This is a genomic window from Lysinibacillus sp. RC46 (assembly GCF_041262385.1).
Taxonomy (GTDB): domain Bacteria; phylum Bacillota; class Bacilli; order Bacillales_A; family Planococcaceae; genus Lysinibacillus.
The window spans coordinates 1-57,671 of the sequence record NZ_JBGCCF010000025.1 but is presented as its reverse complement, the minus strand read 5'-3'; the positions used below and the strand labels follow the sequence as shown (position 1 = coordinate 57,671).

Here is a 57,671-nt window from a genome sequence, read left to right as displayed (position 1 = left end):
GAAACAATTAGATGCTATTCATGATTACATGAAAGAACTAGAGTTATGGTCAATGTCAGATAAAAGTGGGTTACCAAGTAAACGTGAGGATGTTGATTGGCAGTTGTTTGAACCAAATGTAGTTTAATATTACTTACTAAATTTTATTATAATGACAAACACTTCCTATTAACTTACAATTGTGGGTAGATGGGAGGTGTTATTATGAAAGAAACTAATGAATTCGTATTCTTTTGGGGTAAACAAGATGTATTTTCAAATTTTTATTATTCACCATTCAAGCACCAAAATCAGTTATTCAAATGGAGCGAACAAGCAGTAATGTATCGTAAAGCTAAATTGTTTGGTGCAGAGAAGATTGCTCAACAAATTATCCGTGCACAAACTCCAGACGAATGTAAAAAGTTAGGAAGAAGTCGTCAAATTCCGTTTGATGAGAATATTTGGTCAGAAAATCGGGAGAAGATTTATTACGAAGTGTTGTTAGATAAATTCTCTAGCCCAAAACTCAAATCGATTATTCTTAATACAAAAGATAAAACTATGGTTGAAGCTAGTCCTTACGATAAAATTTGGGGCATCGGAATGGATTGTAATAATCCTAATGCTACAAATCCTTCAAAGTGGAAAGGATTAAACCTTTTAGGTAAAGTACTAGAAAAAGTAAGAGAAGAGCTAAATAAAAGGAATCAATTATAGAAAATACATAACTAAGAAGAAGATTAATTATGGAAAATGGAATTGTTTTTGTACAAAGTGAATTCATGAGAAATGAAAACGTTTATCGTGATGAAGTTTTAGAGAAGGTAAAAGCTGTTTCAATGATTGGTGAGAATTTAGAGGTTACTCTACAAATGGCTGCTGAATATTACGAAGTAAATGTAGAAACAGTTAGATAAGCAGTTAAGCGTAATAGAAATGAGTTTAATGATTACGAAGAACTAAGGTAATAAAGCCACACTCGTAATGAGTTGTGGCTTTTATGCAATATAATTCAATCTAATCGAAAGCTTTCTGATTCTCTTCTGATTCTGTTAAAATCATCCCTAGTCAATAATCCATGTCTGTTTAAAAGTTGTAATGAAGGTAGTGTAGCTAGGTCTGGTACATCTTGTACTAGACCGTTTAACTCCTTTTACACCTTACCTTTCAACAAGGTATAGATTTACACTTACATTAAGATTACAATATTTGTAACTGCGGATGGGAGTGTAAAGTATGTCTAGTGAAAAGAATCCATTTAAAGAATGGATTAAGGAACATGAAAATAAATTATCTTTTATCAAATTTGAGAAAAGGAATTAAAGTTTCTCTTCCCATATCCAAATTGGTTGCTGAAGAACGATGGATGTAAGATGACGGTTGATTCTTTTTGAATTCACTGTCATCTCATTGCTAAGAACGATCACAGTTAATTCCTCGTCATTTAGCCGTGTAACATAATGACGGAAACCGCTCGGATATCCTCCTGGATGTCCAACTGCTTTTTTCCCCATGACATCTTGAGTATACCATCCATAGCCATATTGATTCGGAAACTTTTTAGCATGGGTCGTACTAATCAGTTCTGATGTTTCTTTGTTTATCAATACATTATTACGCAAGGCTCTGTCAAACAGTTCTAAATCTTCAGCAGTAGAAATGATATCCCCAGCTGCGTACGCTGCAGAATTATGTATTAAGGGTCCGATTTTCCCATCTACATGTCCTTCCGCTTTCGGTATACCGACGGGAACCGTAAACATAGAATTAAACATGTTGCTCGGTTTAAAAATATTTTCTTCTATATAATTTGCATATGACTGACCGCTGACTTTTTCAATAATTAGCCCTAACATTACATAGCCAGTATTACTGTAACTAAAGCTTTTACCTGGGGTAAACTCTAATTCAGAATCTCTAATGATATTTACAATATCATGTGGATTCCATTCTTTGCTGTAGTCAAATTTGAAATCCTTCTTTAGATAATCCGGAATTCCTGAGCTATGACTTAATAGATGACTTATTGTAATAGTCTCTCCATTCGGAAAGTCTGGGAAGTATTGCGAAATTGGATTATCTAAGTTTAGAAGATCCTTTTCTACTAATTGCATGACTGCTACTGCAGTGAATGTTTTAGATAATGAAGCAATCTGATAGAGCGTGCTTGGGCTATTAGGTAAATCAGTGGCTGCCGATCCGTAACCTTTTGTAAATAAAACTTCACCTTCCTTTGCAATTAGGACGGTTCCCAGAAATTTTTCATTTGTCAAATATTGATCAATTTTTTCATATGTATACCTCTCAATCTATTTCTTTATAGCTTATCAACAATTCCTGTTATAAGACATAATTTTACAAAACGTACCAAAAGTTGAGGAAAATGTAGTTTTTATCATGTTGCAGATTGTTCGCTAAATAAAATAAAATAAACCGTACTAGTATTACAATCGAATAAATATTTACATATTGATTATGAATTATTTTTCTAAGTTTTTACTGATAAATGCAAGGTTAGGCAGTATACTAATAAAGTAAAAAGGATTACTTCAGTAAAATAAGGTATATTATATTTGTTGAATAGATTCTCTTTAAAGATAAGAAAAGTAGGTGAACAAAGTGGGGAAATATCAATTGGATACCAAAGGTCAGAAGGCTGTGACAAAGTATCATGAAAAAAACAAGCCTGCCAAATTTGATAAAAAGCAGCAAATAGAAAAAATACGTGCTGAGTATTTGAAAAAAAAGCAAAAACAAACAGATAAATAATATGATTGAAAACATAGGAAGAAAATAATTATCAAGACCAAAATCGAAAAAAGTTAAATAAATTAAAGGACCAAACATATTAGTCATATAAAATATGTTTGGTCCTTTTAAATACCTCTTTAAAATATCGAACTTTGTTGTTCTCCATCTGTATACTGATAATAAAGTTGTTTAATTTTTAATAAGGCCATATGGAATATAATAAAGTTATTTAAAAATATTAGCCATGCTATTCAACAAACGGGCCAGATTGTGGAATAACAACTTTTTATGAAAGATTACCAAACGGCGCTTTGGGAAAGCTTAATACCATTGAGAAAACAACCTGAAAATTGGTATAATAAACAATATATCAAAAAAAGTTGGTGTAACGAATGCTGAAAAAAATATTATTTTCAATAACATTTGCTCTTATTGTAATGATTTCTGTTTTTATCATAAATAGAATTTTACCTAATAATGATATACGATTTATTTTAATTGGCATTAGTATTACGATTATTCTCGGGTTTTCTCAATACTTAAGTGAAAAATGGTTTGCTAATAAAGAATAAAATTATCTTAGATACTATGAGTTTGGCGAACCCAACAGCCCCAGTCCAATTTCCAATTAATGATGCAATTTGTTTTTTAGTAATTGCAGCTCCGATAATTCCTCCGATTGCAATAACGCCACCATTTATGAAAGCAAAAGAAATATACAGGCTTAACCTTCCTTATGAAGTAGGACATGGTGATAAGGTGCGCACTATCCTTGTTTTTGTATTGACTTCAACTGGCATGCCCTTGATATGTTGAAAGGGCCTTATAACATTTGATAAAAATCTCTTGCGTCAAATCTTCAGCAAGGGCTGTATCATGTACATATGTATAAGCAAGTTGCAGAATCGCTTGACCATTACCGGTCATTAGCTCCTCAATCACCTGAGCTCGTGATAAGCCGCTTGCTGTTATTGTTTCCTCCATATCGTCCCTCCTTACGTGTTCATTCATTAGACGATTGCCAAATAATACTGGTTTTACTTTTATTATATTAAGGCTGTTTTCGTAAAGATTGTTGTTATTAAAACATAAAGACAGATTAAATCTACAAGATGTGTGGAGAATGAACTCTGTCTTTTTGTTTTGATATTTCGTAAACCGAATTTTTAACTAAAGCACTCAGTTAGTTTAAATATGACTTCTCATAAATTTTTGGATGTTCGTAATAAGTAGTTGATTTTCTTATTTATTATTTACTCATTTTGTTCAGTAAATCATTTTTCTTCTTTATAAGACTCCAAAAGTTCAATTAATGCTGGAACGGCTTCTTCATTCAAAGAATACCTATCATTCATATAAAAGCTTCCTGTATTTGCACTCGCGTAATACCATATATCAATGATTTCTTTCGAGTTATCATCGTATATCACTTCAAGCTTATATAAAGGGCCTTCATCTGTATGAGGTTGTGATAATATAGTGGCATCTTGCATTGCATCTTCAAAAAGTTTTATTTCAGCGGCATTTTCAACTTCTTGTTTATCTAACTTAGCATTTGTTCCTTGTCCAATCACAATTATTTTTTGAATTTCACCTGCAAACTCAAAAGTTTTCTTCTCTTCATTATTACAACCTACAAGAAACAACAAAACGAATATTATAAACATTTTTTTCATTAGATCCCAGACCTCTCAATATTTGTTTAATAGATTAGACTTAAAATCTATTAAAAAGTTACAAACTGCCGAAATTTTCATTTACTGTACATTTCCTTTCAGATATTCATTCAACATAGCGATGAAACCACTGAATCTGCTTAAAAAGCATCTAAAAAAAGATGCTTTTTGTTTTGTCTTAATGCTTCTACTGTAAAATAGTTAGATTTTTGACAAGCTGAAATAAGCATTTGCTCTACGCGATTTTCAAATGCTAAGTTTTTATGTATCTCAAGCCAACGATACCAGTAGAGGTAATTATCCAAATAATACGTACCAACACCTTGAAAACGTTCCATCCATCCTTTCAAACGACGATGGAAGTTATTAACGTGTTGTATGTGGAATATCCCTTTTTTTACTCGTTGATTTTGATTAAGATTAATTGTTTCGTGTTGAAGATTTTTTGCTGCTGCAAATTTTTTATAGTTGGTAGCTGTATCCGTGCATAACAAAGAAGAATGAGCTATATAATCCCCGATAACCATATCAATTTCTTCTGCTTTCACACGACCTCTACCCGCCATCCTCGCAATAATATTGTTATTTCGATCTTGGGCTACAACTACAGCAACTTTCTGATTTGAAATTCCTCGTTTTTCATCCTTTTCTGCTCTTTTTTTTGGTTTACGATGTGTAAATCTACGACCTTTTAAAGATTCACGAAAGAAAGTCTCATCACTTTCAATGATGCCAGATAATTGATTGAAGCCGTGACTTCCTAAAGCATTTAAAATCTTGTGCCTCCAATAAAATGCGGTGGATATATGAATTTCCAAGGAGTCTGAAATTTGTGGTAATGTAACACCGTTTATCATCATTTTAATGTACTTAATCCATTTTTCCGGATAACGCGAACCTGAAAAAGGCGTATTTGTCATATCATTAAATGTTTTCCCACAATCCTTACATAAATATCTCTGTCTAGAACGATATTTACCATTACGTTTTACCGCAGTACTTCCACAATGAAGACAACCTAAACCAGACGAAAATCGAGACTCTTTGATCTTAGGAAGTAATTTTTCCATTTTATTTTCTTCTTTTGGATATAGATCTTGTTTCATTGCCTTAAATAAGGCTAGTTGATCTGCTTTTCCTAATTCTCCGACTGCTTCATACACATATCTCCACATTATTGAACGCCTCCTGAAAATGCATTATATTCAACCATATTCAGTATTTTCAATAGAGCAACAATCTATACGAAAACAGCCTATATTAAAAACGTGGTATTTCCCGTAAGCTAAATAATCTTCAGGGAGAGTTCTAGAAGGTAAGAGTGAGGGGTACTTTAAATAGTAGTATGAAATGGCAAACTTTATAGTAGAAAGGGAGGGAATCTTGAAGAGATTTACATTTATTTTGATAATCATCGTAATGATTTGCATTGTCTTTAGTAAAAAAATATTTTCAATTGATGATCATAACGCATCTGAGTCTAATCTTTACATCAACGTGTTTGATCCTAAAAGTTTGAAGTTTACATTCTATCATTTTGACCAGATTCAAAATAAAAGTAAATTACTATTTAGTAAGGAAACGGCGGATTATACTGCTTTCGCTTATTCTGAACGTACTAGTAAATTGTATTTCGCTGATGGCATATCAGATCATACAATACAATTATTTGAAAATGATCTAAACACGAATCAAATGAAACAGTTAACCACTTTATTTAATAACGTTGATTTTATCCAAATAGACAAAGACCAAAAAAATATCTTGATGAGAGTACTATTAAGAGATGAATTTAGAAATTTTCATATAGCTACGTACAATCTTCAAACAAAGAAAATACAAATATGGGAAGAAGACAATAAGGACAGAAGTGTTTTAGATTTTAATTATAACCCGAATAATAATCAATTAATTGTAGTCTCTTTCTCCGAGAACGAAGATCAGAAGAAACTTACAGAGGCTAATAAAAATCAAACGAAATTACAGCCGATTAAACACAGTTTAGATATTTATAATATAGAAGGTCAACAAATAAAACATATAGCCGATGTAGAGAGATTTATAAGTGGCGCATCATTGGCAGCAGATGCTAGCTCTGTAATTATCAGTTATGATGAAGCTGTAGACAGTCCTATTTCGCATGTTGTAGAAATAGATATCCAATCCAACACCGTAAAGCCTTTACTAGATAGTAGTGGTATTTATTCGAAAATTCGCTCCGTTAAATTCGATGAAAAAAAAGAAGGGTTTTATTTCTTATCTAGTTTTATTGATGAAAAAAAGGGTTATAGTATTTTGGAAATACCTAAAGAGAGCGTACTCTCGTATTATGACATCAAGAAAAATAAGGTGCGAAATGTATGGCGGGCTGAAAGAAGTGTTATTGTTAATTATTCAGCAGAACATTTTTAATGCACAATTTATTTCTTGATAATTCTGAAAAGACTGTTGACTTCGATCTGGAGTTCCTGTAGAATGTTCTGAAATTACAGGTAAATTCGATGAAAAAGAGAGTAGTTTATGGAGCTACTGGAAAGCGAATTAGGGATGGTGTTAGCCTAATGCAGTAGCCATAAATGAAACGCACTTTGGAGAAGGTTCTCGAATTAGTAGTAGAGAATATCGGGGAGTCACCTCGTTAACAATGGAAAGTGGTCATATTGATATGGCAACTAGAGTGGTACCACGGGATAACTATGCTCTCGTCTCTATATTTAGAGACGGGGGCTTTTTTTATCTTCATTCAGTAGAAGTCTCTTACCTCTATTGGTACGAGATGAAAAGGAGCTTTGGTCCCTTTTCAGTGAATGTACAAACACTTACCGAAAATAGAGGAACTCAGTCTAAGAACGCCACGTCCTGTGGCAACGACTGAGTGACCAACATCATGTTGCTGACGCTACGTTAGCACTGCGCTTTCGCACAGAAAACATTTGTTGGCCTAAAGCCTCCGGCGGATGTCACGGATTTTCAAAGGAATGAATTGTGCGGGCACAATTCAAAATCCGGACGCAATTACGCCAAGGCGAAATTGATTATTTGAGAGGAGAATGAACATGCATACACAAATTGCGAAAAGCATCGCAGTGGCATTAAATAATGAGTTATCTGTCAATGACATTCAAAGTTTACTAGAGAAACCGAAAAATTTGGACTTAGGGGATTTGGCATTTCCGTGCTTTACATTGGCAAAAAAATTAAGAAAATCTCCAAATAGTATCGCATCCGACTTAAAAAACAATGTAAGCTGTGAGTTCATACAAGAGGTTCAAGTAGTAGGTGGTATGTCAATATATTTTACCATCAGCCAACGATTACACATCAAGTGCTTAGTCAAATAGTAAAAGAAGAAAATTTATACGGGACTCAGCAGGAATCGAAGGGGAATGTAGTGTTGGATTTTTCTTCACCTAATATAGCAAAGCCTTTTTCCATGGGTCATTTACGTTCTACTGTGATCGGCAATGCATTGGCCAACATTGCCGAGAAAAACGGCTATCAAGCAATTCGCATCAATCATTTAGGAGATTGGGGAACACAGTTTGGTAAGTTAATCGTTGCCTATCGAAAATGGGGAGACCCAAAAACAATTGAAGCTGCCCCAATCGAGGAACTGTTAAAAATTTATGTAAAGTTCCATGAAGAAGCGGAGCAGGATGAAACACTCAATGAACAGGCTCGTACTGCGTTTAAAGCGTTAGAAGATGGGGATGAAGAGTCATTAGCTTTATGGCAATGGTTTAGAGATGCATCACTCGAAGAATTCAAGACCATTTATCAACTACTAGGAATTAACTTTGATTCTTTCGCGGGGGAAGCATTCTACAATGACAAAATGACTGCTGTTGTTAAAGAGTTGGAGGAAAAAGACCTGCTTGTGAAATCCGAGGGTGCTTATGTCGTTGAAATAGATCATATGCCACCTTGCTTAATAACTAAAACAGACGGTGCTACGCTCTATGCTACACGTGATTTAGCAGCTGCTTTTTATCGTAAACACCAATATGACCCTAAAAAATCATTTTATGTTGTAGGAAATGAACAATCTCTTCATTTTCACCAACTATTTAAGGTCATTGAAAAGATGGGGTACGGTTGGGCAAAAGATTTACAGCATGTGCCGTTTGGAATGATCCTAAAAGAGGGTAAAAAAATGTCGACGCGTAAAGGAAAGATCGTTTTATTGGCAGATGTACTAACAGAAGCGATTGCCACTGCGAAGCGAAATATCGAGGAAAAAAATCCAAATCTAGTGGATAAAGAGAACATTGCACGCCAGGTTGGTGTAGGAGCGGTTATATTTAATGATTTGAAAAATGATCGTCTTCATGATATTGAGTTTTCGATTGAGCACATGATGCATTTTGAAGGTGAAACAGGGCCATATATTCAATATACGTATGCTCGTATCTCATCTCTTCTGGAAAAAGCAAATGAACAAAGTTACGAAGTATCGTTTGAAGCATTAGGGGAGCAAGCATGGCCAGTCGTTGTATTACTAGAACAGTTTCCGAATGTAATTGCCAACGCTTTTGAGCAAGCAGATCCATCACAAATTGCTAAATATGCATTGCAATTAGCGCGTGTATTTAATAAATATTATGCTCAAAATAAAATATTGGTCGATGACAACCAGAGAACATCACGATTAGCATTTTGTCATTGTGTAGCCATTGTTTTAAAAGAATCGTTAGCCTTACTGGGAATGGCTGCGCCTAAAAAAATGTAAGTAGAATAAGCCGCATCTTTTCATCATTAATTGCCATGAAATTGACCGATACTAGAAAAAATGGTAAAAGGGAATAGTGAGAATTCTGAGATTTGACAAATTTAGTTGAATTTTTAACCGTAAAAATAGAGAGAAGGTTTTTAGAAAGTATGGAGAAAAAGCAATGGCGTGTTTCCATGGTACTTGTGGTTGTTAGTATTTTCTTCGTTGCACTCAATATGCGCCCAGCAGTCACAGGAATAGGACCACTATTTAATGTACTTTTGGAATCACTCCATATATCAAATACAAAAATGAGCTTTTTAACTTCTATTCCGGTGTTTTGTATGGGTCTCTTTGCACCGTTCGCAGTACCATTACAAAGAAAACTCGGAACAAAAACAGCAATTACGCTCTTAATAATGACCCTAGCATTAGCAAATGGGCTGCGCTTTTTAAAAGAAAGTTATGTACTACTTGTAGTCACAAGTTTTGCTGCAGGATTTGCCATTGCACTTATTGGACCCATCTTAAATGCCTATATAAAGAAAAAATTCCCGAACCGTTTTACAACTGTTGTAGGTATTTATTCATTTGGAATAGGAACAGGGGCAACATTGAGTGCTGCGTTAACCGTGACATTTTATAATCATTTTCATGAGAGCTGGACGATGGCACTTGGCAGTTGGGCAATACTTGCTATCATTGCTCTTTGTATATGGTTACTTGCAATACAAAATCAAGAGCTGCCAGAGACAGGGGCATTGACAGAAAATGCGGCACGGAATCCTTGGAAAAATGCCCGTGCTTGGACCATTTTAATTTACTTTGGCATACAAACATCTTTGTTCTTCTCAATAATGTCATGGCTAGTACCGATAGTACAGGCTAAGGGCTTTTCTCTTGGGGCTGCAAGCTCTATGCTAACATTTATGTCTATTGTACAAATGATTGGAAACATTTTGGTTCCTATACTAATGGACAAATGGTTCAGTCGAATCGGTTGGCTCTTTTCTTTAGGGTTCCTAGGCTTGATTGGCTTTGTGTTGCTATGGTTAGGCTCAGGGACTTTATTATGGATTGCAGTATTCATAATAGGCATCGTATTAAGTGGCTTATTTCCAATTGGGTTATTGTTACCATTGGATGAGGCAAGAAATGACGAGGAGGCAAATAGCTGGTCATCTATGGTGCTTTCAGGTGGCTTTATGATAAGCTCCATTATCCCTATACTGATTGGTTATTGCTATGATGTGACAGGTAACCATACATTTACCTATATGATTTTTATAATATTAATGACTGGCATAATAGCTACTACAATTATGCTTAAGAAAAAATAATGCGGAGACATGCGCTGATATACGAGCATGTCTCTTTTTCGAAGCTACAACTATAGGACACGAGAAAAGCCGATTTCACTTTGTGTATTAAAAATCGGCTTTTCTTTAGTTCTCATTTTTTATTATGAATTTTTATAAGATGTGGACGCTTCCTGTTCATTATTAAAGATCTGTAATAATGCATCAGAAAACAAGGTGGTTTGGTCCATCATAATTCGATGACCGGCATTTGGAATGATAAATAATTTTTTATGGGGAGCAATAATTTTAGTAAAATATTCTTCGGCAATAATGGAGGGAGCCTGCCAATCATTTTCACCTAAAATATAATAAACGGGAACTTTATAAACTGAGGATTCTGTCGTCAGGTCAAAGTCTTCTAAAAATTCATGTACCTTGCTATTTGCTTTCAGTCCTTTTGAAAATGCGGAAAGATCCGATAATTTAAAAATAGGACTTTTAAACGCTGATATAAATACAGGAAGATCACTCTTCACAGCTAAACAATATTTCCCTTGAAGTTTTCGAATTTTCATACATTTCTTTAAAAACTCTCGATCAAACTTTATTTTTTCTCCAGGATAAGTTCCTATAGCTTCTAGCTTTTTTAGAGCTTTTTTATCATTAGCCTTTACTATTTGCTCCTTCATTTTTTCATAAGCAACACGCTCATTTTCAAGAAAGGAGACAACTTGTGCCACGCCAATATAATAAGAAATGTCATCAGGATATTGCTTAATAAATATACTTCCTAAAATAGTGCCCCAAGACCTTCCGAGTAAAACGATCTTTTCCTTATTATATTTTTTCTTTAAATATTGAATAATTCCATATAAATCTTCTAGCATGACATCAATTGTAGGATATTTATCTGGGTTTTTAGTAAGTGTTTTTCCAGCACCACGCTGATCCCAATGAACAATCGTAAAAGTTTCTTCTAATTTATCTTGAAAAGCATGGGCAAAAAGAGATTCAACACTACCAGGACCACCATGTAAATAAAGTAATACTGGGTTATCATAATTAGTACCTGAATGAAATAAATAATGATTTACACCGTTAACCGAGACAAATTCTTCGATATTAATTAATTTCTCGGATTTATTTTTCATTTCTTATTCTCCCTCTATATGATTTCTTCGTCTTTCAAACTCCTTTAAAACCTTCAGCTGAACGTCATTTTGATTTTCATCCATTGTCAAGTTGCTGTGCTCTTCAAAACCATCTTGTTCTTCACCATCAAAACTATATAATTTCTTTAATAGACCCCACATTGTCTCTAGTTCATTAGTAGAAAAATTTTTAAAAAGATCCGCTAAAAAATATGTTCCTTTTTCTCCAGCCTCTAACGCAACTTGTTTACCAAACTCAGTAATCGTAGTGTTGACCGCACGTTTATCATGCTGACTAGGGGCAATTTCTACATATCCTTTGTTTTTCATAGTAGTGACTAGTTGTTTTACATTCTGTTTAGTCGTTCCTAGTTTTCTTGCGATATTATTGAACGATGCTTGATCTTCAGGTAAATGAGCAATAGCTAGGATAACCATAAATTGTCTAGATGTTAATTTTTCTAAATATTGATCGGATTGTACTTGAATTTTATTGCCAACAGAAAAAAGGGCTGAATATATTTGTTGCATTAGAAATAAGTCATTGTTCATAAAGATGTCCTTTCTTTTAGACAATATATTGTCTAAAATCATCATAACAAAATGGACAATGTATTGTCTATAAAATTAATGAACGAGAAGACTTCTTTTTTAAATAACATTTTAACCGCAAATTATAAGTCATTTTTCATAGCAAACCTAAAAAAGAGCTGAATTTTTTAGGTATAACGAATTGAGTAAAAGGTGAGGGCAATATTTTCATAACACCTTTTCATAAATAATACTATTATGTAAACTTGAAACGTTTAGTAACCTTGTTTATGATAGTAAAGAAAGATGTTTATCTTGCATTCAGTATTTGGTGATGAGATGAATGCGGGGTGAGGTTACTTTTTGGCGGGTGTACAAATATCCGCTGAGATAGAGGAAGTCAATCCATGAACTTCTCATCTTGTGAGAATGCCTGAGTGACCAACATCGTGCCATATGCAAAGGCAGATTTGATAGAAAGTTTTGGTGAACGTATGCGGAAAAAGGTGCTCATTCTTGGAGCAACAGCTTTATTATTAACGGGCTGTGAAAATGAAACATTGGCAGAAGTGTTTCATATTAAAAAGACCGATGTGAAATCGGAAAAAGTTGTGACGAAGCAGCAAGAAAAAATTGTACCGGAAGTAAAAGTAGTTGGGGAGAACGGAATTGGTGCAGGAGTCATTATTAAAAAAGAAGACGCTAAGCTCTATATTTTGACAAATGGTGCGCTCGTCGCTTCAAAGCCAGCTGCTCTCGTGCAATTTAACAATGATAAACTTATGGAAGCTGAAGTGCACTATATATCTACAGCTTATAATATAGCCATTTTAGAAGTGCCATATAATGCATCCGTTAAGATGCCGACCATCTATAACGGTGAATTAAATCAGTTAGCTGTTTATGTCGATAGCTTACCGCACATCATTAAAAAATATAGTGACAGCGTAGCAGCTTATTACATAGATGCAAAACAAAATACACTTATAGGGAGCCCGGTTCTAGAAGCAGAGAATGGTGAACTTGTGGGCATCTATTTTAAACGCATGCAAAACGGTGTATCACAGCCGTTTATATTGCCATATAAAGATATTGTACAGTTATTGGATGACTGGATTTCAGGTACAATGAAGACAAATGATCGACTAACTCAATCCAAAAACTTAAATCCATATATTGAACATGGCGATAAAGAAGCAGTCCAGCAAGCTATTGAACAATACGGAAAGAATATTTTTGCTTATAATGCCGATGAGATAAAGCTATTTTTAGATACATTTTATAAGCATCTAAAGGCAGCTGTTGATAATCATGACGCTAGTGTTATGAAGCCTTTTGTAAGTTCAGACGACTTGCAAAGCACGCTGGATAATATGGTAGCGAATTACGCATCGAAACAAGCGAAAATTCGTTTTTACGATACGTCGATTAAAAACATCAGTATGAAAGGCCAAAATATTGTAGTTCGTGCCAAAATAGAATATGTACTAACAAATTCTGCTGGTCAAGAGGCACTTACGAACTCTATGATGGTATATGAAATAAATAAAAATGAACAGGGCGAGTATAAGCTTATTCGCCTAACAACTGAGGAGTGAAAAGTTGGATGGAGCAAGCAAGACAAATGCTACAACATCATTTTGGCTATGATTCATTTCGCAATGGACAAGAACCAATTATTGAACAAACATTACGAGGTCAATCAAGTCTTTGTGTGATGCCAACTGGCGGAGGTAAATCAATTTGCTATCAAATTCCGGCACTCATGCTAGATGGCCTCACAGTCGTCATATCTCCTTTAATTTCTCTTATGCAAGATCAGGTAGAAGCATTACGTGCTGCAAATATTCCGGCCGCGTATATAAATAGTACTTTAACCGTGCAAGAAGTGAATGAAACGATTCAGCTAGCGAGTGCAGGTTATTTAAAGCTTCTTTATATAGCTCCTGAGCGATTAGAGAGTGCAACATTTTTACAGGTACTATCGAATTTATCTGTACCTTTACTTGCTGTGGATGAGGCACACTGTATTTCCCAGTGGGGGCATGATTTTAGACCAAGTTACCGAGCAATCCAAAAATTATTTACATTGTGGCCACAAAAGCCAACTGTCTTAGCACTGACAGCAACAGCTACACCAGCTGTTTGTGATGATATTAGACAATTATTAGGAATTGACGAGCATTCGACGGTGATTACCGGCTTTTCGCGCGATAATTTATCTTTCTCAGTGTTAATTGGTGAAAACAAAGAGCGTTATATTAAAAACTATTTAGTGAAAAATAAAAATGAAGCGGGCATTATTTATGCAGCGACACGAAAGGCTGTAGACGCAATTTATGAGCTTTTAAGTCGCTCGGGCGAAGCTGTGGCAAAATACCATGCGGGCCTGTCAGAGGACATGCGTATGTCAGAGCAGGAGCGCTTTTTAAAAGATGAGGCACGCATAATGGTAGCTACCAATGCATTTGGAATGGGGATTGATAAGAGTAATGTACGCTTTGTTATTCATTATCAAATGCCGCGCAATATGGAGAGCTATTATCAGGAAGCAGGACGTGCAGGACGAGACGGCTTGCCAAGTGCCTGTATTTTGCTTTATGCATCAGGTGATGTTCAAACACAGCGCTTTTTAATTGAACAGACCCAAGATGAAACACGTATTTCACAGGAATTAGCAAAGCTGCAAACGATGGTTGATTATTGTCATACTGAAGGTTGTTTACAAAATGCTATTTTAACGTATTTTGACGACGAAGCAGGGGCTCCTTGTAGTCGTTGTAGTAATTGTAATGATGGACGGGAAGTCAAAGATGTAACGGTAGATGCACAAAAGGTGTTAGCTTGTGTTGTAAGGATGGGGCAAAAATTTGGTAAAACAATGGTGGCCCAAGTGTTAATTGGCTCCAAAAACCAAAAGGTCTCGGAATTTGGCTTTGCAAGGCTGTCTACCTATGGCATTTTAAAAGGCCAATATTCCTCTAAGGATGTTTCAAACTTTATTGAGTTTTTAATTGCTGAAGGCTTACTTGCTGTTAAACACGGCACGTTTCCGACAATATATGTACCAGAGGATGGCAAAGAAGTTCTACTGGGGAATCGACAGGTCATGCGAAAAGAAGCTGTTACTGTTCGTAAGCTTGTAGACAATGATCCGTTATTTGAGCACTTACGATTACTGCGTAAAGAGATTGCAGATGAGGAAAAGGTACCACCATTTGTGGTGTTCTCTGATAAAACATTGCGTGATTTATGTGACAAAAAGCCAACAGAGCTAGAAGACTTACGTCAAATAAGTGGTATTGGTGAAGTGAAATTCGAAAAATACGGTGAGCGTTTCTTCGATGCTCTTCAGTCTTTTTTGAAAACAACATCAAACTAAAAGGAAAAAGGGAAGTGCTTAATTCTATAGAATTAGGCACTTCCTTTATATTTGCAACGTATTTACAACCCACTATTTCTCCCAAAGCTCGACTAGTCGACCATCAGGATCTTCAATCCAAATAAACTTTCCAAATTCACTAATCTCTTGTTCCTTTGCAAGAGGTACACCCATTTGTTCAAGATGCTTAATCATCTCGTTTAGATCATGTACTTGGAAATTTAACATTACTTGTTGTTCTGTTGGAAAATAACTGTCATCTTCGGTAAAGAAAGAAAAAATCGTCTCATTTCCTGATTGGGGTTTAATCATAGTCCCATTCCAATTTTCTATTTCAATCTTCAAGACTTCACTGTACCATTTTTTTATAACATCAAGATTCTTAGTTCTCCAAAATATTCCTCCGAAACCTTTAATCATCGTAGCAAACTCCTGTCTGTCTTTAAATTTTTAGTTTTTCGATTTCATATTTAGTTCCTTCATCAACTATACCGCTTGAATAGTTTAAGTACAATTTTTCACATCGACTATTTGGATAGCTACTTCATGTAAAATGATCGTTAGTTGAAGGATTTGATTTCGTACTTAAAAGTTATTTCTTCATCAAGAATTGATAATATATCGTCTAAGTCAAAAAGCTGTTCTATGTAGTGTACACCCGCTGAATAATTATTTTGTATTAACTTATTCCCTAATATTGAGGCTACATTACCTGTTATCTCTGTATTATTTGAACCAAATAATACAGATTCAATGGTTCCTTCTTTTCCCTCGATTTATCCATGTACCTCCGCTTTAATTAAATAATCATTTGAGCCTATTTTTAATTTATCAAAAATATGTAAAGCTCCCACAAATATATTTATAAAAATATTATTAAAGAATTTATATTTTAATAGCTTAAAAGTTCCTAACTTTTTAAGTATTGCTAATTCTTTTGTTGCAAGGTCCGAATCATAAAAGAAGCGAGAAGATACGTTTTTTAAATTAAGGGTTTTAGTGAGAATATGTTGATCAGCCAGATTAAATCTATACGCAACCCTTTTCCCATATTTTTTAGGTAACTCTACATATTTACCATCAGTAAAACTACTTACATTCTTATTTTGACCATTTTCATATATCGAATAATTAGTGTTTATATTATTTAGCAACCATTCTACTCCGTCATTTCCGTGCTTTTCACCAATTCCAAGCATTAGATATGTGTCCGTACTGTTAACTTTATTAAACTGATTGACTAAATTTTTGACCATTAGATTTGATAAACCTGGCGCTAAACCTACACCTAATACTAAAGTTGTTCCTAATTCAATGGCTTTACTATGTAAGCTTTCAATTTTTGATAAGATAGTATAGGAAGGGGAAATATCAATATAATGAACTTTATTTTGTATACACATTTCAACGAAATTAGTATCTTTTTGGTCAAGGCACATTATTACTAACTGTGTGTGTGTAAATACTTCATGGGATGCCTCCAAATTATAAATATCTAGTTTCAACGGCAGAACCTTGTTATTCATAGACAAAGAAAACCTTTTTGCCTTTTCAAAATTTCTACCAGCCGCGATAACTTTTCCAGGGTAAATCTGAGATAAAGATTTACAGATTACGGTACCAACTTGACCATAACCGCCGATTACTAAAATATTTTTCACTTGAAAACCACCTTCGCATAGTTTAAAAAAACTTACTCAATTTTAATAAAATATCCCTGTTGAAAAACTAACAGTAAAGCGTTTTTTTTTATCTTAACATATATATCCATTTTCCATTTTTTGAGTTAAGGTATTTGGCTTTTTCTTGTCGAAGATTTTCCGGAATATTGGCGGTACCGCTAGCAGTACCAAAACAAAAAAATAACCCGGAATTAATATTCCGGGCTTGATTCACACTTACTTATAGTGCTCCATGACACACTGCCTCGCTTCCGCATAGATCTTAATTTTTTAAGACAACTGTGCTTTAGCTTCATTCAGCTTTGATGGTCCTTCTGAGTTACCGGTCAGCCCCACTCATCGGGTTAACCCTCCTTGTCATTGGATTTGAAGTGAAATCTTTAATAGTATAGATCGTTCATTATTTTTTATACACATTATTTAAAGATTACCTTGAAGAATAACTAGCGAAGTGATTTTTTAACAAAGCTATAGTACCAAAACAAAAAAAGAACCCGGGATATTATTCCCGGGCTTGATCCTCACTTACTTATAGTGCTCCATGACACACTGCCTCGCTTCCGCATAGATCTTAATTTTTTAAGACAACTGTGCTTTAGCTTTTCAGCTTTGATGGTCCTTCTGAGTTACCGGTCAGCCCCACTCATCGGGTTAACCCTCCTTGTCATTGGATTTGAAGTGAAATCTTTAATAGTATAGACCGTTCATTATTTTATATACACGTTAATAAAAAAGTTTCAATTTCAATAAGATAAATTATAAAAGGATCATCTGATGCTTTTAATCAGATGTTTTTCAAAGTAGCCAATTTACGGGGCATTAATATAACAAGTAAATAAAAAGGTCGAATCCTTCACGTACGGGAATTCGACTTTTTTAGGTTGAAACCTATATCTTATTATGAAAAGAACATTTCGAGAACAGATATATTCTGAGTAGGCTATCGAAATAAATGATTATATTTAGCTATTTCTCCCAATTCTCAGCGATAAACTGATCTCGACCAGAAAGCGCTCGGTCCTTCTGATAGTGCCCCGACTCTTTTTTATAAAAGTCCTGATGATAATCTTCTGCAGGGTAGAAGTACTTGGCATCGCGAATTGTGGTTACAATAGGTTTATCAAAGCGACCACTTTTTGCTAGCTTTTCCTTGGAAGCTTCTGCAATGCGCTTTTGTTCCTCTGAATAGGTAAAGATTGCTGTCGTGTATGATTCGCCACGGTCATGGAATTGACCATAAGCATCTGTTGGATCGATTTGCATCCAGTAAATATCAAGGAGCTGTTCATAACTAAAAACGCTAGGGTCGAATTCAATTTCGACTACTTCTAAATGGCCAGAAGTTCCTTTTTTGACATCCTCATAAGTAGGGTTGTCTAAATGGCCACCCATGTAGCCCGAAGTGACCTTATGTATACCATCCCATTCAACAAATGGCTTTACCATACACCAAAAACAACCGCCAGCAAACGTAGCTTTCTCGATCATATTCATCATCCTTTCTTTTGTGAAAATATTATAGCATTATTTTGTTCATTACTGGCAAAAAGGGTGTAAAATAACCTATAAATAGTTGTTGATAGGATTCGAAACATCATATAAAATGAACCTTTCTTTATATGGAATCGTTACATTAACTATAAAAAATAGAGGAGTTAACAGTTATGGAAGAGCAAGATTATTCAAGACGCTCACAACGTCCAAAAAAACGTCGCTTGCGTAAAGGGAGAGCATTGTTCACATTGTTATTACTTTGTGTCATTGTGATTGTAGGTTATGCCGTTATGCAATATCGGAGTGGCCTAAAATTGGCAAGTGAAACAAAGGTAGCCCAAGAGGATTTCACCGGGGATCCAGTAAAAGGCGATGTTGAAAACTATTTATTATTAGGGATTGATACTCGTGGTGAAGAAAAATCACGTACAGATACAATGATGGTATTATCTTGGAATAAGAAAACAAATGATGTTAAGCTCGTGTCATTAATGCGAGATATTTATGCGGATATTCCAGGTTATAAATCCTATAAGCTTAATACTGCTTACTATTTAGGCGGTGTTCAATTATTAAAGGATACGATTGGTAATATGTTTGGACTGCCGATTAATCATTATGCAATTATCGATTTTAAAAATTTTGAATCACTTGTAGATATTATTGCGCCAAATGGCGTTGAAATCGATGTAGACAAAGATATGTCTGAAAAAATTGGCGTTTCATTAAAACAAGGTGTGCATAACTTAAACGGTAAAGAATTACTTGGCTTTGCCCGTTTCCGTCACGATGAAAAAGGTGATTTTGGTCGAGTGGAACGTCAGCAAAAAGTTATCGAAGCCTTAAAGAATGAAATTTTATCGCCTCAAAATATGTTGAACTTACCAAAATTCGTTGGTGCAGCGCAAGGTTATATTACATCGGACTATTCATCAGCAGGGGAGATTCAACAAGTACTGAAAATGGTGTCGAAAGGTAAAGTCAAATTAGAAAAAGCAACTATTCCAGTTGAAGGTAGTTATAGTTTCAAAAGCTTTAGTGGTGTCGGTGATTCAATTGTAATTGACGTAGAAAAAAACAAAGAATTTTTACGTAATTTTTTAGGCATTTCCCTAGAGTGATTTTTCGCAAAATCCAACATATTCCTGTACTATATGAATATAGGATTTGTATTGGGGTGAGTAGATGGAAAAAGAAAGACCAAAAGAGCGTTCGAACTTCTTTTCAACGAAGTTTATTCGCTTTTTAGGTGGTAAAAACTTATTTTTTACACTGATTATTTTATTATTAGTAGCATGTGTTATTTTTATGTTCCAAAAGGTTTCCTTTATATTTACCCCGCTAAAAGTTTTATTTGAGGTAGTTATTCTACCAGGGGTACTTGCCATTATTGGGTATTATTTATTACGCCCAATAGTAGGGCTATTCGAAAGATGGCGTATCCCAAGAGTTTGGGGTATCTTTCTTCTATATATCATTCTAATTGGTATAATTACGTTATTAGTAGTACTTGTCTATCCGTTTTTACGAGACCAGTTTACTAATTTAGCGCAGGAATTCCCAGGATATTTTATGGCGTTTACACAAAATATTGCTGATTATCTGAATAATGCACGTATCAACGAGTACCTAGATAAAATTAATTTAAACTATGACGCAATGGTGAAAAATTTTACTACGGATATGGTGGAGACGGTAAAAGATACGGCTGCGAATTTAGCACAAGGCGTGGCTTCTGGTATTACTGGCTTCGTTTCAGCCTTAACAGGAATTGTTCTATCATTAGTAACGGTGCCATTTATTTTATTTTACTTACTTAAGGATGGCGAAAAACTACCAAGCTTTATTTTAAAAATGTGCCCGCCACGTATGCGTAAAGAAGTACACGAAATTTTCCATGACATGGACAAGCAAATTAGTTCCTATATCCAAGGACAAATTTTAGTGTCAATGTGCATAGGTTCCATGGTGACTATTGGCTTTTTGATTATCGGTATGAAATATGCCTTATTGCTTGGATTCCTTGCTATGATCACGAGTGTGGTTCCATACTTAGGACCAGTTATCGCCATTACACCAGCGGTCATTATCGCTCTTGTAACATCGCCATTCATGCTTATTAAGCTAGCCATTGTTTGGACGGTCGTGCAGCTCATTGAAGGGAAATTCATTTCTCCACAAATTATGGGTAAATCACTTAGTATCCATCCAATTACAATTATTTTCGTGTTATTAACGGCTGGTTCTTTATTTGGCGTTCCAGGTGTCATTTTAGGGATTCCGGGCTATGCCATTATTAAAGTGCTTGTAACACATTTATTCAAGCTATTTAAACAGCGTTATAATCGTTACGAGGATGAGATGCATCAAAAATATGATGTGTAAGAAGAAATAGCTACTGCGAAAGTGCAGTAGCTGTTTTTTTATTAAATTGATCCTTGCATTAACGATAAGAATCTTCCACTTAAGAGGTGTCAATATGTTAACCTTATATTAGGGTCGCAAAGAGGATGAGGGAATAGAGAATGAATTCTAAACCGATTAATTTACAAGAGAAATTAGCTAAATTCCAAGATCACTGGTCTCCAAAGGTTATTGCTGAATTGAATGATTATCAATTTAAGTTAGTCAAAGTACAAGGGGATTTTGTTTGGCATAAACATGAAGATACAGATGAAGTCTTTATCGTCATTGAAGGGAATTTAATCATTGAATTTCGTGATGGAAAAGTTACTTTGAAGGAAGGGGAAATGTTTGTTGTTCCACGAAATGTCGAGCATAAACCTTACGCTGCATCCGAATGTAAAATTATGCTTGTAGAGCCTAAAGGTGTTGTGAATACTGGACAAGAACAAACAGAGCAAACAGCAGAAAATGATGTTTGGATTTAACTCTTCATTATGAAAAATTAATATACGCAACAGTACCCTTCCAACCATTAAAGTTAGAAGGGTTTATGTTGTTTATATGATTTTTTTGTGGTGTAGCTTGCACTTGTGCTAAACGATTAACATCATCTAATCAAATATTCTCTAAGAATTACTTAACATCGAAATGGAGGTTACATATTTTGAAACTGGAAAGGCTCTTATCTATTATTATTATTCTACTGAACCGTCGAAAAGTGCAGGCTAAGGACCTGGCGGAGCAGTTTGAGGTATCCATTCGGACGATATACCGAGATATTGACTCAATTAATGCAGCTGGCATCCCAATAGTCACCTATCAAGGAACAAACGGTGGCATTGGTTTGTCAGAAGGTTACCGTTTGGATCGAAATCTGCTAACAAATGACGAGCTTGCTACTATCGTTACCGCACTTCGCAGTATTTCCACTTCATACGGCAAAGAGCAAAACCAACGACTTGTAGAAAAAATAAATAGTGTCGTACTACCAGCACATGAAGAAGAATTTCAACATAAGACAAATCGCGTACTAATCGATTACTCTCCTTGGGAAGGTATTGAACGTCTCCGTCCGAAACTACAACTATTAGACGAAGCAATAGATAGCAGTATATTAGTGTACTTCACCTATTCGAATGCAGAAGGTGAAGTATCCCAGCGAATAGTAGAGCCACATATGCTTATGCTGAAAGGAAGGCAATGGTATCTACAAGCTTATTGTCTAGAAAAAAAAGAGTTTCGCCTTTTTAAACTAAAAAGAATGAAAGGGCTCGAGGTAGATCGTGAAAGAAACTTCATTCGTCGAGATCCAGCTACTCAGAAGCATGTCGAAGGCAAGCGTAAATTCAAGCCATCCGATGTACCCGAAGTTGTCTTTCAATTCCAGGATGAAGCTCGGCATTTAGCAGAAGAGTGGTTTGGTATTGAAGAACTTTTGCCAGTTGAGGATGGCAGTTGGCTAGTAAAAAAGGCGTATCCAGAAAATGAATGGCTCTATAGTTTCATTCTTAGCTTGGGACATCATGTAGAGGTGCTTGAGCCTCAACATTTACGGGAAATCATTGCTAGTCGTGCGGAAAAAATAGCGATAATTTATAAAAATGACAAAGCAACATGACAATCAGTTGTCAGGTTTATTGTTTTATACTGGTTTCATTCTATAATAAGGAGAATGATTTAGGATGAAACAAAACGAACAAAAAAGTATGACTGACTGGAATCACGTATCGTCTGAAGATAACATTACTACGAAACGAATTGAACCTAGCCGAATTGAGGTACTATCCTCCTTCACGTTAGCTGGAATTAGTACCGTTACAACAAATGAAGCTGAACAAAGCCAAAATGGCAAAATTGGTAAGTTGTTTGAAAATTTCCATTCTCAAAATATTGGTAAGAAGCTAGGAGCTCATATCCAAGAGGATGGTCATTATAGCTGTTACTTCAACTATGATCAGGGAGATGCGGGACTTTATGAAGTAATGGTCAGCGTACATATAAAGGAAGAATTACAACTTCAAAACCTAGATATGATAAAAGCATTTACTGTTCCTGCTTCAAAATATGCTGTATTCGTCACAGAACGTGGACCAATTATAGAAATGGTTCAGCGTACTTGGGCTGATATTTGGCAATGGTCACAGCAGCCAGGCAATAACCGAGCATTCACAGGTGATTTTGAATATTATAGCAAGGGTATTAATCCAGAGGACGGGCAAGCAGAGATTTATATTTCGATAAAATAGCTTTCGGGTTGTATTAGACAATTTGAATTGCTTGTAGAAATTTATTAATCGTACGATTGAGTATTGATTAGTTTGTTATTTTAAAAAAGGAATGATGAATATGAGTACAATCGAAAATACCAAGGTGGAAGAAGTATTCAAACAGTATCCTAAACACATTCAGTCGAAACTATTTATTCTTCGTCAGTTAATTTTGGATACGGCAATAGAGACAGAAAGCGTTGATCATGTGGAAGAAACGCTAAAATGGGGAGAACCTAGTTATATCACAAAAAAAGGGAGTACAATTAGATTAGGCTGGAAACAGTCAAGCCCAGATCAATATGCCATGTATTTTAACTGTAATACGAAGCTAATTGATACGTTTAAAGAGGTTTATAGAGATTTATTTAACTATGAAGGTAATCGAGCGATTGTATTTGCTGAAAATGATGAAATACCAGTAAATGAATTAAAACAGTGTATTGCATTGGCACTCACTTATCATACTCGAAAACATCTACCAATGCTTGGGATATAATAAATAGACGTGTAAATTATAAGAAGAGGATTCCGGGCTATGCCATTATTAAAGTGCTTGTGACACATTTCATTCAAGCTGCGTTATAATCGTTACGAGGATGAGATGCATCAAAAATATGATGTGTAAGAAGAAACAGCTACTGCGAAAGTGCAGTAGCTGTTTTTTTATAAGGCTAGATATATACGTATAAGGACGAAAGAACAAAACGAGCAGCGACAATTTCGAATAATGCTGGAACGAGGGCTAGAAGTATTTAGTTAAAAAAAAATACTGGACTATTCGTTCCGAAAATATTATATTATTGTTATGGAAAGGAGGAATTTACCATCGGACGTTCAAAAGAGTTTGACAAGGAGCACGTACTACATAAGGCAATGTTAGTATTTTGGGAAAAAGGCTACGATGCAACGAGTATACCGGATTTGTTAGAGGCTATGGAATTAAGCAGATCAAGTTTATACGAAACCTTTACGGACAAACAGACACTTTATATTGAGGCTATACATCAATACAAAAAATTCAATCAAAATAAACGCAATCTCTTGGTAAATGCACCGTCTGCGAAAGTTGGAATACGGCAGTATTTTGATCAGCATATTTCTTCTGCATTTGATGATGATTTGCCCAAAGGTTGTTTGATTACAAAGGCAAGCATCGGTTTGGATTCACCTGATGAACAACTTAGTAAATTGATACGAGACAGCTTTGAGGAATTAGAACAGTCTTTTTATGAACTATTAAGTATAGGACAGCAGGTGGGAGAAATCGACCCTAAGAAAGATATAAAGGCTTTATCACATTTACTACTTAACCTTAATCACAGTATCAAAGTAGTTTCCAAGGTGAAAAACAACAAAAAAATTATTAATGACATGATGAATACTGTAATTGAGATGCTGTAGACAAATTTTTTTAACATTACTGGAATGATCATTCCGGTAAATACGACTTTAATAAAGTGAGGGAGAGTTTTCTATGAGTTTAATCGCAAAACAAAAAATGGAGAAACCTGTTTCATCGTGGATTATACTCATTTTGGCCATAGCTTGTGGCGTGATTGTTGCTAATCTCTATTATGCGCAACCTTTAGTAGGACCCATCAGTTCTACACTCGAATTATCTTCCGGGGCAGCTGGCCTCATCGTCACGCTGACTCAAATTGGATACGGAATCGGATTGTTATTTATCGTTCCTCTGGGAGATATCCTGGAAAATAGAAAACTTGTTGTTACTTTATTGCTCTTCACTGCAGTCGTGTTGGCGATTGCTGCAGTGGTTAAAAGTGCTACGCTATTTCTTGCAACTTCACTGTTTATCGGGGTAGGCTCAGTAGCAGCTCAGGTACTAGTACCGTATGCAGCTCATCTTTCACCCGATGCCACACGTGGTCGCAATGTGGGGAATGTTATGAGTGGTTTGTTACTTGGTATCATGCTCGCTCGTCCCATATCAAGTATTGTGGCGGAGTTTATGGGCTGGCGCGCTATATTCGTCTTTTCCGCTGTAATAATTTTTATTCTGGCTTTTGTATTAGTAAAGTTACTTCCAACAAGGCAACCAATGACAACAACACAATATTCAACACTGCTGATATCTATGTTGCATTTACTCAAATCGACACCAGTCCTACAACGTAGAGCAATCTATCACTTTTGTGTGTTCGGAACTTTTAGTTTGTTCTGGACAACTGTTCCTATGTTATTGACCAGTCCGATTTTCAATTTTTCGCAAAAAGAAGTTGCGTTGTTCGCATTGGTAGGAGTATCTGGAGCGGTTGCTGCACCTGTGGCAGGTCGTCTTGCTGATAAAGGTTGGGTTCGACCAGCTACAGGATTAGCTTTAGCTTTAGTTATCATTTCTGTCATTCTACCCCTTATGATTCAAAGAGGCTCGACATTAGCATTAGTAATATTGGTAGTTTCGGCAATTCTTTTAGACATGGGGGTTTCTGCTAATCTAGTCCTTGGTCAACGCGCTATTTTCTCATTGGGAGCAGAGTTTCGAAGCCGACTTAATGGATTATACATGGCCATTTTTTTTGGAGGTGGTGCTATTGGTTCTGCGACAGGAGGATGGGCATACGCCATGTTTGGTTGGAAAGCAGCATTTTTGATTGGAATAGCTTTACCGACCATTGCGATGATTTATTATGCGACCGAGAAAAAGTAATTAAACTATATGGATGTTCATTCAAATAGAAAAGAAGCTTTAGCAGATACAGATGACATACAACATAATTATTTAAAGAAAAGAGTAAACGAAAAAATAATAAATGAATATAGTAATTACATTCCTTCGAATATTTTTATTCGGGGGTTTTTTTGTAAGGTTATTCTTTAAAATTGCTATTTGCAAAGCAAAACAACCTAAATTTTAGACTGTAAGATTAGATGTTGATTAAATTTGATAGCATAGAATAGATAGAAAAAGGTGTGAATTTTGAAAATCAATAAAAAATTCGAACCATTAATTTTTAGTGTCCTTATGATTTTAGGTATATCCAGTATTATCTCTTTCGTTATGACTTCAATGAATGTTGGATATACATCTTTATTCTTTAAATCATGGATGAAAGCATGGGGAATTGCTTTTGTGGTTGCATTTTTAGCTTCTAACTTACTACCTTTTGTAGTTAAAAAGATAATGAAAATATTCACATTTATTGAGAACGAAGCTTAAGAGTAAAGTGAAATACTATGTCGTCTATAGATAAATCATCATCACTTTATTTTAAATCATTGGACTCGTCCCCCAAACCTTGAGAAAAACAACATAAGCGTGTAAATCGGTTTCACATACTCATTTCTTAATGCTACTTTCATAGATCAGCACAAACTGTTGATCCTTGAAAGTCTGATTATTCTTCCACTCCCAATATTATATTAACCTCCACTAAATATTTTGATTCACTATATTACTTTTGTATTTCACTATTCTGATCGACATTAGAAAGATATGCTGAAGCGGTATCCATACAATTTAAATCTGCTGTAAAATAGGAGAGAAAATTTGTTGATGGATATTTGTAGAAGGAGGTGTTTTTATGAAGAAGATGTTATTAACAATCGGAATAATAATTATCCTTGTTGGAGCATTCGTATTTTACAACAAACTCTATCTTCCACCACTCCCTATAGAAAATCTAAGCAAAAAAGCTGTTATAGAAAAAATAAATGATACCGAGAAACAACTTGTTAAATTGTCGAATGAAAACGGTTATGAGTGGTATGTAATAGATGAACGAAATATATCAGTAGCAGATGATATGATCAAGAAAATGGTTAGCCAAAATGGTTGGATTTTCAAACACAAGGATGGTAATGGACTCTTCTTTGAAAGACATGGTGAAAATTTGATTGTAGTGACACAAAAGTGGACTGGAGACTATTTGTTAGTGAAAATACCAGTCAATTTTAACGAATAAGGGAGTTGAATAGGAGCCTACGTATTAAAGGAGGATTGTATGGGATATATAAAGGATTTGCGTAAAGTAGTTGGAACCAGACCATTAATTATGTGTGGTGCTTGTGTATTAGTCATAAATAGTCGTAATCAGGTTTTATTACAACTTCGGATAGATAATGGATGTTGGGGGTTAATTGGGGGATCGATGGAGCTGGGTGAAACATTAGAGCAAGTTGCCCATCGAGAATTATTTGAGGAAACAGGACTGAAGGCAAAAAGTCTACAATTAATCAATACGTATTCTGGACAAGATTTTTATTATCAATATCCGCATGGTGATGAAGTTTATATAGTTGTTACAGCATTTGAATGTAAAGAATATAGTGGCCTACTTGTTCATGATCAAAATGAGGCAACAATGCTACAATTTTTCTCTTTAAATGATTTACCCAAAAATATTAGTCCACCTGATAGACCGATACTTGAAGATTACATAATAAGCAATGGCAAAAACCCTTCCAACTATTAAAGTTAGAAGGGCTTTCATGTTGTTTAAATGATTATTTTTGTGGTGTAACTTGCACTTGTGCTAAACGATCAACAGCTTCCTGTAACAATTCTTTTGGTTGTACTAAGGCTAAACGTAAATAACCTTGTCCAGCTGAACCAAATACTGTACCAGGGACTGTCACGATACCAACTTGTTCAATTATTTTAAAGGCTAGCTCTGTGCAGTCAATATCGAAAGGATATTTTGCCCAGACGAACATGCCACCTTCAGAAGGAGCTACATCCCATCCTAAGTTACGTAAGCCATTCATTAATGTTTTATGGCGTTCTGAGAATGTTGCACGTAGGCCTGCAGTAATTTCCTCTGCGTTATCAAGTGCTACGACTGCCGCATCTTGAATTGGCTCGAAAATACCGAAATCTAAATTTGATTTTAATTGTTTTAAAATCGAAATCATCTCAGCATTACCTGCGATATAAGCGATTCGTGTACCAGCTAGGCTAAAGCTTTTCGATAATGAGTTAATCTCCATGCCAACTTCTTTTGCGCCAGGAGCGGCTAGGAAGCTAATTGGTCCATCACCTGTAAAGTAGAACTCAGAATATGCTGCATCATGTAGAACGATGATGTTATATTTTTTCGCAAAGGCAATGACTTTTTCAAAATAAGCCATTGAAGGCATTGCAGGCACTGGATTACCTGGTAAGTTTAAAATTAGTAGTTTTGCTTTTTGCGCAATATCTTCAGGAACAGCGTCTAAGTCTGGTAAATAATCGTTATCAGCTGTTTGAGGCATATAGTAGGGAGTTGCACCTGCTAGATGAATTCCTGCATCATAGGCAACGTAAGCTGGGTTTGTGGATAAAACAATATCTCCTGGATCACAAAAGGCGATTGGTAAATGTACTAAACCTTCTTGAGAGCCAATTGTTTGAATGATTTCAGAAGCGGGATCTAAATCTACATTGCTACGACGTTTATAATAACGACTAACAGCTTCATAAAAACGTTGCGTGCCTGTTAATGTATACCCGTAGGATTCTGCTAAGCCTGCTCTATACGATAAATGCTCGCGAATTTTAGCGTCAGGGGGGAGGTCTGGACTACCTAAGCTTAAGTCAATCAATTTCATGCCTTTTGCTTCCTGTAGCTTGGCATGATTTTTTAAATCTCCGAAGATTGCTGCTGTAAATAAAGACATTTTTTTAGATGGTACGATTTTCAAACTAGTACACTCCTTATAGTTCTATAACAGAATAGTAGTTCACATTTTATCATACTAAAGCACATAAAGGGAAAGTTATTCTGAAAAAAGAATATATTTCTATAATGAAGAAGATGTGTGCGTAGACTAGCGGAAATATTTTAACTAATGATGGAAACAATATTATATGACGGAAAAACTGTTACGTTTCTGCTATCATGAAATGAAAAGGAGCTGTTAGTCATGAACGTTTATTCTTTAAGTGGTCCAAGTGGAACAGGGAAAAGTACAAGTGCACTTGTTTTCGCTCATAAAATCGGAGTAGAGGCTCTTATTGATGATGGTCTTCTCATTGTCGATGGTGTGAAAGTAGCGGGAATCTCCGCAAAATTTGAGAAAAATACGATAACAGCCGTTCGTCGAGCTATTTTTACAGATGATACACATCGCGAGGAAGTAAAAAAAGCACTTGATACATATAAAGTACAATCGATTTTACTGATCGGAACATCCGATAAAATGACAAAAACGATAGCTCGACAGCTAGAGCTTGGTCCTATTGATCAATATTACTATGTTGAAGACGTACGTTCCCAAAAAGAAATTGCCAAAGCTCGCTTTATTCGACAGACACAAGGTAAGCACGTCATGCCAATACCGTATCGACAAGTCGAACAAAACTTTTTTATACGACTCGTTCAAAGAGGGATGGAGATTTTCTCTTCAAAGCGTGAAAAAATAGGGGAGACGACGATTGTTCGCCCTGATTTTCAACAGGAGTATATCGATATTGGAAAACATGTTTACGTGCAGTTACTAACATATTGCTGTGCCAAGCATGATATTGTACACAAAGTCGAGCACGTACAATTCGCATTAGGTGATCTAGCACAAGCAACAATTACATTACAGCTAAAGCTCCCCATTAATTATTCCTTACCAGATCGATTGTATGCATTACAAAAAATGATACAAGAGGAATTTCATCAACATTTTGGTTATGAATTAGATGCGATTCATCTCAACATTAAATCGGTCGTGCTAAAGCGGAAATCTTAACAAACAGGTACTCCATTCGCATGAGGGCGAGTAGAGTACCTGTTTTTTTATTTTGATTGACGTGTAAAGCGAGGTTGACGTTTTTCTACAAAGGCACGGCAGCCCTCTTCAAAATCTTTACCAACAAACGGTGTTGAACCTTGCCATAATGTTGGAGCACTGTCCACGCATTCTTGCACAGATTCCTTTACAGCTAGTAAAGATTCAGGAGACATTCCTGCAACAAGCTTACCCATGCGAATCATGTATTTATTTAAATCTTTTTCAGTGACTAAATAGTTAAGCATGCCTAGCTTGAAAGCTTCTTCAGCTTTAAACATACGACCGGTAAATACTAAATCCTTCGTTGTAGAAGGGCCAACTAGTTGAACTAAACGCTGGGCAAATTTGTTATTTAAGGTGATCCCTAATTTACCGACCGGGATCCCAAGCTTTGCTTTTTCTGAGCCAATGCGAATGTCGCAAGCTAATGCAAGCTCTAAGCCAGCGCCCATTGCGGGTCCATTAATGACGCCAATCGTTGGAATTGGTAAACGCTCAATTGTGGAAATCGTTTTTTCCATATGTACAAATGCTTCTTCGGCTTTTTCAAGGGAAATAGCGTTGAATTCTTTAATATCAGAGCCGGCCGTAAAGTTTTCGCCAGAGCCGCGTAAAATCAATACTTTATTTTTCGGATTACCTAATACTTGTAGGGCAATTTTAGCTAATTGATCCCACATATTTGCTGTTAGCGCGTTTTTAGCCTGTGGGCGATGGATCGTAATAATCGCTAGGCCAGCTGTTTCTTGATAAATAATCTTTGCGTCTTCTGCTTCAAGTCGAGTTGTTTTTACTTGCATATTTGAAAAGCCCCCTACATGTTTTAGTTGATACACTTATTATATAACACAAACGGCAATAAACACTAAATTATACGAATTTTCATGTAAATAAGTCCTGTTATACAAGAATAGAGGCATTTTAAAGAAATTGTACTACAACAGTAAGAGTGGAATTACTATTGTAAGAAAGCAAAAGATATGAGACACTGCTAGCGGACCATTTGAACAGTGGAGGCAGGATCGTGTATGTATACTACAGATTATCCGACATTACAATTTATATAAATTAATAATAAACGTACGCACCCAAAATATAGTAAACTAAAGTAAAAACACGCACAGTTAATAAGGAGGTAGCCAGATGGTCACGCTAGGGGAAGCATGGAACAGTTATTTATTACTTTTAAATTCTTTAAAGAAAAGCGCAGCTACTAAAAAGCAGTACAATATCGATGGACAGCAATTTTTAGTGTTTGCTCATGACAATAACTACTTGTATGTGGATCATCATTTAAAAGAATTGTTATTTGTATATAGTAATTATTTAAAAGAGACTTATGCAAATGTCAACACGTTTAATCATAAAATTGCTACAATACGAGGCTTTGTAGACTTTGTCTTTTTAAGAGAGTGGGTGGAGCCATTTGACTATGAGGGCATTTTACAGCCAAAAAAGAGGCAAAAAGAAGCTTTAACATTACTGACTAATAAGCAATTGATGCAAATTGCGAATATCTGGCCAACTTATTTTCAATACGCCAAAACTGTGGAGCATGCATGGTTGGCAAGGCGTAATGGCTGCATCGTCCAAATACTGATGGAAACAGGATGTAAGCCAGCAGAGCTTGTACGTATGAAATGGGCTCATATTAACTTTGATTCATCTGTAGTTTACATTGCTAACAATAATGGACGTAGAGAAATAAAGCTTTCGCCGATATTAATGGACATGCTCGCGTACTATAAAGAGGCAACAGAGGAGTTACATGAAGGAAAGTTAGGAGAATGGCTTTGGGTTAGCGAGGCTAGTCAATCAAAAGCCATTTCAACGAAAACAATTGAGCGAATTTTCCAAACGATGTCAAAGGATATCGATACGAATGTGAGAGCTACGGATTTGCGCTACACTGTCATGCAAAAGGCATTTCAAAGTGAAAAAACAATCGAAAATATTCAAGAAAAGATGGGCTATGTCCGAAAATGGGTGCTTACTGAAAGGCAAGGGCGTTTTGAATAAAGATGGTTTTTTAATAAAAAAATAGTTCAATAATAGAGGTTATCATGGATTACTTTAAAAGTAAGGCATTTGAGAAACATAGAAAAAATATATATAGCAGATTAGAACAAATACCTTATGCTAAAGGTCCGGTTGGTTGGACTTTTAAGGGTAATTTTAGTATTGGTGGATTTGAATATTTCGGCTTTGATTAATCATCCGATTTATTACTTGTCGTATCTAATAATGGTAGAGGAATTATAGATTTAGCAAAAGCAGAAAAAATGTCTCGAGATTATTCAGATGACTTTGACTTAGATGAAACCCTTTTAATTTGTGAAGGCTTTGACATTTTAAAAGATAAATCAATAAAATTGGCAGGCAAATATGGGGGGGATACTGCCAATCAGTAATAAATTCGGGGATAGTTTACAAAGAGTATCTCCTCTATACTCTTGTGAAGATATAATTTAACAACCTGCGTTTGAGGACTGTTTGGTCGAAGGATACAATAAAAATTGTGTTCGCATTTATAGAGGATTTTTGTATTGCTATGGATTTTCATTTAGTGGTAATTATTTTGTAGTTGCAGGTGACGGTGGTATTTTATTTTGGGAGAGATAATGCCGAGGCATAATTAATAATATGTACTTTCATTTATTCTTTAAATAGCAATGAATAAATGCACTTAAAGTAAGGGGGACGATTGTTCAATTAGAGCAATGCTTCTTGTGCTAACGGTGCAGGTAACTTGAAGAAAGATGTCCTGTTTTATCATTTAACAATAGAGATAGGCGTACGATCGAAAATAGGTAATACAATTTCATATTAGTTTCGGTGAACCGTACCATAAGTAAATGAGATTTTATAAAAGGCGATTGCTACTAATCTATAGCAATCGCTTTTATCTACTATAAGCATCTGTCTTAACTCACATTTTGTCGAATTCATCGATATATGGGAATTGTTTTTATTTTCAAATTTTTACCTAAAAGCCGAATATTTTCTAACACTTATTAATGCGTTATGATACCATATGATAATGGAAGAGGATGGTGGGAAAATGAAAATCAAAGTGCTGATTGCTGATGATAATTCTTTTATTCGTGAAGGAATGAAAATAATATTAAATACATATGAAGAATTCGAAGTGGTAGCTGCGGTAAATGACGGGCTAGAGGCGCTGGATTACTGTAAACAGCATGAAATCGATGTGGTCTTATTAGATGTGCGGATGCCGAATATGAATGGTGTGGAAGCAACCAAATTAATTAGTGAACAAACAAAGACAAAGCCGTTAATTATTACTACTTTTGATGATGACGAGTATATTTTGGATGCCATTAAGAATGGCGCCAAAGGCTATTTATTGAAAAATAATGACCCGGAACGAATTCGTGAAGCGATTACTAGTGTGTATAATGGCAATAGCATCATGCAGGACGTTGTGTTGGAGAAAATAAAATCCAATTTGATGGAAAATAAGCAGGAAAGTAAAGTAGATACGAGCCTGTTTAGTGAGCGGGAATTGGATATTATGGCTTTAATTGCAAAGGGGTTTTCAAATAAGGAGATTTCCAAACAACTTTATATTTCTGAAGGAACGATTGCCAACTATATTACTTCTATTTTTAATAAAACGGGGTTGAGTCATCGCACGCAAATTGCGATTTACTTTTTAACGGGAAGAATTCACTAACATGGAATTCTTCATCATTCTTAGTAAACTCATATTATTAGGATATTTGTCGCTCTGGTTTATTCATGTCACATTCCCGGTCCAGAATATCCCCTGGATTATTTTTTCCCTTCTGCTTTATTTGATCATCAATATTGTGCTCTATATCGTCAAGCGACAAAGGATAAAGAAGGTTGTTCTATTTCTCTCACTGGTCCAAATTCTTTTTTCCTATTATAAGGTACATCCACTTTTTATCATTCTGCTGCCGTTAAATCTATGCGAATTTTTTCCTATTAATCTGGAAAAACGGTTTATGATGCTAATCTTGGTATTTCTGCCACTTATTTGGCTTCAAGATGATTTAAGTTTTCAATATGGACTGGTGGCAGCTCTAAGTTGTCTCATTTATATGATGCTTCTGCAGTTTGTTACACGACTGCAAAGGCAAGAGGATCAATTGGATATGATGAGGAAAAATCTTCAGAAGATAACGAAAAGCTTGAATGAAAATAATGAATTTATCAGGCAATCTGAATATACGTTTAAATTGGAAGAGAGGAATCGCCTTGCTCAAGTATTTCATGATAAAATTGGCCATTCGATGACCGGCGCACTCATTCAAATGGAGGCGGCCAAGCGGTTGGTGGGATCTGATCAGGTGAAAGCTCTAGAATTGCTGCAAAATGCTATTAATATTTCAAAATTGGGTATCGAAAATATCCGAATGACCCTGAAAAATTTAAAGCCACCTACAGAACAAATGGGCATAAATCGGATGAAATTATTCATAGAAGAGTTTTCTGCCAAACATTCGATGAATATGCCCTTTGTTTATAAGGGAAATATGGAACGGATCACCCCGATTCAGTGGAAAATTATTCAGGAAAATTTAACAGAGTCCTTAACAAATGCCCTTAAATATTCGGAAGCGACGACGGTTTCCATTGAAATTCACGTCCTCAACACGATGATCAAAGTGGAAGTGAAGGATAATGGAGTTGGAATCCAAAAGGTAAAAAAAGGGCTTGGATTGATTGGAATGGAGGAACGGACCGCATCAATCAATGGAAAGATTATTGTGGACGGAACTGATGGCTTTTCAGTCACGATGTTAATTCCAATCCAATAAACAATATAATTGTGGAAAATACGCATGGTGCCTGAACCACTGTTCCAATGAAAAAGGTAACCAAAAAAATATGAAATTTTTCATGTGAAAAGGATGAATTGTTGCACTTATGCGGCTTCATCCTTTTTTTTATAATGAAGACAGAAAGTTAACGAGGGGTGAAATCATTTGAAGGTACTTGAAGTGAAAAATTTAACAAAAAAGTTTGATGATTTTCTTGCTGTTGATAATATATCTTTTTCCATAAGCGAAGGTGAAATTTTTGGGCTTTTAGGACCCAATGGTGCTGGAAAAAGTACCACTATAAATCTGATTGCTGGGCTCCTGCGCTGCAGCGAGGGTGAAATTAACGTTCTTGGGAAAAACAGCGGGAAACACAGCCGCTTTGCAAAGATGAATATCGGGATTGTACCACAGGATTTGGCGATCTATGAAGAACTCACTACTTTTGAAAATGTGAAATTTTTTGCAGGATTATATGGGCTAAGAGGGGAGGAATTAACAGCTCTGGCTCAAAAGGCATTAGAATTTGTTGGCCTGCTTGATAAGCAGAAGGAGTTTCCGAAGAATTTTTCCGGCGGGATGAAAAGACGGTTGAATATTGCTTGTGCCATTGCCCATCGTCCGAAGTTGATTATTATGGATGAGCCAACGGTCGGAATTGACCCGCATTCGCGGAACTATATCCTACAATCGATTCGCAAGTTAAATGAGATGGGATGCACGATTATTTATACAAGCCACTATATGGATGAGGTGGAGGAAATCTGTACACGGATTTCCATTATGGATCACGGCAAGGTGATTGCGGAAGGCACGAAGGAGCAATTAATCGCGATTATTACCAATACAAAGGATATTTGGATTGAGGCAAAATCGATTGAACAAATCGATTTAGAGAAGATCAAGGAAATCAATGGGGTAAAATCTGTCCTTTTGGAAGAGAACCTGATCAAAATCAATTCGGAAATAGACGTAAACAATTTAAATAATATTCTTTTGTATTTAATGAATCAAGGGATTGAAATCAGTTCACTGGAGGAAAAGGAACCGAATCTGGAAACCGTATTTCTAACACTTACTGGAAGGAACTTAAGAGATTAGAAGGAGGTTATTTCTTTGAATGTACTTAACATTATTTGGAAGCAAATTAAAGTAAGCTTCCGGGATTACCATACATTTATATTAATGATGGCTTTTCCCATTGTCTTGATGTTGATTCTTGGTTCCGCCTTATCCAAAGATTTTGATCATATAATAAAAGTCGACAATGTTCATGTCTTATATAGAACTACTGCTAGCTCAGAGATTTCTTCCTATTTTCATGCGTTTATCAAGGAAGCTAAAGACACCGGCATTAATTTTAAGAAGGCAGCTGACGGGGTGAATGGGGAAAAGGAGGTAGAAGGAAATCACTACACTGCCTTTGTTGAGGTGACCAATGAAGGACTCAAATTATATGGCAGCAGCCAAAATAGCATCGAGGAAAGTATTCTCCAAGGGATGCTGACCGCATTTGCTGATAAATATAATCTTACGGCTGCGGTAGCAAGTGTTGAACCAGCAAAAGTCAGTACTGTTTTAGCAAGCCCGGCCAAGCATGATTTTATAGAAGAAACGTCACTGCAGTCAACGAAGGAGCCCGGTTCGATGGACTACTATGCGATAGTAATGACGACGATGATTGCCCTTTATACGGCGCTGTATGGAATGGGACTTCTTCGCAATGAAAGAGTCAATCATACTTCGATTCGATTATTGGCTGCCCCGATTCGAAAAGGTGAGATTTTTCTCGGGAAAATTATTGGCTGTGTTCTTGTTAACATGATCTGTATTATTGTAATTATCATCTTTAGCCACTATGTGTATAAAGTGGACTGGGGAAGCCATATTGGGTGGATTCTTCTTATCCTAATATCGGAAGTATTTTTGGCGGTCAGTTTCGGCCTTGGTGTTAGCTATGTGGCAAAAACACATGAGGCTTCAAGAACAATCATCATCCTGGTGGTTCAGGTTGCGTCATACTTTGGTGGCGCCTATTTCAAAATTGAAGGTGCCACGGGGGCACTTAAATTTATAGCGGATTTATCACCGCTTACATGGTCAAACCGGGGGATTACGAAAATCATCTATGCCAATGACCTATCGGCTGCGATGCTGCCAATCACCTTAAATCTTGGGATTTCGCTTCTATTTTTAACGATTGCCATCATTTCATTCCAAAGAAGGGAGGGATTATGATGAAAGATATAATCTGGCTGATGAAGAAAATTCTTAGTGTGGCTTTTAGGAAAAAAGGAAATATTTTTCTATACTTTGGTGGGCCGCTCATTGGAATTGTCATTGCCTTTATGGCTTATGTAGGAAGCGGCCAACAAGCACTGAAAGTTGGGGTAATCAATCATGACTCGGGGCAGATTGCGGGAGATACAGTAAATTTTCTAAAACACTTGAAAAATATGGACCTGGTCAATGTCAATGAATCTTCTATGAAGGATCAAATTGCTGCAGGGCAATTAGATTGTGCTATTATTTTGGACGAAGGATTCTCAGAAAGTATTCAAACAGGAAACCCGGATCATATACAGCTGGCCTCGATTAAAGGAGCTGAAGTTACCGGCTTTGTAAAATCATATCTTTACCAGTATCTTGATAATGTTATGGCCTTAAATAAGGCTGCAAATGGTGATCAAGATGCGTATCAAAAAATGTCTGCCCGCTATCAACAGGCTGATTTCAAGTTTCATGTAGAGACACTGCAAGATACCTCAAAAGGTAAAAATATGACGAATCGGACCATCGGCTTTTTGTTAATGATTTTGCTAATATCAGCAGGAAACTTTGCGACAATCATTATGAAGGAAAAAGAAAATCGTACCTATTTCCGTCTGTTATCAACGCCGATTAATGCCAGGAAGTATGTACTTGCGAATATCGCTGTCAGTATGCTGGTAATGGTTGCCCAAATCATTTTTACGCTACTGGTTATAACGAATATCTTCCATATTGAGATGCATGTGTCCATTTGGCAAATGTCCATCATTTTAATCTTGTTTGCTTTAGTGGCAGCAGGTCTATCGCTAATGCTCATTTCCTTTTCTAATAGTTCAGGGATGGCGAGTGCGCTGCAAAATTTAATCTTGACACCATCGTGTCTCTTGTCAGGTTGTTTTTTTCCTTTTGAAATTATGCCGAAGACCATCCAGAAAATTGCCAACTTTATGCCGCAACGATGGGTACTTGATACTATAAGCCAACTACAGCAGGGACATGATTTTGTCAGTCTTTACCTTAATTTTTTGATTCTACTAGCGTTTGCCGCCGTATTTTTTCTAGTCTCGGTTTATAAATTTGGCCGAAATAACGATGTTCGAAATTTTGCATAAAATAGTTTATAAATTTTTATAAAAAATGCAGCTAGAACTTGGTGCAGTGAACCGTATCATAAATAGAGTCGGTTTTAAAACATAGCTAGAGGTGATACAAATTAATGTATCACCTTTTAGATCGTTTACTTACTAAGAGGAAACATTTATATGTTAATGAATTTATAAATATGATTACCTTTATCCAATAACACTTATCAATATTCCTTCAGAAGAACTCTATAATTGACCGAAAATAATATTCTGAATTATAGAAATTTAAATATTTTCTATAAATAAAAGACTCTAAAAATTCCTATATCTACCTTTACTGATCTAAAATTTTTTATGCTTACAATATGTTATTTTGACGCATCTATTAACAAATTTAATAGGAGTTCGTTCTATTATTATTAATATAATACCTAGAGTGTATTATTATTCATTTTTAATAATAAATATAATGTGTTGCGCTTAGTATTTTTGTGTGCAAAAGGGTATATGAATTAATTTTCATAGCAATAATTCATGAAAAAATAAATTGACACTCAATTGTTTATGACTTAATATGAGTCTCAGCATAATAATATAGCTCTTATTAATAACCGTTGAGACGAGGGGTCGAAGATACGGTGGCCAAACAATTTAGTTCAAAATGAATTAAATCCAGTGGGCCGAACCTGAGCACAAAATTTACTTTTGTGAACAATAAGAGGAACAGCAGCTGATAGTATTCGAAGCTTTCCTTAAATTGGGTGAGCTTTTTTTTATGCCCTAAAATCTATTATTTTGTTAGGAGCAGTGAAAATTGTCAGAAAAAGTATTATTCACATCGGAGTCTGTATCGGAAGGACATCCAGATAAAATTGCAGATCAAATCTCAGATGCAGTATTAGATGCAGCATTATCACAAGATCCGTTATCACGTGTGGCATGTGAAGTATTCACAACTACAAACACAGTAATTGTTGGTGGAGAAATCACAACAAAAGCAGAACTTGATATCGAAAAAATTGCCCGTGATACCCTAATCGGCATTGGTTACACAGATGATAAGTTCGGCATTGATGGTCATAACTGCAATGTACAAGTTTTAGTACACACGCAATCTCCTGATATCGCAATGGGTGTTGATTCTTCAAGCGATACAAAAGAAGTTGGTGCAGGTGACCAAGGGATTATGTTCGGTTTTGCGACTAATGAAACTGAGAACTATATGCCTTTAGCAATTGAAATGGCGCATATGCTTGTAAAACGTGCAACGGAGCAACGTAAAAATGGTCAATTCAAATGGGCTCGCCCAGATATGAAATCACAAGTAACAATTGATTATACAGATAGTATGCAACCTAAAATTGATACTGTTTTAATGTCAATACAACATGATGATGATTTTGACCGAGCTGCATTCATTGATTATGTTACAGAAAATGTAATTAAAACTGTTGCAAAGCAATTTGGTATGAATGAAGACTTCCGCATTTTAATTAATCCTACTGGTCGTTTCGTAGTAGGCGGACCACACGGAGATGCAGGTTTAACAGGACGTAAGATTATTGTTGATACTTATGGCGGCGCGGCTCGTCATGGTGGTGGTGCATTCTCTGGTAAAGACTGTACAAAAGTTGACCGTTCAGCGGCTTACGCAGCGCGATACGTTGCGAAAAATATTGTTGCAGCAGGCTTGGCAGATAAATGTGAAATCCAATTATCATATGCAATTGGTGTAAGTGAACCAATTAGTATCGCTTTAGAAACATTTGCTACAGAAAAAGTAGCGAAAGAAGAAATTTTAAAAGCGATTCGTCAATTATTCGACTTAACTCCAACTGGCATTATTAACATGCTAAATCTACGTAAACCACAATATCAACAAGTTGCAGCTTATGGTCACTTTGGACGTAGTGATGTAAACGTAACTTGGGAAATAACAGACAAAGTTTCGGAATTACAGCAACTCTTAGCAGTTGCTATTGGACAATAATGCAGTGCGTGCAAGATCGAGTGGCTACAGAAGAATTTTTAGCCACTCAAGACCGCATGCCATTATTTGAAGCTTTGGTCAATTATGCTAAACAAGAAGTTACGCCGTTTGATGTACCTGGACATAAAATGGGGCTACAAGAAAACCCATTAAAATGGACGCTAGGAGAAATGACATTAAGAATGGACGTAAACTCGATGAAGGAACTTGATTTATTAAGTCATCCGGAATCGGTTATTAAAGAAGCTCAGCAATTAGCTGCACAAGCATTTAATGTAGACTACGCTTACTTTTTAGTAAATGGTACTACTGTAGGTATTCTGGCGATGATTTTAGCGACATGTAAACAAGGAGATACATTGATCGTTCCTCGTAACTGCCATAAATCAGTTATGAACGGCATTATATTAAGTGGAGCAAAACCAGTATTTATTCAACCTGAAGTTGATCAACATTTTGGTATTGCACACGGAATTTCAGTTGAACATGTAAAATCGGCGCTTGCAGAAAATCCACAAGCGAAAGCTTTACTTGTGACGTATCCAACCTATTTTGGTTCGATGAATAAACTGCAAGAAATTTGTCAACTCGCACATGAACAAAATGTAACAGTTATAGTTGATAGTGCACACGGAGCGCATTTAACATTTTTACCAGATGCAAACGATGCAATTAGTGCTGGTGCAGATGCAGTAACGATGAGTATGCATAAAACTGGGGGTTCATTAACGCAAAGTTCGCTTCTTTTACTACAAGAAAAAAGAATTGATTCGAAGCATTTGCAAAAGGTATTAAATAGGCTGCAAACGACGAGTGCAAATTATTTATTAATGAGTTCTTTAGATGTAGCACGAAGGGATTTAGCGTTGTATGGACAACAACGTTATAGCAATTTAAAGTCAATTGTTGATGCGGCAGTTGAAGAAATTGAAAATAATTCACGCTATGAAGTACTTAAAGCTGAATACGTACATCAAAATTTCAATCAATCCTATGATTGGACGAAACTTGTTATTCGTGTGAACGATATCGGTTTAACTGGTTTTGAAGTTTACACAATATTGAAACAACAGTACGGAATTCAATTAGAACTTGCTGAAGGCTATGTCATAATGGCAGTCATTAGTCATGCTGATACGAATGAAACAATTGGTAAATTAGTACATGCGTTAAAAGATATAGAACTAAATCACGCTAAAAAAGATGCGATTCAGTCAGTTTATGTGACAGCGAATCAAATAAATAGATTAGCAATGACACCGCAACAGGCGTGTAATGCAGAAACAGAAACAATTTTAATTTATGATGCGGTAGGTCGAATTAGTGCAGATTCATTAATGATTTATCCACCGGGAATACCATTAGTAATCCCCGGAGAAGTTATTTCAGAGGAATTAGTAGAATTATATAACTTCTATTTTCTTAATTTTGGGAATGTTCTAAACGAAACTGAAGAAGAAAATTTTATAACAGTCGTAAGGGAGATAGATAAATGAGCATTGAATTATCAACATTAGGTAGACACGTATTAATCGAATTTTATGGTTGCCCAAGTGAAATTATTGAGCAAAACGCTTTAATCGAGCAGTTTATGAATGAAGCTGCAGACTATTCTGGGGCAACAATTGTAGAATCTTGCTTCCATCATTTCAACCCATATGGTGTTTCGGGTGCAGTCATTATTGCTGAATCACATTTAACGATTCATACTTGGCCAGAATACGGATTTGCTTCTGTAGATGTTTATACTTGTGGCGACTCAGTAAGTCCTTGGAAAGCAGCAGAATATTTAGAACAAAAACTGCAAGCGAAAAAGACAGAATCATTTGAAGTACCTCGTGGAATGGCTGATAAAATTCGCCAATTTGCAGAACAAGAAATTGATACAATTCTAGTAAAACAAGAAGTATTAGAGGACGTGATTTAATGAAATGGTATACAGAACAATGGAGCAATAACTGTAAATTTTCAATCGGATACAACGAAGAAATTCATAGTGAACAATCTCCATTCCAAAAAATAGATTTTTATAAAGGTGAGGAGTTTGGTACTTTCTTCACTTTAGACGGATTGATGATGGTCAACGAAAAAGATGAGTTCATTTATCATGATATGATTACGCACCCAGCATTCGCTACCAATCCAGATATAAAAAAAGTATTAATTATCGGTGGTGGTGATGGTGGTACTGCTCGTGAAGTACTACGTTACTCATCAGTAGAAAAAGTAGTAATGGTTGAAATCGATGAGTTAGTATTCCGTTTAAGCCAAAAATACCTTCCGATTACAGCTGCTGGTGTTGAAGAAGATCCACGTATGGAAATGATTTTCGATGATGGCTTAGCTTACGTTCAAAACGCAGCTGATCAATCATTCGATTTAATATTAGTAGATTCTACTGATCCAATTTCAGTCGGTGAAGGTTTATTTACAACAGCTTTCTATAAAGAATGTTATCGTGTATTAAACGAAAAAGGAATTCTAATTAACCAACACGAATCACCATATTTCGCGGAGTATGCAGAAAACATGCGTAAAGCACATAAAAAAATTAAAGGTATTTTCCCAATCGCAAGCGTATATCAATTCCATATGCCAACATATCCATCGGGACACTGGCTATTCGGATTTGCTTCAAAAGCGTTACATCCAATTAAAGATGTTCAAGTAGATGCTTGGGACAAATTCGCTCTAAAAACGAACTATTACAATACAGATTTACACGTTGGTGCATTCGCCCTTCCTACATTTGTAAAAGAAGCGCTTGATCGTGATGAATAAACTTCAAAACTCTTACGACAGAGGATTATAGGGACTTTGTGGAGCTTGTTGCGAAGGAAGTAGAGACTTCGTTAAATTTATATTTGAGTTCCGTATAATAACCTCACTTATCCTCCGTATCACAAGTAATAGTAAATCAGAAGTTTAAACTTATTGTATAAAAGAGTGAATACACACAAAAAAGTCGCCTCATAGGTGGCTTTTTTTTTTGTAGGTCTAAAGGTGTGAAATAATTGGTGTTTAATAGAAATATTGACAATTATTTTTCAGGCAACTAAGCTTAATAAAAATAGAGCTGCAGAGGGGATTGCCAGTGGAATTCATTAAATTAAATTGTCCGAATTGTAATGGGAAAATTGAATATAGAGAGGGACAATCATTCAAATGTCCTTTTTGTGAAACTGAAATAATGTTGAAAGAAAATAAAGTTTATTATGTTGATCAGACGATTAATAATTATTATGGTACAACTTCTGCGAATAAAGCTACACGTCCAAAACCGAATTTAAAAGCGCTTTTAATAATACCGATTGTCATCCTTTGTATATTCCTTGGCTATTTTCTTTTGAGCGGCAATCAAACAGAATATGGTAACCATAAGGACCTAGCTGTTCGGAAAATGCCTGAAAGCGAAGTTCTTTTATTCTTTTTAAAAGATATTTTTAATAAAGGTGAAGCAATGCCAACTAAAGAAGAAATCGCAAGTATCCGTTATTTAAAAATATACTATTCTGAAGATCAATGGCATTTTGATTACAGTCTTGACGATCCGTTTACAAATAAGCAAGCCAAAATTTCTAACTATATTATTATGGATAAGTTATTAAATACACAAAAAATCGAACAAAAAGATTTTGAAGCCTTTACTGGTCTGACGGTATTGAATTTGATGGGTGATTATGAAATATCACAAAGTGAAAATGTAAGCTTCCGACATCTGGAAGGTTTAAAAAGCTATACAGGTAGCTTTAATGAATCATTTAGTAAAATTGCTGAATATTTCAGCGATAAGTCTAATGTTGTAGAGCTCTCTATCCAAATCCGAAGTAATGATGAACTTGCTTTATTATTAGAGTTTCCTAATCTTCAATCACTTGAAATTTCGTATCACACCGAGACGGTTACAGACTTCGCTCTTCTGAATAAACTGCCATTAAAATCATTGTCTTTAAGATCTGCCAATGATTTGAAGTGGTTGTCTTCATTAACTGATTTAGAGTCGTTAGCAATAGATTTGAGTGAAGCGACAGATTTTAGCTCGTTCTATTCACTGAATCAATTACAAGAATTGAAACTAACAGCGGTGAAAAATTTAAAAACGCTTGATTTTATACAAAACATGCCTAACTTGCAATCGCTTGATCTTGAAAATATGGATATTACGAATGTAGAACACCTTAGAAATAAGTCTTCATTGACAAAGTTGCGTTTAGCTTCTCTTTATAAATTAGAATTGTATGATATTGTGAACAGCCTGACTTCACTGACCGATTTATCGATAACTGGTTATAGTGGCCAAATAGCATCGATTGTAGCACCCCATTTAAAAAAAGCCGAATTAAAAAGTTCTTTCTTATCCAAGTTAGAGGCACCTGCTTTAAAAGATTTAACTGTTGAGATAAGTGGGGGACAGTCGTATTTGAATGGAGCAGAATTACTGAAATATCCACAGCTAGAACAACTTACAGCAATGGAGTCTGGCGATTTTACAGGCATTCGTTCTTTAAATCGTTTGCCAAATCTGCAAACCATAAATTTAAATGAAACATCTTTTTATGAAGAGACGAGTGAATTATTCAATTTACAGCATGTAAAAACGTTAAATTGTAATGAGTGTAAGTTTCAAATTAATAGTCAAAATTCATTTAACAACAACATACTGGAACATTTAACTTTGAATAATGTATCCTTCCGAATAGGTAATGGTGACTGGGTGCATGAAGTTGATAAGGTTATGCCTTACTTTGCTGGCTTTTCAGCTCTGCGTTCATTCACAATACAAGATAGTTCACTACAATCGTTAAGTTTTATGGGGAATTGGCAACAAATTGAGGTGCTTCATTTGGAAAATAACGCTATTTCAAATGTAGAGCCATTAGTGAATTTGCCTAATTTGAAAAAGCTATATATTTTAGGAAATCAGGTGCAAAATAAATCTGTTCTAGACAATGGAATAGTGATTTATTGAGGCAATATGACTATTTAAATCCTCACTTAGCCTAATCAAGGTGAACCGTATCGTGTTTAGTGTACTGCTAAAACATAGAGCAGTATAACAGTGGTTATTCCAGAGAAGCATTTATGGGGAAGATTTTTTTATAAAAATCCATTTGACGTTTTATACTATTTTTTGTATTATATTGAAGAAAAGAATGCCCGGACTAGAACGGGAGAGGTTCATAGCAAATACCCTCTATAAAAAACTATGGAAACATGACAATATGCCATGTCCATATCGGACGTGGCTTTTTTTATGTTTTTACTTATGTTTTAATAGAATGATTGGTGATGCCTCTCTTGAAAAGTGTTGGGAAACATTTTACAAGGGGGTTTTTTTATGTCTGGCCGAAGCCGTTAAGAAAGATTGAAGTATTTAACTTATTAAGGCACACAATATTCGTTAAAAAACTAAGAAGAAAACAGCACTTTTTCTTAGAGTACTGTTTTTCGATATAAGGGAGTTTTTATAGATGAAGCAGGAAAAGGCAATTGTTGTATTTAGTGGAGGTCAGGACAGTACAACCTGTTTGTTTTGGGCAAAAGAACGTTTTGAAGAGGTAGAGGCAGTAACTTTTGATTATGGTCAAAGGCATCATCTTGAAATTGAATGTGCGAAGAAGATAGCAGAGGATCTCGGTGTTAAGCATCACATTCTTGATATGTCACTCCTGAATCAGCTTGCTCCGAATGCGTTGACACGACAAGACATAAAGGTGGAAGACGGAGAAAATGGTGAGCTTCCATCGACTTTTGTACCTGGTCGAAATCTTCTCTTTCTTTCATTTGCGGGCGTTTTAGCGAGCCAAGTAGGAGCTAAGCATATTGTAACTGGCGTTTGTGAAACGGATTTTAGCGGATATCCGGATTGCCGAGATGTTTTTATTAAATCTTTGAATGTAACATTAAATTTATCGATGGATAATTCCTTTGTGATTGATACACCGTTGATGTGGCTGAATAAGGCACAGACATGGGAGCTTGCTGATCAGCTTGGGGCACTTGATTTTGTACGGGAAAGAACGTTGACTTGCTATAACGGTGTAATAGCAGATGGCTGTGGTGAATGCCCAGCATGTAAACTGCGAAAAAAAGGGCTTAATGAGTATTTGAATTACAGGAAGGAGTCTTAAAACATGTCAGATTTTAAAATCGTCGATAAGCTCCAAAAGATAGATGAAGATATTCAAAGAAATCAATTGATCTATCATGCAAAGCGTGTTCTCATAAGCAAAGAATTTACCTTCGATGCTGCTCATCATTTACATAATTATGAGGGGAAATGCAAAAACCTACACGGTCATACGTATCGTGTAATATTAGGACTGAGTGGATACACAGATGATCGCGGTTTGGTGATTGATTTCGGCGATATAAAAGCAATATGGAAACAAAAAATAGAGATTCATTTGGATCACCGCTATTTAAATGAAACGCTTCCGCCCATGAATACGACGGCAGAGAACATTGTTGTTTGGATTTACGAAAAGTTGGCTCAGGCTTTACTTGATGAACAAAGGTATAACGGTGCGCGTGTAGAGTTTATCAGGCTATACGAAACTCCGACAAGCTATGCAGAAGCGAGACGGGAGTGGATGGAAGTTGAGTAAGGTACCTGTTATCGAAATTTTTGGACCGACGATTCAAGGTGAGGGAATGGTCGTTGGCCAGAAGACAATGTTTGTGAGAACTGCCGGCTGTGATTATTCCTGTTCTTGGTGTGATTCATCGTTTACATGGGATGGCAGCGGAAAGCATCTTATAGTCCAAATGACAGCGGAAGAGATTTGGTCTGAGTTGAAACGTCTTGGAGGCAATGGTTTTTCATTTGTCACGATTTCAGGCGGCAATCCTGCACTCTATCAAAATTTGGAAGAACTCATTGCCATTTTAAAAGAAAACGACATAAAGGTCGGAGTGGAAACACAGGGAAGCAGGTGGCAAAAATGGATGTATGAGATTGATGAACTGACAATCTCGCCAAAGCCACCTAGTTCTGGAATGACCACAGACTATTCGGTGCTCACTGATATCTTTGAAAAGCTAAAAAAACGAAACAGTAATCATCATATATCCCTCAAAGTAGTCGTTTTTAATCAAGAGGATTACGATTATGCTAAACAAATTCACCATCGATATCCAACGATTCCTTTTTATCTCCAAGTCGGTAATGATGATCTCACGACGACTGACAATTCACGATTAATACTACATTTATTAGATAAATATCATGCGCTGATTGATAGAGTGATTAAGGATGAGGAATTCAGAGATGTCAAAGTACTGCCACAGTTGCATGCCCTTGTTTGGGGGAATAAAAGAGGTGTATAGATAGTGTGCCATTACAAGAATAGGCGTCTGCTGTTAACCTTCGAATCGAAAGGGAAAAGATCAGAACTGGTCTAGGTGTGTATAAATGTCAAAATAACAATGTACATTTTTGCTATTCTAAGCATGTACCCATTCGCTGATCAACTACTTTTCTATACAAGTGCGTGAATAGTTACAACTTGACACGCTGCCTCTACTCGCATGATTCGATAGCCTAGAACCCAGCTATATCAAGGGCTGGCTAACCGGTCAAGTCTATCATGCTCGCCACTTCCTGTAACAAAGGAAATCAAAAATGTACTTGGTTAAACAAGCATTTTTGTACATATTTATTTAACGTTTATAGGTGTGAAAGTATAGGCTAATTGGGCCTATACTTTTTTTGCGCACCCAGCATGGATGGAATCTATAGAATACATACCTGAACCGTGAAGACAGAAGTAGTAACTAGCCAAGTGCAAGGGTGCTCGTGGCGATGCGGAATCTGAAAAAAGCATGTGGCCATTCTCTAGCCTGAGGAACACGAACTTCATTTTTTGAAACCTACTAATAAACAAAACTGTATTTTTCACAAATAATAAAAAATCCTACCATTTTATCTACTTTCCAATCTATTTTTGTGTTAACTTATTATTAATCAAGGTTAACTCAATTTGAGGGGAATAGGAGGAAATGACATCAAGTATTTCAAAAGTAAGATGGAGGAATAAAATGATCCGAAAGTTTTCTACATATGATCTTGCCCAGATTTCATTGCTAGCTTGTCTTATTATCGTTACAGGCATGTTTAAAATTCCAACAGGTTTTCCTGGGTCTGAATTTCAATTATCAGCACCTATTGCAGTTGCGATTGCTGCGGTATTTGGATTTAAGCGATATTTTCTAGCAGGAATCATTGCAAGTTTAATCTTATTTTTATTAGGTATACACTCAACCTTAAATGTGGAGATCTCCTTAATTTTTCGATTGACTGTAGGCTTACTTATTGTTTTATTTGGGACTTCCATTCCGGTACTTGTTTTGGCAGGCCCCATTGGAACAACGATTGCTAGATTTGGTTTGGCTTTTACGTTAGGGACTCCATTTTTACCGTTATTAGTTTTGGCTATTCCAGGCATGGTAATCACAGCTGTTAGTGTTTATCCCATAACGAAGTTGTTACAAACAATTAATAGGAAAGTAGCAGGTAATAATCATGTTAAAAACGTGTTATAGCATACGAATGCGTGCGGCTGAAAGAAGTCCTGAACTAGGGGAAAAGCATATATCTGGTGGTGAACGGATAGGGAGTAAATCTCAGATAGAGCCCATTGTAAAACAGCTATTGAATAAAGCAAGTAATCATTCACGTGGAGATGCTGACTTTATTCAAATTACCGTTGAAAAAATAGCGCATGATCAGATACAGTATTTGCCACCCTTAGAAATTACGACAGTTGAGGCGGTTTCAATCGAAAAGGCCCATAGTGAAGCAAGAAAGATACTAACATCTTTAGGTGTTTCGGAACATGCACTAAATGTTGCTTTTCATCAACTTGCTAGTAATCAAAACCTCCGTGGGGCAATCATCCTAAATAGTAAAACCGGCTTACGGCTTGACGGTCGGGGGCAAAAGGGTGTGCGTGTATCACGAATCGATTGGCAAGACACTAATGAGGAGCTTAATGAGCGTGTCCGTGAAGCATTGGCTTTGGCGACGAAAGTGGCGAATTCTCCGTTTACAATTGCAGAATTATGTTGGTCTGATGATCCAGATTACGTGACTGGATATGTAAGTAATCGTGCCATTGGTTATGTCAGAATTACACCGTTAAAAAGAGAAGGTTGTGAGAGTGGAGGGCGTATTTATTTTGTGTCAGATGAAGTTGAACTAGAATCTTTTATAGACTATTTAGAAAGCGTACCGGTTCTCATTAAGGGGGATTGAAAAATGGATCATTGGTTTCAGCGGGAACTACAATTAATAGAAGAGAAAGGGTTGACAAGGAAGTTACGTTCGTTTTCAAATGGAAATGAGAGCGAGATCATCATGAATGGTAAGAAATTCTTGCTTTTTTCATCTAATAACTATTTAGGTCTTGCAACTGATTTCCGATTGAGAAAGAAAGCATCTGAAGGTATTAGTACATACGGTACAGGAGCTGGTGGTTCGAGATTAACAACCGGAAATTTCGTCATTCATGAACAGCTTGAATCTGAAATTGCAGATTTTAAAAAAACGGAAGCCGCTATTGTTTTCAGCAGTGGTTATTTAGCGAACATTGGTGTGATTTCGAGTGTGATGAAGGCAGGGGATATGATATTTTCTGATGCCTGGAATCATGCGAGTATTATAGATGGTTGTCGACTTAGTCAAGCAAAAACAATTGTTTATGAACATGCGGATATGGTGGATTTAGAGCATAAATTGAGGCATTCACGTGGAGATGGAAAGAAGTTAATTGTGACGGATGGCATCTTTAGTATGGATGGTGATATTGCTCCACTTCCCGAAATCGTTGCGTTAGCAAAGAAATACAATGCTTACATAATGATTGATGATGCGCATGTGACAGGTGTCTTAGGAAGTGATGGTCGTGGTACTGCTGATTATTTTGGATTGAAAGATGACATTGATTTTACAGTAGGCACGTTGAGTAAAGCGATTGGTGCAGAAGGTGGTTTTGTGGCGACGTCGTCAATTGCAAAAAACTATTTACTGAATAACGCTAGATCATTTATTTTCCAAACGGGTTTATCTCCAAGTGCGATTGAAGCAGCGCGAGAAGGGATTGCTATTATTCAAAATGAGCCCGAACGCAGGGAACGATTGTTGAAAAATGCTAAGTATTTACGTTTGAAATTGGAGGAATCCGGTTTTGTAGTTACGGAAGGGGAAACACCAATTCTATCTCTTCTTATTGGTGATGCCCATGAAGCTATGCAATTTTCTGAGAAACTTCTGGATGAAGGTGTCTTTATTCCGGCGATTCGACCACCAACTGTGCCAAAAGGGTCAAGCCGGTTGCGGATTACAGTGATGGCTACACATACAATGGAGCAGCTCAATACAGTCATAAATAAAATTGAAAAAATAGGAAAAGAAATGGGTATTGTATAATCCTTATATGATCAAGAACGATACCGAGAGTAATTCTTTTGATATATTGAAAGTTTAATGACTCAAAATTGAAGATTTAAATCTGAAAACAATAGATCTTAATAAACCCCTGATTCTTCTAATTTGCGTAGAAAAATCAGGGGTTTAATTTATACCATTTTACAAATGATTCAATGCTTTGACGCTCACTTTGACTGTTAAATCATGCTTTCCACCTGAATAAACACCTTCAACTGGGCTTATATCCGAATAATCACGGCCAATGCATAAAATAATGTGATTTTCTAATACTTCTACATTATTAGTTGGATCAAGACCAATCCAGCCGATCCCTGGGATCATAACTTCTACCCAAGCGTGGGTTGCAATATCACCGACCAAGGCAGAGTTTTCATCGACGTATAAATAGCCGCTCACATAGCGTGCTGGAATTTCTTTAGCTCTTAGTACTGCAAGCATGACATGTGTGAAATCCTGACAAACGCCTCGCTTAAGGGAAAAGGCTTCGCTTGCAGTTGTCGTAACATTGGTTGCACCAGGAACGTATTCAAAAGTAGAGTATAAATATTGCATTAAATTTAATGAAAATAGTACAGGATTTTCAGCATGACCAATGGCATGATAAACTTCCTCTAACTGATTTTCTGTCATATACGTAAAATGTGTAAACTTTAAATAGGGCAAATAATGTTCATAAAACAGTTTCGAGTGAAAAATGGTCTGCATTTCTGGTGAATATTGAATGCGATGAATAAATGGTGCACGTTGAATGCTGACAATAGAGGTCGATTGAATTTCTAGCTCTTGATGCTGCTCAGGTATATAAAATGTGCCAACCGTATTGCCCCATATATCTGTATGCTCACGAGTTAAAGATGAAGGAGTGATGGCAATTCGATAGGATAATAAGCGCTGACGCTCATCACCCCTTGGCTTTAAGCGGATTGTATTTAAGCTTTGATCGACTTCAGACTCATATTGAAAAATATTAGTATGTTGAATTTCAAATTTCATTGTGTCCGCTTCCTTTAGATTACTGACTTGCTTGTTGAAAGGGAGCTGTGGATGATTCCTTTCAAAGTTGTACGCTGGGTTCATATAAATGATAAATTGTTGCAAATGTATTGCCAAAATCAATACATTGACACAATCTTTCCTCCATTAACAAAATAGTTTCCTCTAAGGTAATATTCCATAAATCTACATTCATCACAGCAAATATTAAACTCTTTAATGGAGTATGAAGCTCTAAAAATCTTGCTGAAAGAGGATCGTTTTCTAAACAAATAAATGCTTCTTCTAATTTTTCTAAGCAAAACATCACTGAACGTGGAAAATGCTTATCCTGTAATAAATATTGAATAACATTAAGTAAATTGGTTTGTCGATGCTTGCTCAAATAAGATTCCGTCGCCTCCGATAAATCGAGTAAAAACGATCCGTCCGCTTCTATTAAAGAGATGGCTACTTCCTTATGTTGCTCCAGTATAATTAAAGCCATACGAATCGTCTTTTCTACACGTTCTAACCATTTCCCAACTTGCATGAAATAAAAGGGTAAATCTCGATCCATCGAGCCTTCGATAAGCCCCGTTACCGTCAAAGAAGTTTTTCGAACATTTTGTAAAAAAGTGTTAAGAACAATTAGTGGGATTGGTCTTTCGCGTTTCATCATTTCTTGCTGTAATGATAAATAAAAAGCATTTTGCAATTCCCAAAGCTCAATGGGTATGCTATCTCGCGTTACACGTGCGTTTTCTCGAACCGCACGTAAAGTAGCATGGAGGGCGTTCCAGTTATTATTAGAAAAGAGTAGATATTCGATAAGTGGATTGACTCGAATCGACTCATAAAAGGACAAATATTCTTCCTTCGAAGCACAAATATTTAACACCGCTTCCCAATGATCGATGTATTCATTTTCTTTGCCAGATTGCTCCAACATATTCAACAGCTGTACTTGTAATATATGTGCATTCGTTTGTGATCGTTCACTATATCGTGCCATCCAGTATAGTGCATCGGCTACTCGACTTAGCATACTGCAATTCCTCCTTTAATATCCATGTATCTTTTGCTCCTCCGCCCTGGGAAGAATTAACGACTAAAGATCCTTCTTTTAATGCTACACGCGATAAACCTCCAGGAAGCACATACATATCCTCGCCCTTCATTACATAAACACGCAAATCGACATGACAAGGATAAAATCTCCCATCCTGAAAAGCTGGTGCTCTAGATAGACTAATTGTTGGTTGTGCAATGTATTGAACCGGGTTTTCCAATATTTTTTCTTTAAAAATAGCAATTTCTTCATTACTCGCATGTGGACCAATTAGCATATCATAGCCGCCAGAGGCACTAACGTTTTTTATGACAAGTTCTCTCATATGCTCAAGGACCCAACCTCGCTGTCTATCATCAGCTAGATGATAAGTCTCTACATTACGTAAAATAGGTTCCTCATTCAAATAATAGCGAATCATATCCGGTACATAGGCATACATCGCTTTATCATCAGCAACACCATTACCAACAGCATTTAAAATAGCAATATTTCCAGCCTTATAAGCAGCCATAATATGAGGGACTCCAAGTAAAGAATCCGCACGAAAAACAGCAGGGTCTAAAAAATCATCATCAATTCGACGGTAAATAATATCAATTTGCTCTAAACCGTAGATTGTCTTCATGTACACTTTATTATCTTGGACAACTAAATCACGCCCTTCGACAAGCTGAATATTGAGCTGCTGTGCTAAAAAAACATGATCGTAATAGGCCGAATTATACATACCTGCTGTTAAGAGGACAGCTTTAGGTTCTCTATCTGGGTTCATAGAAGGTGGCCGATGTGCAAGAAGTGCCTTCTTCATAAAGGCCATTTGTTTGTCAAGTGACTGGATCGTATGTTTAGAAAAAAATTCAGGATACACTTCCTTCATCACAGATCGATTTTGAAAAACATAGGATATCCCTGAAGGATTGCGTAAATTATCTTCTAACACGTAGTAAACGCCATTTTCATCACGAATCAAGTCTATGCCTGCTAAAAAAATATGATTATCAATAGGTACATTTACACCAAGCATTTCTTTATAAAAATACGGATTGTTTTCAACGAGCTGTTTCGGAATAAGGCCATCCTCAAAAATGGACTGTTCATGGTAAACATCATGTAAAAAACAATTTAAGGCTTTCACACGCTGCTTCATACCAGATTCAATTTCTTCCCACTGTTCATATGGAATAATAATAGGTATAAAATCAAAGGGCATTGTCCGCTCTGTTCCACCTTGTGCACCATATACGGTAAATGTAATGCCTTGTTTAAGGAATGTTGATTGTGCTTGCTGATATTTTTCATCTAATTGTTCCTTAGTGAAAGCATTGAGCTTATGGTGGAAAGACCGATAATGAGGCTTCGGTTGATTACCTTCGAACATCTCATCAAAAAACATACCAGATTCATAGAACTTCATCATATGGATCGCCCTCCGAATTTAAGTAGTAGAGAAAACGTGTTACACTTAGTAAGAATCAATTTCGCCTTGGCAAAATTGTAGTAAATGGGTACCAATTGACATGGAACCACATCTGCATTCATCTCATCACTTTTAGAGGAATGAAGATAAATACATATAAAAGGAGCTTATAAAATGACAACCATTAATTTAATGCAAGCTTATGAGCTAGACAAGCTTTCAAAATTAGATTTTACTGATGAGGAGATTGTACGTACATTGCAAACAGGGGATGTATCAGTTTGGCAGGAAAAAGTACCAAACTATGAATTTTCCGAAACAATGGCACTTTACCAAGAAGGGGAGCAAAGGTTTTTAAATGCTCTGCACGGTAACTACAGTATCAAATATGTAACTTTGCCAGGCATTCAGCGCTTATTGTATATTCATTTCCAATTAGAAGAAGGGAAAGATTATCAATTGTTAGAAACAGGAATCCAACATTTAACTTGTGATGAGGGAGTTATTGCTAAGCTTCAACATATGCTATCAACAAACTGGTCTCTAGCAAAACAAGTAGATGGGACGTATAGTATTTTTGTAAAGTAACGGTTTTTCATACGGAAATCGACAAAAATCCAAATAATACCATGCGCGTTGTGAGAAGAATCGACACGTATAGTTATCCGTCTTTTTATTTTTCGAATCGTCTCAGAGCATTTAACTCACTAGATTTAAATATTCATTTTTTTCGTGTTTTATGCCTAAAAAATGAAACTTTCATAAAAACTTTTAAAAAAGATGATTTTCTTTCTAAAGGGAATCATCTTTTTTTTGCTTATTAGTAGAACGTTTGTTCTGGATTGTAAAAAAAGAGCTTGTTTTTCACCATAAAGTTCCCAAATTTATATTTGGGAACGTTTTTTCGTGGTAAAATAGAAAAAATAGAGGTGATTTTATGGAAAAGCCGAAGCTACCAAAAATAATGAGAGATTTCCTTGTTTATTTAACGACGATTAAAGGGAAGTCTCACCGCACAAGAAAAGAATACGAATATGATTTGACATTATTCTTTCGTTTTTACATAGCCATTCAAAATGATCATGATAGTTCAGATTTAACGAAAATAGATATTTCTACTATTTCAATAGAAGAAATTCGTGAAATGACACTAGAGGATCTTTATTTATTTATGGAATATTGCGAGGTCCAGCGAGGGAATTCAGCATCTGCAAGAGCGCGTAAAGTAGCAACATTGAAGTCATTTTTTAAATATTTAAAAGGAAAACGACGTTTACTAGAGGAAAATCCGGCAGATGAACTAGAAACGCCAAAAATAGGACGGAAAAAACCTATCTATATGAACATCGAGGAAGCCACGCAATTTATCGATGGCATCCAGCCAAATCGTGCTTCACCAAGGAATTATTGTATGATGATGTTTTTCTTAAATTTAGGGATTCGTGTGACAGAGCTTTGTCAGCTCAATAGGTCATCTATACAAGGTCGCTACTTAACGGTTGTTGGTAAAGGGAATAAGGAGCGGACAGTTTATTTGAATGATAGCTGCATCCAGGCACTTGCAGACTATGAAAATAGCGGAAAGACGGCCTTTAAAGGGATTGAAGAAGAGCCTCTTTTCGTCTCACAAAAGGGAACACGCTTCACCCGTCAAACCGTTGCAAAAATCGTTAAACAAATTAATCAGCAATCCGGGCTTCAAAAAGAACGACTGACGCCACATAAGTTACGTCATACATCCGCTACGATGATGTATAAATCAGGGGCAGATATTCGAAGTCTCCAACATATTTTGGGCCATTCAAGTGTAGCAACAACGCAAATCTATACACATATTGAAGATGAAGAGTTGCAACATGTACTCGAAAATAACCCGTTTAATATTGTTCGTCCTAGAGAGCATTTCATTGAATAAAATAGGCTACTAAAAAAGCCGATGATCCTTACTTGTAGGAATCGGCTTTTTGATACTATTATATGTTTTTCATTTCATCAATAGAGTTTGTAAGCTCAATAAATTGTCTTTCAATTGGCTTAAATTCGTGATTTAAACGAGTAATTAAATATAAATCAACAAATCTAAATGGTGATGGTACTTCTAAGTATTGTTCAATGTTGTATCGTCTTGCAATACGTTTAGAAATTAAAGTAATTCCCATGCCCATCATGGCAAATTGTAATAAAGTTTCTGGGTCTCCCACTTCAATTATTTCTCCCTGCGTAATATCTAAATTCATACATATATTTCGTAAAATTGAAAGATACAAACAGTTATCAGATAGTACAAGAAAGTTTTTTTCACTTATATAATCCTCGAATATTGTACTCCGATCAATACCTTGACCTATGATGACCATTTCTTCTATAGCTACTTTTTTATACTTTATATTATTATTTTTTAATGAGCCAATCGTGTATGCTAGATCAATTTTCCCTAGAAGAATTTGATTTTCTATATACTCTGTTGAACCTGTTTTTAAAGTTACCGATAAATTAACGTATGTTTGATAAAGTTTATTTAAGGCTTGTGATATTTGAGTTCCTCCTATTGAAATCATCGTACCAATTCGGAGTTTTTCCTCATGTTTTTTCATTATATTTTCTGTTTCTTCCCAAAGAAATAATATTTTCTTAAATTGATGATATAATTTTTCTCCATCTTTCGTTAGTGTTACACCTTTAGAATTTCTAATAAATAATTCTTGATTATAATGGTTTTCAATTTTTTTAATTTTTGCCGTCATATTTGATTGTAGGTGATTCAATTTAGTGGCAGCAGCAGTTATACTTTTCAATTCTGCAACTGACACAAACGCTTTCATATTTTCAATATCCATTTCTATTCACATCCATCAAAAAAAGTGATAGGACCATCACGAATTAACATTTAAAATGATGTCTCGTTTTCATTATACTGTATAAAGTTAATAGTATTTTAAACGTTTTGGAGGAAAAGTTAATGGAAAATAGAATTATTAATGTAGGGATTATAGGTGGATCTTTGAATAATCAATGGGCAAGTCAAACACATATTCCAGCTTTGAAGAACAATCCCTTTTACAAACTAACAGCAATCGGAACTTCCAATATGGATACTGCTAAAGAAAGTGCCAAAATACTGAGTGCTTCTCATGCTTTTACAAACTATAAGGAAATGGCTCAATCGAAAGATGTCGACTTAGTAGTTGTAAGTATCAAGGTCCCTCATCATTTTGATGCTGTGATGGCAGCATTAGATGAAAATAAACATATTTATTGTGAATGGCCACTAGCTATCAATACTCAGCAAGCTGAAAAAATGGCTAAATTAGCAGACGACAGAAATATTCATCATGCAATTGGACTACAGGGAAGACAATCTCCAGAAGTAAATTATTTAAAACAAGCAATTCAACAAGGGGATATCGGCAAAGTCATTTCCTGTACTATGCAGGTTGCTACACAAGGTAAAGCCCAGTGGTGATATGTCAACCATAAAAAACATCGGAATTGGAAATTCTTAAGCTACCAAGCATCTAAAAAACTGTTTTTAAGCGTACTCAA

56 protein-coding genes, 1 pseudogene, 1 riboswitch and 1 other annotated feature (1 of these 59 running past the window's edge) are annotated in these 57,671 nt (G+C 35.8%); of the genes and pseudogenes, 42 read left to right on the top strand and 15 right to left on the bottom strand.

The window, feature by feature from the left end; genetic code table 11:
* From ABH966_RS19975 to ABH966_RS19965, 3 genes are all read left to right on the top strand, one after another.
* Window positions 1-127, top strand: partial view of a hypothetical protein gene (locus tag ABH966_RS19975; protein WP_370081467.1) — the 3' portion only. It extends 53 nt beyond the left edge of the window; only the last 127 of its 180 coding nucleotides appear in the window; its start codon lies off the left edge, out of view; the stop codon is at window positions 125-127.
* A gap of 77 nt (window positions 128-204) precedes the next feature.
* The gene (locus ABH966_RS19970) at window positions 205-699 is read left to right on the top strand and encodes a riboflavin biosynthesis intermediates N-glycosidase (RefSeq protein ID WP_370081465.1); all 495 of its coding nucleotides are present in this window, start codon (window positions 205-207) and stop codon (window positions 697-699) included.
* 29 nt (window positions 700-728) lie between these two features.
* Window positions 729-899: a hypothetical protein gene (locus ABH966_RS19965; protein ID WP_370081463.1), complete on the top strand. Its 171-nt coding sequence runs from the start codon at window positions 729-731 to the stop codon at window positions 897-899.
* Between the two features lie 402 nt (window positions 900-1,301).
* On the opposite strand, the gene ABH966_RS19960 is transcribed toward ABH966_RS19965, so the two are convergent.
* A complete protein-coding gene (locus ABH966_RS19960) occupies window positions 1,302-2,255 on the bottom strand; it encodes a serine hydrolase domain-containing protein (protein ID WP_370081461.1) in 954 nt (317 codons plus the stop codon).
* Window positions 2,256-2,601: 346 nt separating this feature from the next.
* On the opposite strand from ABH966_RS19960, the gene ABH966_RS19955 reads away from it, so the two are divergent.
* Entirely contained in the window at window positions 2,602-2,751 is a 150-nt protein-coding gene (locus ABH966_RS19955; RefSeq protein WP_370081459.1) for a hypothetical protein, read from the top strand.
* Window positions 2,752-3,522: 771 nt separating this feature from the next.
* Here ABH966_RS19955 and ABH966_RS19950 read toward each other — a convergent pair.
* The 3 genes from ABH966_RS19950 to ABH966_RS19940 form a co-directional block, all read right to left on the bottom strand.
* Window positions 3,523-3,717: a sigma factor gene (locus ABH966_RS19950; protein WP_370081457.1), complete on the bottom strand. Its 195-nt coding sequence runs from the start codon at window positions 3,715-3,717 to the stop codon at window positions 3,523-3,525.
* A gap of 290 nt (window positions 3,718-4,007) precedes the next feature.
* Window positions 4,008-4,409, bottom strand: coding sequence for a YhfM domain-containing protein (locus ABH966_RS19945; protein WP_370081455.1), 402 nt, complete (start codon window positions 4,407-4,409; stop codon window positions 4,008-4,010).
* Window positions 4,410-4,549: 140 nt separating this feature from the next.
* Entirely contained in the window at window positions 4,550-5,584 is a 1,035-nt protein-coding gene (locus tag ABH966_RS19940) for an IS1595 family transposase (RefSeq protein ID WP_370081453.1), read from the bottom strand.
* 208 nt (window positions 5,585-5,792) lie between these two features.
* Here ABH966_RS19940 and ABH966_RS19935 point away from each other — a divergent pair, with 208 nt between their 5' ends.
* The 3 genes and pseudogenes from ABH966_RS19935 to ABH966_RS19925 all read left to right on the top strand — a co-directional run bounded on the left by ABH966_RS19935 (window position 5,793) and on the right by ABH966_RS19925 (window position 10,460).
* Complete coding sequence (locus ABH966_RS19935) at window positions 5,793-6,821, top strand: hypothetical protein (RefSeq protein ID WP_370081451.1); 1,029 nt, start codon at window positions 5,793-5,795, stop codon at window positions 6,819-6,821.
* 80 nt (window positions 6,822-6,901) lie between these two features.
* Window positions 6,902-7,122, top strand: a binding site (T-box leader).
* Window positions 7,123-7,459: 337 nt separating this feature from the next.
* A pseudogene (gene argS, locus ABH966_RS19930) lies at window positions 7,460-9,138 on the top strand (arginine--tRNA ligase).
* A 92-nt stretch (window positions 9,139-9,230) separates the two neighbouring features.
* Complete coding sequence (locus ABH966_RS19925; RefSeq protein ID WP_370081449.1) at window positions 9,231-10,460, top strand: MFS transporter; 1,230 nt, start codon at window positions 9,231-9,233, stop codon at window positions 10,458-10,460.
* 122 nt (window positions 10,461-10,582) lie between these two features.
* Here ABH966_RS19925 and ABH966_RS19920 read toward each other — a convergent pair whose 3' ends face one another.
* Together ABH966_RS19920 and ABH966_RS19915 are read right to left on the bottom strand one after the other, a co-directional pair.
* Entirely contained in the window at window positions 10,583-11,572 is a 990-nt protein-coding gene (locus tag ABH966_RS19920; RefSeq protein WP_370081447.1) for an alpha/beta fold hydrolase, read from the bottom strand.
* Between the two features lie 3 nt (window positions 11,573-11,575).
* The gene (locus ABH966_RS19915; protein WP_370081445.1) at window positions 11,576-12,124 is read right to left on the bottom strand and encodes a MarR family winged helix-turn-helix transcriptional regulator; all 549 of its coding nucleotides are present in this window, start codon (window positions 12,122-12,124) and stop codon (window positions 11,576-11,578) included.
* A 416-nt stretch (window positions 12,125-12,540) separates the two neighbouring features.
* Between ABH966_RS19915 and ABH966_RS19910 the strand changes: the two genes are divergently transcribed.
* Together ABH966_RS19910 and recQ are read left to right on the top strand one after the other, a co-directional pair.
* Complete coding sequence (locus ABH966_RS19910; RefSeq protein ID WP_370081443.1) at window positions 12,541-13,701, top strand: TcaA NTF2-like domain-containing protein; 1,161 nt, start codon at window positions 12,541-12,543, stop codon at window positions 13,699-13,701.
* 8 nt (window positions 13,702-13,709) lie between these two features.
* The gene (gene recQ / locus ABH966_RS19905; RefSeq protein ID WP_370081441.1) at window positions 13,710-15,485 is read left to right on the top strand and encodes a DNA helicase RecQ; all 1,776 of its coding nucleotides are present in this window, start codon (window positions 13,710-13,712) and stop codon (window positions 15,483-15,485) included.
* Between the two features lie 72 nt (window positions 15,486-15,557).
* Here the strand turns inward: recQ and ABH966_RS19900 are convergent, their stop codons facing one another.
* From ABH966_RS19900 to msrA, 3 genes are all read right to left on the bottom strand, one after another.
* The gene (locus tag ABH966_RS19900) at window positions 15,558-15,905 is read right to left on the bottom strand and encodes a VOC family protein (RefSeq protein WP_370081439.1); all 348 of its coding nucleotides are present in this window, start codon (window positions 15,903-15,905) and stop codon (window positions 15,558-15,560) included.
* Between the two features lie 356 nt (window positions 15,906-16,261).
* Window positions 16,262-17,146, bottom strand: coding sequence for a saccharopine dehydrogenase family protein (locus tag ABH966_RS19895; RefSeq protein WP_370081437.1), 885 nt, complete (start codon window positions 17,144-17,146; stop codon window positions 16,262-16,264).
* A gap of 987 nt (window positions 17,147-18,133) precedes the next feature.
* Window positions 18,134-18,655, bottom strand: a complete 522-nt coding sequence (msrA, locus tag ABH966_RS19890; protein ID WP_370081435.1) for a peptide-methionine (S)-S-oxide reductase MsrA — start codon at window positions 18,653-18,655, stop codon at window positions 18,134-18,136.
* A 176-nt stretch (window positions 18,656-18,831) separates the two neighbouring features.
* Here msrA and ABH966_RS19885 point away from each other — a divergent pair, with 176 nt between their 5' ends.
* From ABH966_RS19885 to ABH966_RS19835, 11 genes are all read left to right on the top strand, one after another.
* Window positions 18,832-19,782 carry an LCP family protein gene (locus ABH966_RS19885; protein ID WP_370081433.1) on the top strand — a complete coding sequence of 317 codons (951 nt, stop codon included), beginning with the start codon at window positions 18,832-18,834 and terminating at the stop codon, window positions 19,780-19,782.
* Between the two features lie 64 nt (window positions 19,783-19,846).
* Window positions 19,847-21,046, top strand: a complete 1,200-nt coding sequence (locus ABH966_RS19880; protein ID WP_370081431.1) for an AI-2E family transporter — start codon at window positions 19,847-19,849, stop codon at window positions 21,044-21,046.
* A gap of 140 nt (window positions 21,047-21,186) precedes the next feature.
* Window positions 21,187-21,552, top strand: a complete 366-nt coding sequence (locus tag ABH966_RS19875) for a cupin domain-containing protein (protein ID WP_370081429.1) — start codon at window positions 21,187-21,189, stop codon at window positions 21,550-21,552.
* A gap of 179 nt (window positions 21,553-21,731) precedes the next feature.
* Window positions 21,732-22,685, top strand: coding sequence for a helix-turn-helix transcriptional regulator (locus tag ABH966_RS19870; RefSeq protein WP_370081427.1), 954 nt, complete (start codon window positions 21,732-21,734; stop codon window positions 22,683-22,685).
* A gap of 64 nt (window positions 22,686-22,749) precedes the next feature.
* Window positions 22,750-23,313: a GyrI-like domain-containing protein gene (locus ABH966_RS19865; RefSeq protein WP_370081425.1), complete on the top strand. Its 564-nt coding sequence runs from the start codon at window positions 22,750-22,752 to the stop codon at window positions 23,311-23,313.
* Window positions 23,314-23,413: 100 nt separating this feature from the next.
* On the top strand, window positions 23,414-23,833 hold the full coding sequence (locus ABH966_RS19860; protein ID WP_370081423.1) for a DUF1801 domain-containing protein: 420 nt from the start codon (window positions 23,414-23,416) through the stop codon (window positions 23,831-23,833).
* Window positions 23,834-24,210: 377 nt separating this feature from the next.
* Entirely contained in the window at window positions 24,211-24,738 is a 528-nt protein-coding gene (locus tag ABH966_RS19855) for a TetR/AcrR family transcriptional regulator (RefSeq protein WP_370081421.1), read from the top strand.
* Window positions 24,739-24,811: 73 nt separating this feature from the next.
* Window positions 24,812-26,005 carry an MFS transporter gene (locus ABH966_RS19850; protein ID WP_370081419.1) on the top strand — a complete coding sequence of 398 codons (1,194 nt, stop codon included), beginning with the start codon at window positions 24,812-24,814 and terminating at the stop codon, window positions 26,003-26,005.
* Between the two features lie 270 nt (window positions 26,006-26,275).
* On the top strand, window positions 26,276-26,515 hold the full coding sequence (locus tag ABH966_RS19845; protein WP_370081417.1) for a DUF2798 domain-containing protein: 240 nt from the start codon (window positions 26,276-26,278) through the stop codon (window positions 26,513-26,515).
* A 364-nt stretch (window positions 26,516-26,879) separates the two neighbouring features.
* Window positions 26,880-27,260 carry a hypothetical protein gene (locus ABH966_RS19840; RefSeq protein WP_370081415.1) on the top strand — a complete coding sequence of 127 codons (381 nt, stop codon included), beginning with the start codon at window positions 26,880-26,882 and terminating at the stop codon, window positions 27,258-27,260.
* Window positions 27,261-27,299: 39 nt separating this feature from the next.
* A complete protein-coding gene (locus tag ABH966_RS19835) occupies window positions 27,300-27,770 on the top strand; it encodes an NUDIX hydrolase (RefSeq protein WP_370081413.1) in 471 nt (156 codons plus the stop codon).
* A gap of 31 nt (window positions 27,771-27,801) precedes the next feature.
* Here ABH966_RS19835 and ABH966_RS19830 read toward each other — a convergent pair whose 3' ends face one another.
* Complete coding sequence (locus tag ABH966_RS19830; RefSeq protein ID WP_370081411.1) at window positions 27,802-28,977, bottom strand: aminotransferase class I/II-fold pyridoxal phosphate-dependent enzyme; 1,176 nt, start codon at window positions 28,975-28,977, stop codon at window positions 27,802-27,804.
* Between the two features lie 222 nt (window positions 28,978-29,199).
* On the opposite strand from ABH966_RS19830, the gene ABH966_RS19825 reads away from it, so the two are divergent.
* Entirely contained in the window at window positions 29,200-30,015 is an 816-nt protein-coding gene (locus tag ABH966_RS19825; RefSeq protein WP_370081409.1) for a hypothetical protein, read from the top strand.
* Window positions 30,016-30,062: 47 nt separating this feature from the next.
* Here the strand turns inward: ABH966_RS19825 and ABH966_RS19820 are convergent, their stop codons facing one another.
* Window positions 30,063-30,857: an enoyl-CoA hydratase/isomerase family protein gene (locus ABH966_RS19820; RefSeq protein ID WP_370081407.1), complete on the bottom strand. Its 795-nt coding sequence runs from the start codon at window positions 30,855-30,857 to the stop codon at window positions 30,063-30,065.
* A 343-nt stretch (window positions 30,858-31,200) separates the two neighbouring features.
* Here ABH966_RS19820 and ABH966_RS19815 point away from each other — a divergent pair, with 343 nt between their 5' ends.
* From ABH966_RS19815 to bioF, 18 genes are all read left to right on the top strand, one after another.
* A complete protein-coding gene (locus tag ABH966_RS19815) occupies window positions 31,201-32,076 on the top strand; it encodes a tyrosine-type recombinase/integrase (RefSeq protein ID WP_370081405.1) in 876 nt (291 codons plus the stop codon).
* A 44-nt stretch (window positions 32,077-32,120) separates the two neighbouring features.
* On the top strand, window positions 32,121-32,270 hold the full coding sequence (locus tag ABH966_RS19810) for a hypothetical protein (RefSeq protein WP_370081403.1): 150 nt from the start codon (window positions 32,121-32,123) through the stop codon (window positions 32,268-32,270).
* Window positions 32,271-33,118: 848 nt separating this feature from the next.
* On the top strand, window positions 33,119-33,754 hold the full coding sequence (locus ABH966_RS19805) for a response regulator (RefSeq protein ID WP_370081401.1): 636 nt from the start codon (window positions 33,119-33,121) through the stop codon (window positions 33,752-33,754).
* A gap of 1 nt (window position 33,755) precedes the next feature.
* Complete coding sequence (locus ABH966_RS19800) at window positions 33,756-34,865, top strand: sensor histidine kinase (protein ID WP_370081399.1); 1,110 nt, start codon at window positions 33,756-33,758, stop codon at window positions 34,863-34,865.
* A 168-nt stretch (window positions 34,866-35,033) separates the two neighbouring features.
* Window positions 35,034-35,969: an ABC transporter ATP-binding protein gene (locus ABH966_RS19795; protein ID WP_370081397.1), complete on the top strand. Its 936-nt coding sequence runs from the start codon at window positions 35,034-35,036 to the stop codon at window positions 35,967-35,969.
* Between the two features lie 15 nt (window positions 35,970-35,984).
* Window positions 35,985-37,106 carry an ABC transporter permease gene (locus tag ABH966_RS19790; protein WP_370081395.1) on the top strand — a complete coding sequence of 374 codons (1,122 nt, stop codon included), beginning with the start codon at window positions 35,985-35,987 and terminating at the stop codon, window positions 37,104-37,106.
* Window positions 37,106-38,251, top strand: coding sequence for an ABC transporter permease (locus tag ABH966_RS19785; protein ID WP_370081393.1), 1,146 nt, complete (start codon window positions 37,106-37,108; stop codon window positions 38,249-38,251). Before ABH966_RS19790 ends, ABH966_RS19785 begins: the two co-directional genes overlap by 1 nt.
* A gap of 787 nt (window positions 38,252-39,038) precedes the next feature.
* The gene (metK, locus tag ABH966_RS19780; RefSeq protein ID WP_370081391.1) at window positions 39,039-40,214 is read left to right on the top strand and encodes a methionine adenosyltransferase; all 1,176 of its coding nucleotides are present in this window, start codon (window positions 39,039-39,041) and stop codon (window positions 40,212-40,214) included.
* 20 nt (window positions 40,215-40,234) lie between these two features.
* Complete coding sequence (locus ABH966_RS19775; protein WP_370081389.1) at window positions 40,235-41,710, top strand: aminotransferase class I/II-fold pyridoxal phosphate-dependent enzyme; 1,476 nt, start codon at window positions 40,235-40,237, stop codon at window positions 41,708-41,710.
* On the top strand, window positions 41,707-42,141 hold the full coding sequence (gene speD, locus ABH966_RS19770; RefSeq protein ID WP_082172725.1) for an adenosylmethionine decarboxylase: 435 nt from the start codon (window positions 41,707-41,709) through the stop codon (window positions 42,139-42,141). Before ABH966_RS19775 ends, speD begins: the two co-directional genes overlap by 4 nt.
* Complete coding sequence (gene speE, locus ABH966_RS19765; RefSeq protein WP_370081387.1) at window positions 42,141-42,995, top strand: polyamine aminopropyltransferase; 855 nt, start codon at window positions 42,141-42,143, stop codon at window positions 42,993-42,995. Before speD ends, speE begins: the two co-directional genes overlap by 1 nt.
* Before the next feature lie 313 nt (window positions 42,996-43,308).
* Window positions 43,309-45,183: a leucine-rich repeat domain-containing protein gene (locus ABH966_RS19760; RefSeq protein ID WP_370081385.1), complete on the top strand. Its 1,875-nt coding sequence runs from the start codon at window positions 43,309-43,311 to the stop codon at window positions 45,181-45,183.
* Window positions 45,184-45,381: 198 nt separating this feature from the next.
* Window positions 45,382-45,428: riboswitch (PreQ1 riboswitch) on the top strand.
* Window positions 45,429-45,685: 257 nt separating this feature from the next.
* Complete coding sequence (queC, locus tag ABH966_RS19755; RefSeq protein WP_370081383.1) at window positions 45,686-46,345, top strand: 7-cyano-7-deazaguanine synthase QueC; 660 nt, start codon at window positions 45,686-45,688, stop codon at window positions 46,343-46,345.
* 3 nt (window positions 46,346-46,348) lie between these two features.
* A complete protein-coding gene (queD, locus tag ABH966_RS19750; protein ID WP_370081381.1) occupies window positions 46,349-46,822 on the top strand; it encodes a 6-carboxytetrahydropterin synthase QueD in 474 nt (157 codons plus the stop codon).
* The gene (gene queE, locus ABH966_RS19745) at window positions 46,815-47,543 is read left to right on the top strand and encodes a 7-carboxy-7-deazaguanine synthase QueE (protein ID WP_370081379.1); all 729 of its coding nucleotides are present in this window, start codon (window positions 46,815-46,817) and stop codon (window positions 47,541-47,543) included. The genes queD and queE overlap by 8 nt, the downstream gene beginning before the upstream one ends.
* A gap of 711 nt (window positions 47,544-48,254) precedes the next feature.
* A complete protein-coding gene (locus ABH966_RS19740; RefSeq protein WP_370081377.1) occupies window positions 48,255-48,758 on the top strand; it encodes a hypothetical protein in 504 nt (167 codons plus the stop codon).
* On the top strand, window positions 48,739-49,470 hold the full coding sequence (bioW, locus tag ABH966_RS19735; protein WP_370081375.1) for a 6-carboxyhexanoate--CoA ligase: 732 nt from the start codon (window positions 48,739-48,741) through the stop codon (window positions 49,468-49,470). The genes ABH966_RS19740 and bioW overlap by 20 nt, the downstream gene beginning before the upstream one ends.
* Window positions 49,471-49,473: 3 nt before the next feature.
* Window positions 49,474-50,643: an 8-amino-7-oxononanoate synthase gene (bioF, locus tag ABH966_RS19730; RefSeq protein WP_370081373.1), complete on the top strand. Its 1,170-nt coding sequence runs from the start codon at window positions 49,474-49,476 to the stop codon at window positions 50,641-50,643.
* A gap of 159 nt (window positions 50,644-50,802) precedes the next feature.
* Here the strand turns inward: bioF and ABH966_RS19725 are convergent, their stop codons facing one another.
* From ABH966_RS19725 to ABH966_RS19715, 3 genes are all read right to left on the bottom strand, one after another.
* Window positions 50,803-51,657, bottom strand: a complete 855-nt coding sequence (locus ABH966_RS19725) for a transglutaminase family protein (RefSeq protein WP_370081371.1) — start codon at window positions 51,655-51,657, stop codon at window positions 50,803-50,805.
* 61 nt (window positions 51,658-51,718) lie between these two features.
* Entirely contained in the window at window positions 51,719-52,684 is a 966-nt protein-coding gene (locus ABH966_RS19720; protein WP_370081369.1) for an alpha-E domain-containing protein, read from the bottom strand.
* Window positions 52,638-54,128, bottom strand: coding sequence for a circularly permuted type 2 ATP-grasp protein (locus ABH966_RS19715; RefSeq protein WP_370081367.1), 1,491 nt, complete (start codon window positions 54,126-54,128; stop codon window positions 52,638-52,640). The genes ABH966_RS19720 and ABH966_RS19715 overlap by 47 nt, the downstream gene beginning before the upstream one ends.
* Window positions 54,129-54,302: 174 nt before the next feature.
* Between ABH966_RS19715 and ABH966_RS19710 the strand changes: the two genes are divergently transcribed.
* On the top strand, window positions 54,303-54,716 hold the full coding sequence (locus ABH966_RS19710; protein WP_370081365.1) for a hypothetical protein: 414 nt from the start codon (window positions 54,303-54,305) through the stop codon (window positions 54,714-54,716).
* A gap of 349 nt (window positions 54,717-55,065) precedes the next feature.
* Window positions 55,066-56,043, top strand: a complete 978-nt coding sequence (locus tag ABH966_RS19705) for a tyrosine recombinase XerC (RefSeq protein ID WP_370081363.1) — start codon at window positions 55,066-55,068, stop codon at window positions 56,041-56,043.
* Window positions 56,044-56,101: 58 nt separating this feature from the next.
* Here the strand turns inward: ABH966_RS19705 and ABH966_RS19700 are convergent, their stop codons facing one another.
* Window positions 56,102-56,965: a LysR family transcriptional regulator gene (locus tag ABH966_RS19700; RefSeq protein ID WP_370081361.1), complete on the bottom strand. Its 864-nt coding sequence runs from the start codon at window positions 56,963-56,965 to the stop codon at window positions 56,102-56,104.
* A gap of 122 nt (window positions 56,966-57,087) precedes the next feature.
* Between ABH966_RS19700 and ABH966_RS19695 the strand changes: the two genes are divergently transcribed.
* A complete protein-coding gene (locus tag ABH966_RS19695) occupies window positions 57,088-57,591 on the top strand; it encodes a Gfo/Idh/MocA family protein (RefSeq protein WP_370081359.1) in 504 nt (167 codons plus the stop codon).
* Window positions 57,592-57,671: the final 80 nt, after the last annotated feature.

What these genes read in the sequence shown, in the direction of transcription:
- ABH966_RS19970 (WP_370081465.1), top strand. Translation starts at nt 205, where the DNA reads ATGAAAGAAACTAATGAATTCGTATTCTTTTGGGGTAAACAAGATGTA.
- ABH966_RS19965 (WP_370081463.1), top strand. Translation starts at nt 729, where the DNA reads ATGGAAAATGGAATTGTTTTTGTACAAAGTGAATTCATGAGAAATGAA.
- ABH966_RS19950 (WP_370081457.1), bottom strand. Translation starts at nt 3,717, where the DNA reads ATGGAGGAAACAATAACAGCAAGCGGCTTATCACGAGCTCAGGTGATT.
- ABH966_RS19945 (WP_370081455.1), bottom strand. Translation starts at nt 4,409, where the DNA reads ATGAAAAAAATGTTTATAATATTCGTTTTGTTGTTTCTTGTAGGTTGT.
- ABH966_RS19940 (WP_370081453.1), bottom strand. Translation starts at nt 5,584, where the DNA reads ATGTGGAGATATGTGTATGAAGCAGTCGGAGAATTAGGAAAAGCAGAT.
- ABH966_RS19920 (WP_370081447.1), bottom strand. Translation starts at nt 11,572, where the DNA reads ATGAAAAATAAATCCGAGAAATTAATTAATATCGAAGAATTTGTCTCG.
- ABH966_RS19915 (WP_370081445.1), bottom strand. Translation starts at nt 12,124, where the DNA reads ATGAACAATGACTTATTTCTAATGCAACAAATATATTCAGCCCTTTTT.
- recQ (WP_370081441.1), top strand. Translation starts at nt 13,710, where the DNA reads ATGGAGCAAGCAAGACAAATGCTACAACATCATTTTGGCTATGATTCA.
- ABH966_RS19900 (WP_370081439.1), bottom strand. Translation starts at nt 15,905, where the DNA reads ATGATTAAAGGTTTCGGAGGAATATTTTGGAGAACTAAGAATCTTGAT.
- msrA (WP_370081435.1), bottom strand. Translation starts at nt 18,655, where the DNA reads ATGATCGAGAAAGCTACGTTTGCTGGCGGTTGTTTTTGGTGTATGGTA.
- ABH966_RS19885 (WP_370081433.1), top strand. Translation starts at nt 18,832, where the DNA reads ATGGAAGAGCAAGATTATTCAAGACGCTCACAACGTCCAAAAAAACGT.
- ABH966_RS19880 (WP_370081431.1), top strand. Translation starts at nt 19,847, where the DNA reads ATGGAAAAAGAAAGACCAAAAGAGCGTTCGAACTTCTTTTCAACGAAG.
- ABH966_RS19875 (WP_370081429.1), top strand. Translation starts at nt 21,187, where the DNA reads ATGAATTCTAAACCGATTAATTTACAAGAGAAATTAGCTAAATTCCAA.
- ABH966_RS19865 (WP_370081425.1), top strand. Translation starts at nt 22,750, where the DNA reads ATGAAACAAAACGAACAAAAAAGTATGACTGACTGGAATCACGTATCG.
- ABH966_RS19860 (WP_370081423.1), top strand. Translation starts at nt 23,414, where the DNA reads ATGAGTACAATCGAAAATACCAAGGTGGAAGAAGTATTCAAACAGTAT.
- ABH966_RS19855 (WP_370081421.1), top strand. Translation starts at nt 24,211, where the DNA reads ATGTTAGTATTTTGGGAAAAAGGCTACGATGCAACGAGTATACCGGAT.
- ABH966_RS19850 (WP_370081419.1), top strand. Translation starts at nt 24,812, where the DNA reads ATGAGTTTAATCGCAAAACAAAAAATGGAGAAACCTGTTTCATCGTGG.
- ABH966_RS19840 (WP_370081415.1), top strand. Translation starts at nt 26,880, where the DNA reads ATGAAGAAGATGTTATTAACAATCGGAATAATAATTATCCTTGTTGGA.
- ABH966_RS19835 (WP_370081413.1), top strand. Translation starts at nt 27,300, where the DNA reads ATGGGATATATAAAGGATTTGCGTAAAGTAGTTGGAACCAGACCATTA.
- ABH966_RS19825 (WP_370081409.1), top strand. Translation starts at nt 29,200, where the DNA reads ATGAACGTTTATTCTTTAAGTGGTCCAAGTGGAACAGGGAAAAGTACA.
- ABH966_RS19820 (WP_370081407.1), bottom strand. Translation starts at nt 30,857, where the DNA reads ATGCAAGTAAAAACAACTCGACTTGAAGCAGAAGACGCAAAGATTATT.
- ABH966_RS19815 (WP_370081405.1), top strand. Translation starts at nt 31,201, where the DNA reads ATGGTCACGCTAGGGGAAGCATGGAACAGTTATTTATTACTTTTAAAT.
- ABH966_RS19810 (WP_370081403.1), top strand. Translation starts at nt 32,121, where the DNA reads ATGGATTACTTTAAAAGTAAGGCATTTGAGAAACATAGAAAAAATATA.
- ABH966_RS19805 (WP_370081401.1), top strand. Translation starts at nt 33,119, where the DNA reads ATGAAAATCAAAGTGCTGATTGCTGATGATAATTCTTTTATTCGTGAA.
- ABH966_RS19800 (WP_370081399.1), top strand. Translation starts at nt 33,756, where the DNA reads ATGGAATTCTTCATCATTCTTAGTAAACTCATATTATTAGGATATTTG.
- ABH966_RS19785 (WP_370081393.1), top strand. Translation starts at nt 37,106, where the DNA reads ATGAAAGATATAATCTGGCTGATGAAGAAAATTCTTAGTGTGGCTTTT.
- speD (WP_082172725.1), top strand. Translation starts at nt 41,707, where the DNA reads ATGAGCATTGAATTATCAACATTAGGTAGACACGTATTAATCGAATTT.
- speE (WP_370081387.1), top strand. Translation starts at nt 42,141, where the DNA reads ATGAAATGGTATACAGAACAATGGAGCAATAACTGTAAATTTTCAATC.
- queC (WP_370081383.1), top strand. Translation starts at nt 45,686, where the DNA reads ATGAAGCAGGAAAAGGCAATTGTTGTATTTAGTGGAGGTCAGGACAGT.
- queD (WP_370081381.1), top strand. Translation starts at nt 46,349, where the DNA reads ATGTCAGATTTTAAAATCGTCGATAAGCTCCAAAAGATAGATGAAGAT.
- ABH966_RS19740 (WP_370081377.1), top strand. Translation starts at nt 48,255, where the DNA reads ATGATCCGAAAGTTTTCTACATATGATCTTGCCCAGATTTCATTGCTA.
- bioW (WP_370081375.1), top strand. Translation starts at nt 48,739, where the DNA reads ATGTTAAAAACGTGTTATAGCATACGAATGCGTGCGGCTGAAAGAAGT.
- bioF (WP_370081373.1), top strand. Translation starts at nt 49,474, where the DNA reads ATGGATCATTGGTTTCAGCGGGAACTACAATTAATAGAAGAGAAAGGG.
- ABH966_RS19725 (WP_370081371.1), bottom strand. Translation starts at nt 51,657, where the DNA reads ATGAAATTTGAAATTCAACATACTAATATTTTTCAATATGAGTCTGAA.
- ABH966_RS19720 (WP_370081369.1), bottom strand. Translation starts at nt 52,684, where the DNA reads ATGCTAAGTCGAGTAGCCGATGCACTATACTGGATGGCACGATATAGT.
- ABH966_RS19715 (WP_370081367.1), bottom strand. Translation starts at nt 54,128, where the DNA reads ATGATGAAGTTCTATGAATCTGGTATGTTTTTTGATGAGATGTTCGAA.
- ABH966_RS19710 (WP_370081365.1), top strand. Translation starts at nt 54,303, where the DNA reads ATGACAACCATTAATTTAATGCAAGCTTATGAGCTAGACAAGCTTTCA.
- ABH966_RS19705 (WP_370081363.1), top strand. Translation starts at nt 55,066, where the DNA reads ATGGAAAAGCCGAAGCTACCAAAAATAATGAGAGATTTCCTTGTTTAT.
- ABH966_RS19700 (WP_370081361.1), bottom strand. Translation starts at nt 56,965, where the DNA reads ATGGATATTGAAAATATGAAAGCGTTTGTGTCAGTTGCAGAATTGAAA.
- ABH966_RS19695 (WP_370081359.1), top strand. Translation starts at nt 57,088, where the DNA reads ATGGAAAATAGAATTATTAATGTAGGGATTATAGGTGGATCTTTGAAT.